This is a genomic window from Streptomyces azureus, from assembly GCF_001270025.1.
GTDB lineage: Bacteria > Actinomycetota > Actinomycetes > Streptomycetales > Streptomycetaceae > Streptomyces > Streptomyces azureus.
Window position 1 is genome coordinate 1 of the sequence record NZ_DF968236.1, and the last position, 48,653, is coordinate 48,653.

Sequence of the window (48,653 nt, forward strand, 5' to 3'; positions counted from 1 at the left end):
ACGATGATCCGGCACGACGGGACGTACTACCGCCTGTCCAAGGACGAGCGGAACAACACCTCCTCCACTCCCAACAGCAAGTTCATCTTCGAGGAGAAGAGCGACTCGATCCTGAACCCGTCCTGGACCGCGGTCGCCGAGGGCATCGGCAGGGGCGCGATGAACGCCGCCGAGGGACCGCTGGTGTTCAAGTCCAACACCGAGGAGAAGTGGTACGCGTTCCTCGACGAGTTCGGTGGCCGCGGCTACATCCCGTTCGAGACGACCGACCTAGACTCCGGCACCTGGACCCCGTCCACCGGCTACGACCTGCCCGCCAAGCCCCGTCACGGCACCGTGCTGCCCGTCACCCAGGCCGAGTACGACCGGCTGCTGCGCGCCTACCAGCCCGACCAGCTCGTGAAGAGCGTCGAGGACGTGTCGGTGAAGACGCGGGTCGGCGTCGCCCCGGCCCTGCCGGCCACGGTCGTCGCCGAGTACGCCGACGGCGTCAAGCGGCCGGTCTCCGTCGACTGGGCGGACGTACCGGCGGCGTCGTACGCACAGCCTGGCACCTTCACCGTGACCGGCAGCCTGCCCAACGGCGCCGCGGCCGCGGTCCGGGCCGAGGTCACCGTGTCGCAGGAGGGCTCCGACGTCCCGGCCGACCTGCTCCTGCGCTACGACTTCGACGAGACGAGCGGCAGCATCGCCCGTGACTCCAGCGGGCACGGCCACCACGGCACGTACGTCCGCACCCCCGACTTCGGCAGCGGCGTACACGGCGGCTCGTTCAGGATGTCCGGCGGTTCCAGCAGCTCCACCACCTCTCCGTACGTGAAGATCCCGAACGGCGTGCTGAAGAACGCCGACAGCGCGACCGTGTCGACGTACGCCAAGTGGAAGGGCGGCGACGGGTTCCAGTGGCTGTTCGGGCTCGGCCCGGACAGCGACAAGTACCTCTTCGCCACACCGTCCAACGGCGGCTCCAAGCTGTACTCCGCGATCACCAAGGCCAGTTGGTCGGGGGAGTCGAAGCTGACGGCCGGCTCGCAGCTCACGCCGGGGCAGTGGCGGCACGTCACCGTGACCCTCGACGGCTCGACCGGCACGATGGTCCTGTACGTCGAAGGCTTCGAGGCGGCCCGCGCGACCGGCGTCGGCATCAAGCCGGCCGATCTGTACGACGCGAACAAGGACTACAGCGGCTACATCGGCAGGTCGCTGTACGGGGCGGACCCGTACTTCGGCGGCGAGGTCGACGACTTCCGCGTCTACGACCGGGCCCTGTCGCCCGCGGAGGTCCAGGAGCTCAGCGGCAACACGACGGGCATCGCCAAGGTGACGCACCCGGCGCTGAAGGTCGACGCACTCGTCGACGACGCCGACAGCAGGGTCACCCTGCCGCTGAAGGCGGGCACGGACATCACCGCGCTGGCACCGGAGTTCAGCCTGGCCCATGGCGCGTCGATCAGCCCCGCCTCCGGCAGCGTGCAGGACTTCACCAAGCCCGTGACGTACGAGGTGACCGGCTCCGACGGTGCGAAGCGCACCTGGACCGTGACGGCGCTGATCATGAAGACACCGGTCCTGCCGGGGCTGAACGCCGACCCGGACATCGTGCGCTTCGGCGACACCTTCTACATCTACCCGACGACCGACGGCTTCGAGGGCTGGAGCGGCACGCGGTTCAAGGCCTACTCCTCCACCGACCTGGTCCACTGGAAGGACCACGGCGTCATCCTCGACCTGGGGCCGGACGTCAGCTGGGCGGACAGCCGGGCCTGGGCGCCGGCGATGACGGAGAAGGACGGGAAGTACTACTTCTACTTCTGCGCCGACGCGAACATCGGCGTCGCGGTGTCCGACTCGCCCACCGGACCGTTCAAGGACGCCCTGGGCAAGCCGCTGCTGAAGGCCGGTGACTTCCGCGGCCAGATGATCGACCCGGCGGTCTTCACCGACGACGACGGCAAGAAGTACCTCTACTGGGGCAACGGCCGCGCCTACGTCGTCCCGCTGGGCGACGACATGACCTCCATCGACACCTCGAAGGTCACGGACATCACCCCGAGCGGCTACAACGAGGGCACCTTCGTCATCAAGCGCAAGGGCACCTACTACTTCATGTGGTCGGAGAACGACACCCGGGACGAGAACTACCGCGTCGCCTACGCGACCGGCCCCTCGCCCACCGGCCCCTGGACCAAGCAGGGCGTGATCCTGGAGAAGGACCTGTCCCTGGGCATCAAGGGCCCGGGCCACCACTCCGTCGTCCACGTCCCGAACACCGACGACTGGTACATCGCCTACCACCGCTTCGCCATCCCCGGCGGTGACGGCACCCACCGCGAAACCACCATCGACAAGCTGGAGTTCGACTCCGGCGGCCTGATCGAGAAGGTCGTCCCGACCCTCGGCGGCATCGACCCGGTCACCGTCGTCCACGCCGGTCCGGACGCCACCGGCACCGAGGGCGAGGCGATCACGCTCGCCGGCACGGTCTCCGGGGCCGGCACTCCCAAGTGGACCGCCAAGGACGGCACCCCCTGCACCGTCAAGGACCCCTCGGCGGCCCGGACGACCCTCACCTGCACCGACGACGGCACCTTCGAGGTCACTCTGACCGGTGGGCGCGGTACCGACACCGCGACCGTCAAGGTCTCCAACGCCGCCCCGTCGGTCACATCCGCCAAGGGCCCCGGCTCGCCCGTCCCGGTGGGCAAGACCGCCGTTGTCACGGCGTCCTTCGACGACCCGGGCTCGGCCGACAGCCACACCTGCAAGGTCGACTGGAAGGACGGCAGCCGGCCGACCACCGGCACGGTCACCGACTCCGGCTGCCGCGCCACACACGTCTACGAGGACGCCGGCATCCACCGCCCGGTCGTCACGGTCACCGACGATGACGACGGCACGGACAGCACCACGCTCACGGAGCTGATCGTCTACGACCCTGCCGCCGGTCCCGCTGCCGGCGTCGGCACGATCACCTCGCCGGCCGGTGCCTACCCGGCCGAGCCGGGGCTGACCGGCAAGGCGGCGTTCACCCTGGGGGCCCAGTACCGGAAGGGAGCCACCGTCCCTGCCGGCAAGGTCACGTTCGTCTTCGGCTCCGCCCGGCTCACCTTCCGTTCGACCGGCTCCGACTGGCTCGTGGTCAACGGCTCCCAGGCTGTCTACCAGGGCACCGGCACGGTGGGCGGCAAGAGCGGCTACGCCTTCAGAGTCACCGCCACCGACGGCCCGGACACCTTCCGCATCAAGATCTGGAAAAAGCCCACCGGCGACGTCCTCTACGACAACAAGACCGGCGCCACGACGAAGGGCTCCGTCACCGTCGGAAACCACCGGCGTTAGGTCCGTCTCCAAAGATCACCGGTTGGTGGGTCATGGTGGTTTGACGCCGCGCCATGACTCACCGGCCGCGTGTCGAGGGCCGGCACGTGCCCCGCGCGCCGGCCGAGGCCGGCCATGCTGCCGACCTGACCGCGGACACGCCTACAGCTCCCGCGGCCTTGAGCGCCGCAGCAAGGGCGCGCGCATCGATCTCCCCGCCGGCCGTCTGCATCTGGCCTTCAGCCGCGCGGCAGCCATGCGCAGAGCACGCGCGGGGTGACCCCTTCACACCCATTCGGCCGGCTGGGCCCGGGCGAACCCTCTGGCGTGGGCGGCCGCCCGCACTTCGGCGGGCAGTGTGCAGCAGGCGAACGCCATGGTGTCCCGGCGAGGGAACACGGCATCCCGTGTCGTCGGATCCCCGCGCTGGTACGGTCCTGGACGGAGGGTCCGCATGAATCCTCAACTCCCTGCCGTAGGTCCAGAGGTCTTCTGGGAACGGGGCTCGGACCACGACGATGGCGTCCAGCCTGCGCGGCCCGTGCACCCCTTCCACTCGTCGTGTTCGATGTCGCTGGTGGCCGACGGTCCGGAGACGAACGTCAGCGGCCGCGCCGGATCCAGGCGGACCAGGGCCTCCGGTACGGAGGCCACCTCCCGCGCGGTCCGGACGACGCACACATGGACGTCGGGTACGAGGGGCAGCGCACGGCGGCCCTGACCCGGTCCCGCGTCCAGCACGAGCGTTCCCGTGGTGGCGATGGCGAGGACCACGGTCGTCACCACCGCTGGGGCATTAGTTCGGCGACCGGCAGGCGAGGGACGTCCGTCAGCACACGCTCGGGGCCCAGGGCCGACCGCCACGCGGGCGGGAAGCCCTCGGGCACGACCACCGAGCGCCGGCTGTCGACGGACCGCGCGATCGTTGCGGTCACGTCGCCCTCGGAGACCAGCCGCACCGATGCTCCGTAGTCCGCCAGCCGTTCGGTCAGCAGGTCCACGGCCTCCGTCGACCCCGGTGGCGGGGTGACGCCGTAGGAGCAGTCCCGGGGGACCGGGACGTCCTCGTCACGCTCGCTCCCAGGCACGTCTCGCAGAGAGTGCCGGATTCTCCGCAGCGCCTCGGCCCGCGCGTTCATCCAGCCGTGCATCGGGGTGGATGGGCAGGGTCGCGACGGGTACACGCCACGAAGCGTTGGCGATGTCCGCGCCCTGCTCGCAGCCGCAGTAACGGGAGACCACACATGAGGGATAGCCGATCAGCGTCCTCGTCGGCACTCTGCATGTCCGCCCAAGTCATCAACGCCCGCTACCAGTTGGGCGCCAGAATCGGTACCGGCGGCGTCGCCGACGTATACGAGGGGATGGATCTTCGCCTGAAGCGTCCGGTGGCCGTCAAGGTCTTCCGGCCCGGCGGTGATCCGGCGCTGAGGGAGCGCTTCGCCGACGAGGCTGTCCTTCTGGCGGGTCTTCAGCATCCGGGGCTGGTCACTCTGTACGACGCGGGGCGGCACGAGGACAGCGCCTATCTGGTTATGCAGCTGGTGAAGGGTTCCACTCTGGCCCAGCACATTTCGGCAGGTGCCATGGAACCCCCGTACGTGGTCAGGCTCGGCGCCGAACTCGCGCATGCTCTCGCCCATGTGCACGCTGCCGGCATCGTGCACCGCGACGTCAAACCGTCGAACGTCCTGCTGGACGCCGCGGGCTCCCCGCACCTCGCTGATTTCGGCATCTCACGGATGATGAACGCCACAAGGCACACGGCCTCCGGTGCGCTCATCGGCACTGCCGCCTACCTCGCACCGGAGCAGGTCCTGGGCAAGGCGGTGGGACCGCCCGCCGACATATTTGCGCTCGGGCTGGTCCTGTTGGAGTGCCTCACCGGGGACATGGAATACCATGGCACGCCCTTGGAAGCCGCAGTGGCTCGCCTGCACCGCCGGCCCACGGTGCCCCGCGCGGTGCCCCCGAGACTGGCTCAGCTCCTGACGGCCATGACAGATCTCGACGAGCAGGCGCGGCCTGATGCCGAGGAGTGCGCCGAAGCTCTGTCCGCCCTGTGCGGCACGAACCTCGCGCCGGCCCCGGCAGCCGATGTCGATCCCGGTGGTACCGGCGGCGGCACGGCCGCAGAGCACACCGTGACAGGGAGGGGCGCGAGCAGGCAGGAGCGTCCCGCACCGACTGCGCACGGGCCGCGGACCCGGCGGCAACAGGCGCTGGGCCGCCCGCGTCGCCTGCTGGCCACCGGGGCGGCAGTGCTCACGCTGGTCCTCGGCGCCACGCTCGCCGTATCCCCGGACGGTGAAGGGGCCGGCGATGACCAGGCCGCTCCCGGCTCGCTCGGATCCACGCCCGCGAAGCCGCCACCCGGCACAGGTGCCCCCGAGAGCCCCCGGAAGGAGGTTCGGCAGCCGACCGCCTCCCCTTCCCCCGCACCCTCGCAGGCCTCCCGCACCCTGACGTCACCGGCTTCGGACGAAAAGCCCCCGATGTCACCGAGCGCATCGTCGGCCCGTCCTGGCCCGCGGACCGCAGCGGGTCACGAGGGCGGCCCACGTGAACGTCCACGCCCGGGCGCGGCGCGAAGCGGCGACAAGAACCCGCCGGAGAAGGCGCCGAAGCCCAAAGACCGTGCCGCTGAGAAGCCGCAACGATGAGGTCGTGAACCCGCACACGCCCGGCCCTCCGGGCGCGGCGCCCCGGCGTGGCTGCAACGAGTTGGACGCAGTGGGTCGCATCAAGCTGTTCGAGGTGCCGGGCCCCGGCCTGTCCTGCCTGGCCGCCCCGGTGTTCGAGGCAGGAGGGAAGGTCGCGGGTGCCCTGGCCACGTCCATCCGGTGGAGCTGCTCGAGAAGCGGCACCGGCAGCTCAGGGACGCCGTACGCGACGGCGCAGCTCGCGTCTCACATCTGATCACCGGCACAGGCGGCCCGGCAGGGAGCGGCGACGGCTGGCCTCCGCAGGAGGGTCGCATCGGTGGGGTTGGTGACGGCCGGGTCGGGGACGTCCCCGTAGCGGAGGTCGTGACGACCGTGGTAGCTCAGTGCTTTCACCGGATTCCTCCCTCCCCTCTGCCCGGTCAGTCCGCGATCTTCAGCACCAGTTTGCCGTGGTTCTCCCCGCGGAAGAGCCGCATCAGGGTTTCGGGGAACGCCGCCACTCCGCCCGACACCACGTGCTCGAGAGACTTCAGCCGTCCCTCCGTCCGCCACGTGGCCAGCTGTGCGATGCCCTCGGCGTACCGGTCGGCGTAGTCGAACACCACCAGGCCCGTCATGGAGGCGCGGTTCACCAGCAGCGACAGGTAGTTGCCGGGGCCTTGCGGCTTGGTGCTGTTGTACTGGGAGATCGCGCCGCAGACGACGATGCGGGCACCGCGCGCCAGCCGCAGCAGCACGGCGTCCAGAACGTCACCGCCGACGTTGTCGAAGTACACGTCGACACCGTTGGGGGCGTGCTCGCGCAGCGCCTTGCGGACGTCGTCCTTCTGGTAGTCGATCGCGGCGTCGAACCCGAACTCGTCGACCACCAGCCGGCACTTGGACTCGCCGCCGGCGATGCCGATGACCCGGCAGCCCAGGATCTTGGCGATCTGCCCGACGACACTGCCGACCGCCCCCGCCGCTCCGGAGACGACGACGGTCTGACCGGGCTCGGGACGCCCGATGTCGATCAGGCCGAAGTAGGCCGTCAGGCCCGACATGCCGAGAGCACCGAGATACGTAGGCAAAGGGGCCGCCGCCGGGTCGACCTTGGTGACGTCGCGCCCGTCCGACACGCAGTACTCCTGCACGCCGAACGAGCCCGACACATGGTCGCCGACCGCGAACCCGGAGTGCCGGGAGGCGATGACCCTTCCCACCGCGCCGGCGCGCATCACCTCGCCGATCTCCACCGGGCGGATGTAGGACCTGCCCGCGTTCATCCAGCCGCGCATCGCCGGGTCGATCGACAGACAGAGCACCTGCACCAGGAATTCCCCGTCGCCTGGCTGCCCGGTCCTCTCCTCGGCGTGCTCCCAGTCGGTGGGCCGCGGCTCTCCCACGGGACGTGCTGCCAGGCGCACCTGGTGGTTGATCCTGCTCATCTCGGCGGCTCCTTCGGCGTGGGATCGGCGGTCAGCACAACCGTGCAGGCCGCCGTCGTCGCGTACCGACACCTCTGCCGGGCATACCAGCCAGTCGGTACGGACGGTGAGCGTACGGTGCTGCCCCGTCGGAGGCAAGAGGGAGCCTGGCGCGGCGTACGGCGACGCAAGCGTGCGGCCCGGACCCGACGCCAACCGTGGTGAGATCGCGATTCGCGCGCCCTACGCCGGCTATGGGCTGCGCGCGCACCGTCGCCGTCTTCCCGCGCGAGGACCGCAACTCCCTGTCATGGCTGACGGGATGGGTGAGGCACCGACGTCTGAAGGTACAAGGCCCGCGATGTCGGAGGAGCGGCAGCTCAAGGCGGGCTGACACTCTGCAATCGGCAGCTCCGTCAGCATCTGTCCGGCACGTCACCGGCCAGGTGCTGGTTCCGTGCTGAGAAGGCGGGGCTCGCGGCGACCTCCTCGTGGCAGACCGTCACGGTCTCGCCGCCGATCTCCATAGAGGCCGGCTCGGAGCCCCAGCAGCAGGGGCTCATGACTGGGCAGGTGCCTTGGTCTACGCGGCCTTCTGCACCGGTCTCGACGCGGTCGCCGGCCTCGCGGCCGGAACCGCAGTCGAGCACGCCGACGAAACAGCGAGCCTCGGGCCGATCAAGCGCCCGCTCCACGACACAGGGGAGGCGCTCGGGCAAGGCCGGTGCCTACGCCCTCATGGGCGCCATCACGGTGCTGCTCGCGCCGGCTGGTCCTTCATCGACAGCCACATGCTCTGGCCCCGCGGCGTGTGCTGAACGTCAGCAATCCCGACCGGTGTCAGCCGTCGCCTCTGGGGCGGAGGCGGTGTGGCCCGCCTCGGCGGCGGAACGGTCGGGCTGGTCGGCTGGGGCGACGGTCACCGTGACTCCGAGGGCCGTGGTCGCCAGGAACCCGCCGCCGATGACACTCAGGGGACTCGATGCCGCTGGCTTGTGGTTCCCGTGCTGGTTGGGCCTGCTCATGTCCGACTCCTCGTGGTTCGGCGACCGCCACTCCGGGCTGGTGGCGAGGGTCCAGGCTTGCCGGTTCACCAGCCTGAGTGAAGCTGGTTGGTCGTCGTGTCAACCTCTCGTAAGAATTGGGCCGGACCCTCCCGCCTCAGCCAAGGCTTGTCCCGTTACTCCCGACTGTGGGGCGTGGGTGCTGGCATGATGACGTCCATGACTGCATACCGAAAGGCCGATGCCGCGTAGACCGCCTGGCGCCCTGCGCGTCGAACAGCATGGTCCTCGCGCCTGGGAGGACCCGCCGCCGGATCGGATCCACGGGCTCTCTGCCCGCACCAGCCTCGTGATACATCGAGCAGAGAGGCTGTCGGCCGACTATTACGTCTATCCCGGTGCCACGGAGCGTGCGCTGCGGCGTTACCAAGCGTTTCTGGAACCGCCTGGACGTCGGCCTCTCTATCCGCAGGACGCGGAGTGCTCGTGCCGGGGCTGTTCCTTTGACGACGTGAGGCATGCCCGCGACGTGCTGGAGCTGGTCCTGGAGCAGCTGCCTGTCCGGGCTCGTGCCGAGCTGGAGCGCAAAGTGGTTTCTCTGGACACCGTGTACCTCAAGCGCACCCTTCCCGACCCGTTTGCGGACCGTCGGCAGTGGCGCCCTGACCTTTGGTGGCGTCGTCGGCTCGCGGGCGGCAGGGAGGCGGGTTGAAGACCCGAGGTCCAGCGCGGCGGCAGTGAAACGATCACCGCGTGGCTGATGTGATCACGGTGTCGGCGCCGACCTGGACAGTGCCCTTCAGCGGACTGAACCCGCGCCATTTCGGCAAGTTGGTGACCGCTGTGCGGCGTCAAGGTGCAGACGCCGCACATCGGGGTCGGCCGTGGAGTTTGCCGCTGGAGGAGCGGATGCTGCTGGTTGCGGCGTATGGGCGTACCGACTTGACGCTGCGCCAGCTCGGCCCGGTGTTTGGGGTCTCGAAGTCTTCAGCCGACCGCCTGCCACCAAGGCCGCCGTCGGCGTCACCATGACGATCGCTGACGGCGGCAATCCGGGCACCGGCCTCGTAATGCCCCCACCGACGCCGCGAAGACGAGGAACTCCCCGACTGGAAGCAGGCACACAGCAAGCCCCACAAACAGGTCCGCGCCCGCGTCGAGCACAGCTTTGCCCGCAGGAAGACCTGGAAGATCCTGCGCGATTGCCGACTCAAGGGTGACGGCGTACACCACGCCATGAGCGGCATCGCCCGCCTGCGCAACCTCGCCCTCGCCGGATAGTCGATCGGGGCCGAACGACGGTCGTCCTCACCCACGCCTCATCGGAGATCAGTTACGGGACAACGCCTTGGCTTGTCGTTCAGGGTCCCGACTCGAAATGGCCTTCGAACTCGGTGGCTTACCTGGGCATTCGCCGGACGCACCCGGCCTCGGCCTGATCATGTGTCCTTGGTCGGAGGGCCTCGGCAAGGCCCAGCACGCGCACGCGGCCGTGCCCATGCCCCTCTTACCTTCGAGCCCCGGGGCAGGTAGGACGGAATACTCCGAGTACGGCCGAGGCTGACCTGATCATGAGTGAGATTCTTGTGACTGGCGCGACCGGCAACGTCGGCCGACAAGTTGTTGTTCAGCTCCTGGCCACAGGCGCCGTTGTGCGTGCATCGGCGCGTGATCCCGACTCGGCCGGGTTACCGGAGGGAGCCAAGGTCGTAGGCGGGGACCTGTCCGAACCGGACACGCTGGAGGGGACACTGGCGGGGATCGACACCGTGTTCCTGATCTGGCCTTTCCTTGCGCCCGAGGGCGCGCCCGCCGTACTGGAGGCGATTGCAGGACATGCCCGCCGCATCGTCTATCTCTCATCGTCGGGTGTGAACGAGGACGCCGAACGGCAGACCGACCCGATCAACCAGCTCCACGCCGACATGGAGCGCCTGATCGAAAAATCAGGCCTGGAGTGGGCCGTCCTGCGGTCGAACACCATCGCCTCCAACGCGCGAGGGTGGGCCGAGCAGATCCGCACCACGCACGTCGTTCGCGGCCCCGACATCGCCGCCACGGCGGTGATCCACGAGCGGGATATCGCGGCGGTGGCGGTACATGCGCTGACCGATGACGGGCATGCGGGCGCGAAATACGTCCTGACCGGCCCGCAGGTACTGAGCAGAGCCGAGCAGGTACACACGATCGGAGAAGCGATCGGCCGCCCGACGCGCTTCGAGAAGGTCCCCGTACAGGTCGCACGACAGCAAATGCTCGCCGACGGCAGGCCACCCGCTCTCGTCGAGGCCCTGTTGGCCAGCGCTGAAACGCGACCCGAATCGAACTTGATCACCTCCACGGTGGAAGAGATCACCGGATCACCGGCGCGCACGTTCCGCTCGTGGGCGGAAGAGCACGCGGACGATTTCCGCTAGTTCGCCGTTCAGAGTCCCGGCCCGAAATGGTCCTCGAACTGGGTCGCCCACCTGGGCATTCGCCAGACGTGCGGACAACCTCGGCCTGATCATGTGCATCGATCAAGGACACACCCGACCAGACATAGGCCGTGGAGACGAGTGTGCTGCACCAGGAGATCCAGCGAGAGGCGTTCGCGACCCTGTCACGCTGCCGGGCGGAGTTGTGCGCATCCATGACCGGACGGGCGGACGCGTTGTTCGAGCTGACGGACGCGCTGCTGTGCACGGACGGGCCAGTGCGGACACTGGTGGATCTCGCGCGCTTGCGCCTGAACACTGCCGTGACCACGGCGCTTTGTACGGCGGGCTGAACAGGGTCACCTCGATGTCGAACGATTCCGCAGGACGTTGGCGAGTCCGCCGCTGCCCAAGGCCGCGGACGGGCGTCTGGTCCTGGCCGTCGACGTCAGCCCGTGGCTGCGGCCGGACGCCGCCACCTGGCCGGACCGTTCCTTCTGTCATACCTACGGCGGGGCGAGAACAAGCGCCTGATGAGCCCCGGCTGGCCGTACTCGGTCATCGCCGCGCTGGAGACCGGACGGACCTCGTGGACCGTGATCCTGGGCGCCGTCCGGCTCGGCCCGGGCGCCGACGTCGCGGCGGTCACCACCACCCAGATCTGCGAGGCCGTCGCCCGCCTCATCGCCGCCGGCCAGTGGAGGGATGGCGACCAGGACATCCTCATCGTGCTGGACGCCGGATACGACGCGCCCTGCATCGCTCATCTTCTGGCCGATCTGCCGGTCGAGATCTCCGGCCGGATGCGCTCGGACCGTGTCCTGCGCCGGCCCGGCGATTTGCTTCAGTCAGACGCCTCTGGCTGACGGTGGTCAGCATGTCCGGCGGAAGCCCGGCTGACCGCTGTCCCATGCGCGTCGAGGCGGCGGCCGGGCCGAGGTCGCGCGGGCAGGCGTATGTCTAGGGCACCGGTACCGAAGCGACCGTTGCCACCCTCCCACTTGGCGCCGGCACGAGCCTCTTCAACGACGTGGCTCTCACCCCGGGCGGTGTCTGGTTCACCGACTCCGACGCCTCTGGAGGACTTCGCCGGGCGCCCTCGCCACGTCAGGCGGAATGCGGAACTCGAGCTCGGGACGGTCCCACACCACAGCGGGTGGGCTCGCGGACACGGTCCCGGTGTGCACCGCACCCACGCTGCGGTAGAAGCCCTCGGCGGGAGGGTGCGACACCACCCGGACGCGGTCGAGCCCGGCGGCGCGGGCTTCGGACTTCATGTGCGCGACGAGCAGCCGTCCGATGCCACGTCCTTGTGCTCCATCGGCGACGAACAGCAGGTCAAGCTCCGGCGGGACGAGGACGAGCGAGTAGAACCCGAGGACACGGTTATCGTGCTCGTCGGCGGCGACGGCTACGAAGACGCGGTGGGTCTCGATGTAGTCGGGACCGACCCGGTAGTCCGCGACCATGGCCGAGTACTGCCCTTCGTAGGCGCGTGAACCACGCACGAGCCGTGTGAGCCGTCTGGCGTCCCGCGCGACGGCCCTGCGGATCGTGGTCGACCCATTCCTGGGCGTAATGCCTGTATTCATTAGGGGAGTATTACGTACCGGGAAACACCTTCATGCGCGGGTGCGGCTGAGCAGATCGCGAAAATCGACTGTGGAAGCCGAGCTCGGCGGCGCCCTGGCCCGCGCATGGTCCGGATCTTGGGCGCCTTCGCCCCGTGGTTTCCCCGTCGAGTTCGCCCATGCGAGCGACCGTGTGGGAGCGCCTCATCCAGCGCTACGGCCCGCATACGGTAACGCGGCGTCGCAGAGCGAAATGGGAAATGCCTTGGCCACCCCGGCGATCCCCAAGGCGGCGGTCTCCGGGAGTTCGTCGGTGGTGAACCCAGAGGCAGCGCCCGGAACGAAGCGGGCGTGTGGGAGCAGCTGCACGTGGTGCTGCTGGAGAAGCTGCGTTCAGCCGGCAAACCCGACTGGCCCCGGGCGGTGATCGACTCCTCCCACACCAGGGCCGCTCGGCGGGAGCCAAGAGCGGACCCAGCCCGGCAGACCGCGCACGGCCGGGCAGCAAGCACCACTACGTCCAACGCCGTACCGGCTCCGATGTGACGGCTGCTTCGAGGCGACCTCACATGTACGGGCGTCTGTGAGCAGTGCCGGGATCCCCGTCGTGGTTTCTGCGTTCCAGACGGTTGATGGCGGGGGTCGCCATCGCTCCGTGCATCATCACCGAGACCACCACGGTGAAGGCGACCACGGCCCACAGTTCGCGCTCCAGTCCGCTGAAGGAGTTCTGCCCCAGCGCGTACGAGAGGTAGAAGAGCGAGCCGATGCCCCGGATACCGAACAGCGATACGACAGCGCGCTCCAGTCGCCCCGTTGTGCTCTTCACCTGAGCCAGCCATCCGGTGAGGGGCCGGACGACCAACAGCACCAGGATCCCGACGGCCGCCCCCTTCAGGGTCAGGGCGGACAGGGCACCGGCGGCGAGGTACCCGCCGAGCAGGAACAGCAGCAGGGCGGTGAGCAGCCGCTCGATCTGCTCGGTGAACTCGTGCAGCACCTTGTGGTAGCCGTGGCTGCGCTCGGCGGCCCGGATGACGCAGGCGGTGACGAACACCGACAGGAAGCCGTATCCGTGGAGCACCTCGGCGAGCCCGTAGGACAGGAAGGTGGCTGCCAGCGCCACGAAGCCCTCCATGTGCTCGGACAGCCGCAGCACCGGCGTCCTGGCCCGGAAGAACATCCACCCCAGCAACCAGCCGACGCCCGCACCGACGGCCAGCCCGACGGCGCACCTGCCCAGCGCGTCGGTCAGCGCCCAGTGGCCGATCCACTCCGCCGACCACCCGGTGCCGGCCGCCGTGGCTAGGGCGATGGCCGCGTAGACGAACGGGAACGCGAGTCCGTCGTTCAGCCCGGCCTCGCTGGTGAGAGCGAACCGTGCCTCGTCCTCGTCCCGCTCGGTACCGAGCGGCTCGCCCACCCGTACCTCCCCGGCCAGCACGGGATCGGTGGGGGCGAGCACCGCACCCAGCAGCAGGGCGACGGCGGGAGGCCAGTCCAGCAGGCCCCAGGCCAGCAGCGCGACGGCCACCACCGTCAGTGGCATGGTGACGCCGAGCAACCGCCAGGTGATGGACCACCTGCGACGGCCGAAGGGCCGGTCGATGGCGAGTCCCGCGCCCATCAGCGACACGATCACACACACCTCGGTGGTGTGCTCGACCCACAGGCGGTCGTGCACGGGATCCACCGCCGGTACGGACACCGGCAGCAGCTGGATGAGGACGCCCGCGACCAGGAAGATCATGGGCATGGAGAACGGCCGCCTGGAGACGACCCGGGGCAGGACGGCCGCCCCGAGCGCCCCCATTCCCAGGCACATGTAGGCAACGTCCGAAAGCGTCACTGCATACTCCTGTGACCGGGGATGCTCGCCGCCGAAGCGCCGGCCCGGCGCCCCGTGTGGTGGATCGGCCGGTCAGCCGAGGGCCTGGATGAGCTCGTTGCAGGCCTTCTCGCAGGAGCGGCAGGCTTCGGCGCACAGGCGGCAGTGCTCGTGCTGGTCGGCGTGGGCGGAGCACTCGTCGGCGCAGGCTTCGCAGGCGGTGGCGCACGCCTGGAGGATCGCGCGGGTGATGTCGGCGTCGTAGCCGGTGTGGCGGGACAGGACGGAGGCCGTCGTGTTGCACGCACCGGTGGAGGCTTCGACGAGCAGCTGTCCGGGTGAGGCGTGCTCGATGCGCAGGTTCACTTCTACGCCGGGGTGGCGGTCACGCCGCCTTCCGAGTTCGGTGTCGAAGAACTCCCGCTGGCCGCTTCTCACCCATGTGGGGTCCACTGGGACCGTTGTGACGGCCCCAGTGGGTGACGTGGCGGTGTCGGAGGCGCAGTGCACCATGTCGAGGCGAGCACCGCGCAGACCGGCTTCCAGGAACGCCACGTCGAGGGCTTGCAGCGAGGCGTCGTCGGTGTCGACGCCGACCACGACACGATTGTCCGGCCGCTCCGCCGTCTCCGAGGGACGCACGACAACGACGGGGCACTCGGCGTGCGTGGCCACCTGCCAGCTCACTGATCCGAGTGGCAGCCGGGGAAACCCACCGCTGCCCCGATGACCGATCACGATCAGCTCCGCATCCGCGGAGCGTTCGATCAGGCCGGCAGCCGCGGGCCCCATGATCAGCTCGCCGCTGACGGAGAGGCCGGGAACCTCCTCGCGGGCCAGCCGCTCGTAATGCTCCACCAGCTGGGCGCTCGCCTTGGCCGCGGAGCGGCTCTCCTCCTCGTCGGAGACGGAACCTCCGGGCAGTGGCAGCTCGAAGGCGTGGGCGATCTGCAGCGGGCGTCCGTGCAGTGCCGCCTCGCGGGCTGCGAACCGTACGAGGTCTTCATGGCCGGGTCCCCTGTCGATACCGGCGATGACGGGGCGCTCCGGCGGCTGCACGGCACTGGTCATGGCTGCTCCCGGTCGGCATCGGTCCCAGGGCCGTTTCGGGTACCCGAACCCAGGCTGCTCCAGACGTCCGCCGGTGATGCCTCTGGGCGAGTGCCGCCGAGGTCCGCAGGGGAGCCAGGAATCCTGTCGGACGGGGCGCTGCGTGCTCGGGGCGCGCGCTGCTGCCGCACCGTCGCCGTGTCCATGTCGCTGCCAGAGCAGGCGCCGGTACTTGTCGTGGTCGGTCGGCCAGCAGCGCGTCCGGCCATCGGCGTGGTCGCGTCAGAAGCGCGAGGCGGCGTCGGCCAGTGTGCGCTCCATCGCCGAGGCCGCCCAGCGGGTGCTGCTCAAGCCCGTTCCGCGGCTCGCCGGGCGGGTGCGTGCGGCCGTCTCCTAGATGTCCGCCGTCGCTGATGCCCGTATCGGCGGGGGACCTGTACGAAGTGGTCACCTCACCCCATGGCGTACGGGTGATCGTGGGCGATGTCCAGGGCAAGGGGCTGGAGGCGGTGGAGACCGCAGCAGTGGTCCTTGGCGCCTTTCGCGAAGCGGCTCCCGGGGAAGCCGACCTGGCAGCTGTGGGGTGCAGGCTGGAGCGGGCCGTCGAGCGGCAGCTGGAGGGGGAGAAGTGCGCCACCGCCATCCTCGCCGAAGTGCGGGCGGAAGCAGCCGGCCGCGCGTTCCTGTTCAAGGAGCGCGCCCCGGAGACAGCCCTGGAGACGGTGCGCCAGGACCTGCTCCAGCACGTCAACGGCCCGCTGCACGACGACGCCGCCGTGCTGCTGCTCCGCTACCGCTGACGCTTGGCGCCCCTTCGACCGCCGTACGCTCGACATCAATGCGGCGAAGCCTGACTTCACTGGGGGAGCGACGTCAGCGGGGCAAGGACTGATCAGCGGGGCCGGTTCTGGGTACTTGCCCGCTCATGCAGCCCTGGCAGCCACTGACACGCCGAGAGGGATACCTGCCGATCGAGGATCATGGCCTGATCGGTGACGGCCGTGGCTGCGCGCTGGTCGGCCGGGACGCGGAGATCAGCTTCATGTGTGTTCCGCGCTTCGACCGGGACCCCGTGTTCTGCTCCTTGCTCGACCGGCGTGACGGCGGTGGCTTCATGCTCTCGCCGGACGGAGTGCGGGAGAGCCGCCAGCGCTATGTGGACGACACGGCCGTTCTGATCACGGAGCTTCGCACGGACACTGGCGTTCTTCAGGTCACGGACGCCTTTGTGCTGCGTCCTGGTGCCCGTCTGGAGGAAGACGCGCCGGCAGCGGTGGGCGAGTTGATACGCCAGGTCCGCGTTGTGGAGGGCGAGGTCACGCTTCGTGTCTGCCTGGAGCCACGCGGCGGCGCGCGCATCCGTCGCCGGGGAGAACACTGGATCCTCGACTGTGTGAGGCAGGGCATCTCCCTGCGGCTGTGGTCCTCACCCCCGGTGACGCTTCCGGCCGACGGCCTGACGCTCCACGCAGGGCAGGAGCTGACTTTGCGGTTGGGCTGGGAGGAGTCGCCCAGCCCCTACCCGTCTGTGGAAACCGGCCTCGAGAGCACGGTGCGTGCCTGGAAACGCTGGGCCGCTTTCGTGGTCGACGACGTACCGCGGTCCGACCTGGTGCGCCGGTCGGCTCTGACCCTGAAACTGCTGGACCACTTCGAGAACGGGGCGATCATCGCGGCTCCCACGTCGTCACTCCCCGAGTACATCGGGGGGACACGCAACTGGGACTACCGCTACTCCTGGATCCGGGACGCCGCCTACACCGTCTTCGCGCTTCGCCGGATCGGACTGCCGTCGGAGGCGGGGGGCTTTCTGCAGTGGGCCCTTGAGGCCGCTCGTCACAACCATCAGCCGCGGGTTCTGTACGACGTCGACGGTGAAGCCCCGCCGCCGGAGGTGGTGGACGACGGACTTGAGGGTTATCGGCGGTCCGCTCCCGTTCGGTGGGGTAACGCTGCGGTCGAGCAGACCCAGCACGATGTCTACGGGGAGATCCTGGACTGTGCCTTCCAGTGGGCAGCCACCGGAGGAACGTTCGACGCGACGTTGTGGGACTGGTTGGCCGGCCTCGCCGGGCGTGCCGAGCACGCCTGGCGCAGTCCCGACCACGGCATCTGGGAGGTCCGCACCTCCGGCAGGCCCTTCACCTACTCCGCCGCCATGTGCCAGGTCGCCCTCGACCGGGCCGCCAGGCTCGCACGACGACTGAAGCTGCCCGGTGACGCGGACCACTGGGCTCGCGAAGCCGGGCAGCTCACCGAGCGCATCCTCCGCCATGCCTGGAACGAGCAGACGCGTTCCCTGACCGAGCACCTGGGCGAGGGAGGAGCGCTCGATGCCTCCCTCCTCGCTCTGCCGCTGCGCCGGGTGGTGCCTGCCGACCATCCCAGGATGGTGGCCACCTGCCGGGCGATCACCGAGCAACTGGGTGCGGGCCGCGGACTGCTGTACCGCTACCTGCCGGAGCGTTCACCGGACGGCATGGATCATCAGCCCGAGGGCGCCTTTCTGCTGTGCAGCTTCTGGCTCGTGGACAACCTGACGGGGCAGGGCAAGATCGAGCAAGCCGGTGAACTGTTCGAGCGCCTGTGTTCCCACGCCAACCACCTGGGGCTGCTGCCCGAACAGATCGACCCGTCCGACGGCACGTATCTCGGCAACTATCCGCAGGCCATCAGCCACGTCGGGCTCATCTCCAGCGCGGTCACCCAGGCACGCGCCACCCGAGGTGTACGCCCGGACCTCTCCACAGCAGCCTGGTTCGCATGACTCATCGAGGAGCGGAACTGTCGCCGCCCCCTCTGCTGTCGTGAACTACTGCGGACGCTCGTTGAGGGCTTCGGGGCAAGGCGGTCAGACTCACGGACTCCACCCCCACCCAGGCCGCCAGGGTGAGCGATTGTCGCCCGATGTCGAATGTCGGACCCGGCATCCGGGCGCAAGCGGCATCAACGCTGGGTCGTGGAGCGCGTTCGCTCGCCTGCACTGGTTTCGCCGCCTGCGGATCCGCTCGGAGATGCGGCGACGACATCCAGGAAGCCCTCCTCGCCCTCGGGCGCGCACTGATCTGCTGGCGACACGTGAAGGGATTGCGCTAGGAGTGCAGGGGCGAGACGACGTGCTGGCCCTTCAGGATCTCGCGGTTGTGGTGATGCGTGACGCGAGCGGGCGTTCGACCTGCGGGTGCGGCGGTGCGGCGCCCCGGGTGGTTGCGCCGAAGCTTTCTGATGTGTCGTATCGGTGGGCCGGATCAGTGGGTGAAGGCGACAGATGCCGCGAGATCCTTTGGAATTCGAGTGCGTCGAGGCGTTCGGCGAATGCGGTGTGGATGGCGTCGTAGGTGTCGGAGCCGAGAGTGAGGCGCAGGGGCGGGTTCGGATGGCGGGTGGTGTCGTAGATGGCGGCGGCGAGCCTGGCCGGGTCGCCGTACGCCGAGTCCGTATCCCCTCCGCCTCCCTGTAGCGGCCCGCCGGGCTCCAGCCTGGCTGGAATCGCCCCGTCCGCCATTCCTCACTTGCCGCTCGTGGTGGATGGGCGCGCTATGCGTCAGTGGTTCGCATTCTCAGCCTCGGATGCCGGCCGAGGAGTTCGGCCAGACCGTGGCGTGTCGCGGCGAGGACCACGCGGTCTTGGGGCCGCAGAACGTAGCCGGGGTGGAGGTTCCATACGAGTCCGCCGGGACGGTCGGCGCCGTCGTACGCCGGTGTGGCAGCCAGGTCGGGCACCCGCTCGTCCGGTTCGGCCGTGTCCAGCGCCAGAACGCGCCACGCCCTGGGGCAGAACGACTCTGCGATCGTGCGCCCCTCCAGCTGCGGGTGTCCGGCGACAGTGAGGGCGGCGAAGAGCAGGACGCGGCGTTCGACCGGTATGGCGCCCAGGACCTGGCGGCCCATCATGGCCCCGGCGAAGGCAGGAGCCGCGAGGCTGGAGACGCTTCGGCTGCGGGTGAGGGCTCGTGGGTGAGCGGCGCGCAGGGTGCGGTAGACGGCTGTGGCGAAGTCGTCGTCGTACAGCCGCAGGACCACCCGCAGATCCGGTTTGACGGAGCGCGCGTACAGGGCGGCTTCCAGGTTCGTTGTGTCGCTGCTGGTCAAGGCGAGCAGGGAGTGCGCGCGGTGGACCTTTGCGGCCTCCAGCACGCCCTCCTGAGTGGCGTCCCCAAGGACGGTGGGGACGCGCAGACGCCGGGCGAGCGGGAAGCCGCGCGCTTCGGGGTCCTCTTCGACGCACACCACGGGGATGTCGAGTTCCCGCAGGCGGGCCAGCACCCGGGTGCCGACCTTGCCCAGGCCGAGGAGGACGACGTGGCCGGACAGGCCGCGGGGCGGCCGGCGCAGCGTGGAGGTGGTGCGGAAGGTGCCGAGCGCCTCCAGGACGGCCGCGAGCAGTACGGGCATCAGCAGCAGGCCGGCCAGTCCGGCGAGGAGTTGGAGCACCTGCCGTGCGGTGGGCTCGTCGAGCGCCGGGTCGCCGATCGCGAAGAGGTCGAGCAGCGTCAGGTAGGCGGCGTGCAGCGGGTGGTCGCCGGTGGTCAGCCAGGTCGCGACGGCCAGGCCCAGGACGCAGGCCACGAGTCCGGCCAGTGACCAGCACAGCCGGCGCGAGAACAGGGAGCCCAGCGGCAGTCTGCGCCGTGCGAGCCGTCGCGGTGCGGAACCGGAGGCGGTGTGTGTGACGGTTTCGAGGACCACGGTGCCGCGGCCGGTGGCAGCGGCGACCGTGTCGTCGTCCGGGAGCAGGATGGGCGCTTCCCGGCCGCTGGCATCGGATCCTTCCGCGCCCGCCGGGTCGTTGGTGGTCGACGACAGCAGGGCGAGGACGGGAAGGCCTGGATCGGCAACACGGCCGTGGCCGGGCGGAGTGCGTTCCACGGCACGCAACAGCAGTCCGTCGGCCTGGACGACCTTGCTGGTACCCGCGACGGCGGTGGCCGCGAGCGCGGGCGCCGCCGTGTCCGCGTCCGACAGGACCGTGGTGGAGGTGTCCAGGGCCTCGGGATCAAGGCCTGGGACGGCCAACGCGGCGGCCTGGTCGAGGAGTTCCTCCAAGTGCTGTCCGAGCTTGCGGTTGTAGAGCCGGATGACCAGGCGCAGCCGTGGGTTGAGGCGGCGGGCAGCCAGCGCCGCATGGATGTTGGTCTCGTCGTCGTCATGTACGAGCGCCAGCGCGGCGGCCTCGCGCACCCTCGCCTCGGCCAGGGTGGCTTCGTCGAGGGCGGCGGCCTCGACGACGTGAGGTGCGCCGGTGGCACCGGAGACGGTCGAGCCTTCCGTACGGTTCATGGCGGCCTGTATGCGGCCGAGCAGCGCGGCGGCGGGCGTCCGTCCGCGGGTGGTGGCGTGTTGCCGCGAGGGCGGTACGACGAGAGTGACCCGCTCCCGGTACACCGTCGCGAGCTCGGCGGCCAGCCGCTCGGCGAGCGCGTCGTCACCACACACGATCATGTGCCCCGGACGCGGCACGCCGCGCGCGGGCTGAGGGAATGTGATCATGCCGCACGGCACCCCCGGCTCCGGCAGGGGAGAAGCGGCGCAGGCGCGCGTACCACCCCACGGACCACGCTGAGGACCATCATGAGCACCACGTCCGGAACCCCCGTTCAACGAAATCTCTCGGCCTTCTTCCGTCAAGATCGCCGACCAGACTTCCCGGCACACCGCTGGGAACGCTACAGGCTCCTGACGCTGCGTCATAGAGCGACGGAGCGCGCCACGGCTGCTGACCGCCAGAGTGTGAAGGGCGCGGCATCAAATCCGCGTAAAGATTGCCGGAAGCAGGCAATGTCCTACCCCGTGTCCGCGTGCGACGATGCGTGCACCAGCGGGGGAGGGCAAGGGGAGGCGGTGTGCACGGATGGCCTGGTTTCTAGGGCTCGGCATTACGGGGGTCGTCCTCCTTGCCCTGTCGTTCGTACTCGACGGCGTGCTCGAGGGACTGCTCGACGGCGTCGCCGACGGACTTCTGTCGCTGCCGGTGATCGCCGGCTTCCTGTCCATGTTCGGTTTCTCCGGGGTGATCGTCATGGGCACCACCGGGCTGGGCCCGGTGGGGGCGACGGTGATCGGGGTGCCGGCCGGTGTCCTCACCGGTTGGTTCGCCTACCGCCTGAGCCGGGCTCTGATGTACGACTCCTCAGGCGCCGCTCCTCGTGACGACGATCTGATCGGCGCGTCCGGCTCGGTCGTTACGGCGATCCCCGCCGACGGCTACGGCGAGGTGCTCGTGCACCTGGCCGGGCAGCCGGTGAAACTCTCGGCGAAGAGCCCCGTCGCCGTCGCCCGGGGAGCCGAGATCTGGGTCGAACAGGCGCTGTCGCAGTCCGCGGTGTCCGTCCGTCCGGTCGAACGCTGACCCGGCGGAGCCGCCCACCCGTTTCGGTACAGGCCCAGCCGTGCCGTTTTTTCATCCACACACCCTTACCGAATGCCGTCCTCAGGGAGGGCTGAGGGGACAACACCATGAGTTCTGTTGCCATCGCGGTGGGAGGAGTCTTCGTACTCCTCGTACTGATCGCGCTGGTCGTCGTCAGCCGGTACAAGGTCGCCGGTCCCAGCGAGGCGTTCATCGTCACCGGGCGACGCGGCAAGAAGGCCACCGATCCGGAGACCGGGCGGGTGTTCACCGACAACAGCGGCCAGAAGGTCGTGGTCGGCGGCGGCGTGTTCGTCGTGCCGTTCGTACAGCAGAAGTTCACCCTCGACCTCTCCTCGCGGCACATCCCCGTCGCGGTGCGCGGCGCGGTCACCCTGCGCGGTGTGAAGGCCAACCTGGAGGGTGTCGCGATCGTCAAGGTCGGCGGCAGCGAGGACTCCATCCGGGCTGCGGCGCAGCGGTTCCTGATGCAGCAGGACGGCATCGTCGGCTTCACCCAGGAGGTGCTCTCCGGTGCGCTGCGGGCGATCGTGGGCCGGATGTCGGTGGAGGACATCATCCGGGACCGGGCCGTGTTCGCCGGACAGGTGGCGGAGGAGGCGGAGGCGAGTCTGTCCGGGCAGGGCCTGGTGCTGGACGCATTCCAGATCCAGGACATCACCACTGAGGGCTCCTATCTGGAGGACCTCGGCCGGCCCGAGGCCGCCCGCGCCAAGCAGGAGGCCGACATCGCCGAGGCGGTCGCCCGGCGCGCGGCCGAGCAGGCCCGGCTGAAGGCCGAGGAGGAGATCGCGATCGCTCAGCGGACCTTCTACCTCAAGCAGGCCGAGATCAAGGCTGAGACCGACGAGGCCGCGGCCCGGGCGGCGGCCGCTGGTCCGCTGGCGGAGGCCGCACGTCGGCAGGAGATCCTCGCCCAGCAGGAGAAGGTCGCCGAGCGGCAGGCCGAACTGACTGACCGTCAGCTCGACACCCAAGTGCGCAAGCCCGCCGACGCCCAGCGGTACGCCGCCGAGCAGGAGGCCGAGGCCAAGCGCGTCGCCCGCGTCAAGCAGGCCGAAGCCGAGCGGCTGGCGGAGATCGCCGCTGCCCAGGCGGAAGCCGAGCGGTCCCGGCTCACGGGTGAGGGTGAGAAGCAGCGCCGTACCGCGCTGGCGGAGGCAGAGGCCATCGAGGGCCTGAAGCAGGGTGAGGCCGAGCGGTCCCGGCGTGCCGCCATCGCGGAGGCGGTCCGGCTGGAGGGTGAGGCCGACGCGGCGGCAATCGGCGCGAAGGGTGCTGCCGAGGCCGAGGCGATGCACAAGAAGGCCGACGCCTTTGCCCAGTACGGCGACGCGGCTGTGCTGCAGATGCTCGTCGAGGTGCTGCCGCAGGTCGTGGCCAAGGCGTCCGAGCCGCTCAGTGCGGTGGACAAGATGACCGTCATCTCGACCGACGGCGCGAGCCGGCTGTCGCGCACCGTCGCCGACAACGTGGCCCAGGGCGTCGAACTCCTCAGCTCCACCACGGGGGTCGATCTCGCCGAGCTGCTGAAGGGCATCACTCAGCGCAACGAGTCCGCCGAGCCCGTGGCCACGACGGCCGCTGAGCCCAACGGGCAGATCCAGATCGGCTGAGACCCACACATCCAACCGGTACAGGGGCCCGCGCGGCATCGAGCCGCCGGGTCCCGACTCCGGGGCTGTTGCGGCAGGCGACCGACTCGCAGTGGAGGCCAGGACCGCGATCGCACTCGGGCAAGCCGTCGGGGCATCCTTACCTGTGGCCTGGCGCTCTTCCTGTCCGGGCCGGCGGGCTTTTGCCGCGTCGCTGATCTCGTGGAGTCCCCAGGATGCCGACGACGTTCTGTTCCCGCCACGGGGGCTCAGGGCGTGCTGCTGATACTTGCAGCTGGTTTTCTGACCGGCCCTGCTCGTCCCCTACCGCCTGGAGCGGATCCACAAGCTCACCGGCACCAGCCCGGCCGACCCCGTCCACCGCTACACCCTGCAGACCGCCGTCAACGGCGCCCGGCTGCTCGGTTGGCCCGGCAATGAGGTCTGACACGATCGATTCGCCCCTGCCGCGCCCAACGCGATTCGCGCGCGAGTCTCGGCGGGACGCCGAGCGATCTCGGACTGACGGCACCGATGACGTCTCGCCCTATGCCGCCCCGGCCCACGCCGACGGCCTCTCCGGCCTGCCCCCGGCCTTCGTCGGCGTCGGCTCCGCGGAGACCTTCCGTCAACGCCTCCGGGGATGGGAGGTGGGCGGTATCGCCGAACCGCACGTGTGGGTGGGCGGCTGGCACGGGTGCGACGGTCCCGTGCCGCAGGCCGTGCTCGACTGGTCGTGCCGACATGATCGGTACGGTGGTACTTGGGCGACGAGAGGGGCGGCGAGGCCGTGGGCGAGGAAGTGGAGATCAGGACGGCGAAGGAGGCCGCCGACCACGAGCTCATCCTGGCGTTCGGACGGCTGCAGGGGGCGGCCAACCGGCTGGAGTACATCCTCGGCCGGGCTCTCGAGGTGGAGTGCGGCATCAGTCATCTGGTCTTCGAGGCGCTGCTGATCCTCGGCCGGGCGGGCGAGCCGGGGCTCTCGATGCGGGCCATCGCCCAGGAGCAGGTGCTGACCACCGGCGGCGCCACCCGGCTGGTGGATCGCATGGAGACGGCGGGTCTCGTGGCGCGCGCGGAAGCCCCCGGCGACCGGCGCGGCAAGCTCGTGCAGCTGACGCCGCTGGGCGAGGAGACGGTCGTACGCGCGTCTCTGGTGCACTTGGAGAACATCAAGCGGTACTTCGTGGAGCCGCTCCCCTCGGCGGACCGCGAGCGGTTCGCCGAGAATCTCCGGATCCTCAGTCATGCGGCTCGGGACGTACTGCCCCGGCTGCCCTGACCTGCGCCCCGGCGACAACGCGCGTGGGATGGCCTCAGCACTGCCATGTGTCCCACCTCACGCGACCACCGAAATATCTGACGCGTCAGTTACTGTTTCATCAGGTGGTTGCTCGCAACCGGCGGGCGCACATCCCTGCCGAGGTCTTCGATGAAGCTCGTCTACGTCTTCGACGCCTACTGCGGCTGGTCGCACGGGTTCTCCGCCACACTGCGCGAGGTCGTCGCCCGCCACCCCGGGATGCCGGTCGAGGTGATCTCCGGCGGCCTGTTCACCGGGCCGCGCCGGGTGCCGATCCGGGAGCCCCGGACGACCGCGCGGCCTGGATCGGCCTGCTGGACGAGATGGCCGCGCTCGACCCGGAGGTGGTCGTCCCCGGCCACCGCCTGCCCGGCACCGCGGCCGACGCCTCCGCCATCACCGCCACCCGCGACTACCTGCTCGCCTTCGAGGAGGAGCTGGCCAAGGCGGCCGACGGCGCCGCGCTCACCGAGGCGCTCGTGAGGCGTTACCCGGACCACGGCATGCTGATCGCCGCCCAGATCGGCGCCAAGGTCGCCAAGGCCGAGATGAAGTGGGGCTGACATGACGGACTTCGCCACCTCCACCGCCCCCGCCGACGTCGTACGCCGTCAGTACCTGGCCTCCGCCGCCGGTGACCTGGAGGCCCTGCATGCCACCCTCGCCCCCGACGTGGAGTGGACCGAGATGGCCGGTTTCCCGCTCGCGGGCACCTACCGCACTCCCGGCGGCGTCACCTCCCACGTCATGGAGGAACTCGTCAAGGAGTGGAACGACTGGGCCGCCCACGACGACACCTACGTCGTCGACGGCGAGAACGTCGTCGTCCTGGCCCGCTACACGGCCGTCAACAAGGCCACCGGCAAGCCGCTCGCCGTCCGCGTCGCCCATCACTTCGTCGTACGCGGTGGGCTCATCGTCCGCTTCGAGCAGTTCGTCGACACCGCGCTGGTGCGCGAGGCGATGAGCGCCTAGACAGTTGCCCGAGTTGCGCCTGGACATCAGGCGCGCGACGCCGAAGGGGACGAGACCTGGGTCGCCGGGCTGGTTGGAGGGCGGTCTCGCGTGGTGCCATGGGGGAGCGGAAGGGCCTGGACGGCCGCACGCTTACTCGGAGGCACCGCGAATGGTTGAACTCGGCTTATTCTTCGGCCTGTTGATCTTGCTCGCGTTGGTCCTGATCATCACGCTCTTGCGCCGAGGAAGGAACAACGGCAACACGGAGAACGCCGACGGCCTCCTCATCGAGCAAGAACGGCGGCTTCAGGCGCAGCAAGAACGGTTCTCCCATGACGCCTCCGTGCACAACTTCTTTCATCCAACAAGAAGGACCGCTAGCGCTCCTGGAGCGGGGTCGCGGTGGTTCGACGACCGTCAGTCGCCGGCCGGCGGGACTGCCTCGGGTGATGCGGCGCAAGGATTATTGACCAGGAGCGTTGTGCGCCGGGCGGCGATCCGCCCATACCGCTGTCCACCCGGCAGGGAAACGAGGTCACTGGCCCAGCTCCACCGTCGTCGTGACCCGCGTGAGGGTGGGTTTCCGGGGCACCGAACCGAACCCGAAGCGCACGGGAGGTTCGACCGGTGCCGTGACACCGAGATCGAGGCCCTCGAAGACCGCGGACACCACGCCAACCGGCCGCATGTCCCGTACGCCGTACCACTCGCGGCGGAGCCCGCCGGCACGGCCGCGGGTTCGTACGTGGGTCGGCAGCAGGTGGGCGGGCCCGTTCGTCAGGGCAGCCCATGCCGGGCGGGCGGCGAGTACGCCGGGCACGCCCCGCAGGAGGACGCCCGCCGGCCGTCGCCGGCCGACAGTGAAGCGCAGCTCGAGCGGCCCCGCGGTGACCGTCCAGGTGTCGTCCGCGACGCTCACGTCGACCGGCACGACACGCACCGTGTCGAAGCTGTAGGTGCCACTGACGAAGTCCGCCGTCCGGCGCGAGGGGGCGAGCAGCAGCCGTTCCCCGTCGGCCCGCTCGATCATCACGTCGCTGAACGGCCCGAACGGCGACCGCTGCCAGTGCCCCAGCACGACGCGCGTCCCGGAGGAAGTGCCCACGCCCGCGATCCAGCCGTCGAAGCGCAGCCGCGGGCGCCTTCCGCGGATGCCGCGCGCGCGGCTCACGGTGCTACTCCCCGGACGGACCTGGCGCCGTGACACGCGGCCTCGACGCCCCGAGCCGCACGTGCCGCACTCCTTCCGAGAAGTGCACCAGGGGCTCGGCGGTGGGCGCGGGAAGGCCTGCCGCGCTGGTCAGCGTCTCCTCGAGCACGTCGACGGCGGCGTAGGCCAGCGGCCAGGGCTCGTGTTCGACCGGCGTCTCCCAGAGCATGCCGAGCCGACGGGTGTACGCCCGCCAGCGCGAGATCAGCCACACGTCCCGCTCGGTGGGCGTGATCGGGTCGCCCGGCCGGACCACCAGGCGGTAGGAGGCCTCGCCGACCCGCCTGGACCCCGCGTACGAAACGACGTCCCCGTTCAGGGAGACGCTCAGTGTGCCCGGGTTGTACGGCGCGCCGACCACCCGGGCCACCAGCATCAGCGGGCAGGCCACCTCGATGGACAGGAACCACAGCCCGTCCGTCCCGTCCCGGTGCCGGACGTAGGTCCGCAGGTTTGTCTCCGCGAACGTCGGGAGCCCGGGCACCAGGGCGGGCACCGCGGGAGGGCGCACATCCGCCATCAGGAAGGGGGTGAGCCCGACCCAGGCCGACCCCTCGTACTCGTCCACCACCAGCTCCTCGGGCAGCAGCGCCTGGACCGCGTCCGGCGGGAAGGCCCAGTGGACGAACGTCTGCCTCAGCCAGCCGGCCCGAAGCGCGGGAACGCGCACGCGCTGCTCCGCTTCATACGCGACCACACACGGCGAGTCCCCCTGCGTGCCCAGCGGAAACGCGGGACGACGTCGGTCCTGCTCAACCTGACCCGCGACAAGGTGCTCGTCATCGACGAGCGCCGTTCCGCCGACACGGTTCCTCGTCGGGAGCAGCAGACGAGTTGGGCCAGTCATCGTCATGGGTAGTCGTCTCTGCACTCACCCTGGGCATCGGAATCCTGGGCATTCTCGGCGTGGTGGCAGGGCTGATCGCTCGCTTTCCTGGCGAGTGGCCGGGGCACCGCCTCCAGCCTGCTCGGGGCAGGTACGGCAGGCACCGTCGTGTGGTTCACTCCGCTCGGCTGGCTGCGGCAGAACTCACGCAGGAAGTGCCCGCCCGCCTGAATGGTGATCAAGGCGATGTGATGGGCGATCACGGCGTGCAGCTCCCGGGCGATCCGCAGCCGCTCCTCGGCGACGCGACGACGGGCCTCCGCTTCCTTGCTCGCCTCCGCCCGCAGCCCGCGGCGTACGAGGGGGCCGGCGGCGTGCCCGCGGCAGCCGGGATCAGGCGTCGCGTCGCTTGAGCAGGGCGGCCGCGCCGGCCAGGAGCACGACGAGGTACACGGTGGCCAGAGCGCTGTCCGATGACGTTTCTTCAGAAGTAGGTTTATGAAAACGATTATCATGTATCTTCAATGGGTTCCGGCTCCCATGAGAAGAAGCGAGGGCACCGATGCTGCGCTCACCGTCGAGACACGTCCGAGGCTGGATCACCGCAGCGATAGCGGCGTCCGTACTGGTCGGATGCGGCGCGTCCACCGAGCCGACGAGCGAAGAAGCCGCCGCGGCCGGTGCCAGGACCGACGTCACGGTGAAACCCATCAAGGCGACACGGGAGTTGACCGACGCGAACGGCGTCGAGGTCTCCCTGGAGAAGGAACCGCAGCGCATCGTCTGCCTGTTCGCGCTCTGCGACGACATCCTGACCGAGCTGGGCATTGTCCCCACGGCCACGAACAGCGCGCTCCTTGCCCACCCCGACTTCCTGGGGGAGAAGAGGGCGAAGGAGGTCGGCGTCATCCCCGGCGGGTTCATCGCCCCGGAGGTGGAGGCGATCCTCTCCCACAAGCCCGATCTCGTGATCGGCCTGGAGGACACCCACGGCAAGCTCGCTCCGGCCCTGAAGGATGCCACCACGTTCTGGCCCATGCAGCCCGAAACATGGCAGGACAGCGTGGGGTACCTGCGCGATGCCGCCGCGCTCACCGGCCGCACCGCCGAGGGTGAGAAGGCCGAGAGGACCTTCCGCACCAAGCTCGCCGAGGCCGAGCGGACCAAGAGTGACAAGACCGCACTCGTCATCTACGGCAGCGACGAGAACTTCGGTGTCGCCACACCGGGGACGGACGTGGCCGGCGGACTGTTCCCCAAGCTGGCGAACTATCCCTGGAAGTCCCGTGGCGTGGAGGGGAGCTACAGCCTCGAAGAGATCCTCGCGCGTGACGTGGACGTGCTGTTCGTCGAGACGATCGCCTTCGGCGACGCGGACGGCAAGCTCTCGGAGAAGCTGGCGAAGAACCCGCTCTGGGAGAAGATCCCGGCTGTGCGGAACGGGGACGTCCACGAGGTGAACTCCGAGGTGTGGGCCAAGGGCCGCGGCACCCGCTCACTGGGCATCGTCCTCGACGAGGCCACGGCCGCGCTGCGGTGAGCGCACCGTCCGCCACGGACAGCACGGTGGGCGGGGTGGCCTCGGGCGGGCGGCACCCGCGCTTCCGTGCGGGCCGGCACCTCGCGCTCGTCGGCCTGTTGGCCGCGGCGTCCGTCTGCGCACTGAGTCTCGGCACGCCCTATGTCCCGCTGCACCGGCTGCCCGGCGCGCTGCTGGACGCCGACAGCACGCTCGCCGGGATCGTCGTCACGGAACTCCGCGTGCCCCGGCTGGTGCTGGCGCTGGTCGCCGGGCTCTGCATGGGCGCGGCGGGGCTCGTACTGCAGGAAGCGCTGCGCAACGCCCTGGCCGTCCCCGAGATGCTGGGCGTGTCGTCCGGGGCCGCGTTCGGGGTCGCCGCACCCCTGGTGCTGGCGGTGTCCATCCCCACCGCCGTCCAGCCCCTGCTGGCCATCGGCGGGGCCGTGCTCGGCGGCGGGCTCACGCTGCTCGCCGCCGGGCTGGGACGCAGCCCGTCCGCCGTCCTGCTCACCGGGGCCGCGGTCGCCGCCGCGTTGCAGGCCGCGCTGCTCGTGCTCATGGTGATGGCCGACCAGTTCGACCTCCAGTTGATCTACCGGTATCTCCTCGGTTCGCTCTCCGCCCGTACCTGGGACGACGTCACCGGGCTGTGGCCCTGGCTGCTCGTGGCGTTGCCCGCGCTCGTGCTGTGCGCGCCGGTGCTGTCGGTGCTGCGGCTGGGGGACGAGGACGCCGAGGCGCTGGGGGTGCGCGCGCAACGGGCCCGGTTCGCCGCGCTGGCCATCGCCATCGTGCTGATCGCGCCTGTGACGGCCGTGTGCGGGCCGGTGGCGTGGGTCGGGTTCCTCGCGCCGCACCTCGCCAGGCGGCTCGACCCGTCGGCTGACGCGGTGCGCTGGCTGCCCTGGTCGGCGGCGTGGGGCGCGGTCGTGGTGGCCGTCGCCGACGTCCCGGCCCGGCTCGCGCTGGCACCCGTGGAGACACCGGTCGGTGCCTGGACCTCCTAGGTGTGCCCGTCGGCGTCGCCCTGCTCCGGTCGGGCCCTCGCAAGCCGACGGCTCGGCGAGGCGCGCCCCGCTCCGACGCCGCTCGCTCGGAGGCCCCGGCGACGGGTCCTGAAGCCGTGCCGACCGCCGGGAAGGAGACCCGGTGAAGCGGCGCTTCGCGGTGTTCGCCGCACTCGCCGTCCTGTGCGCCTGCGCGGAACTGCTGGCTGGGAGGGGGATGTCCCCGACGGTGGTCCGGGACGTCCTCGGCGGGGGCGGTGACGCGACGGAACGGCACATTCTGCTCCAGCTCCGCCTGCCCCGCATGCTGGTGGCCCTCGCCGCGGGGGCGTGCCTCGGCGTGGCGGGCCTGGTCCTGCAGTCCGCCCTGCGCAATCCGCTCGCCGGCCCGGAGGTCACGGGCGTGACGCCGGGCGCGGTGCTCGGGGCCGTCACCGCGACCGCTCTCGGACTCGCGGGGTGGCAATCGCCCCTCGCCGTCGTCGTCGCGGCCTGCGTCGGCGGGTGCACCGGAGCCGCGCTGCTGTGGCTGCTCGCGGGGCGCGGCAGGGGCGACCCCGCGCAGATCGCCTTGCACGGCGTGCTCGTCTCGGCGGTGCTCGGCGGACTCACCGCCATGGTGCTACTCGTCGCGCCCGGTGAGCTCGGCAGCGTCGTCCAGTGGCTCGTCGGCACGACCGAGGGCCGCGTGTGGCAGCACTGGCACCTGCTGTGGCCGTGGGCGCTCGCATGGGGTGCCGTGGCGTGGCTGCTGGCCGGGCCCCTGACCCTGCTGCGCTGCGGCGACGACATCGCCGGTGCCGCCGGGCTGTCCGCCGCGCGGGCCCGGACCCTCGCGCTGCTGTGCGCGGTGGCGCTGACGGCGGGAGCGGTGGCCGCCGTGGGAGCGCTGGGCTTCGTCGGACTGCTCGTGCCGCACCTCGCGCTGGCCGTGTTCGGTGCGGACCTGCGGATGACGCTGCCCGGAGCCGCCCTCGTGGGCGCGGCCGTGGTGTGCGGGTCGGACGCGGCCGCGCAACTGCTGTCGCGGCTGCTGGCGGTCGCGCTGGACTCCGGGCGGCTCACCCTGCCGGTCGGGGCCCTCACCACCTGCGCCGGAGCCGCGCTGCTGCTGGCTGTCGTACGCCGCTCCCCGAGCCGAACGTTCTGATGTCGACGAAGGACAGAGCATGACCGAACCCGTGGGGATCCGCGTCGAGGGAGTCCACTTCGGCTACCCCGGACGCCCAGTGCTGCGCGGCGTCGACGTGACCGTCGAACCAGGCGAGCTGACCGCGCTCATCGGCCTCAACGGCTGCGGTAAATCGACCCTGTTGCGGCTGGCCGCCGGGCTGCTGCGGCCCGACCGGGGGCGCGTGCTGCTCGGCGGGAACGATCTCGCCCGGCTCTCCCGCCGCGCCACCGCCCGCCACGTCGCGCTGCTGCACCAGTCGGCCCCGGCGGTTCCCGGCATGACAGTGCGTCAACTCGTACGTCAGGGCCGGTACGCGGCGCGCGGCCCGCTCGGCATGCTGCGCGAGGGCGACGACCCCGTCGTACGGCGTGCGCTGCGCGATGTCGGCGTGGAGCACTGGGCCGAGCGGGACGTCGACGCGCTGTCCGGGGGTGAGCGGCAGCGGGTCCGGCTCGCGATGGCGCTCGCGCAGGACACCCGGGTCCTGCTGCTCGACGAGCCGACGACGTACCTGGACCTGCACCACCAACTCGACGTGTTGCGGACCGTGGTGCGGCTGCGTGAGGAGCGGGGCCTCACCGTCGTGATGGTGCTGCACGACCTGGCCCACGCCGCCCGGTTCGCGGAGCGGATCGTGGCACTGCGGGACGGCCGTGTGGTGGCCGACGGGACGCCGAAGGAGGTCGTCACCCCCGAACTGCTCGCGGATGTCCTGAAGGTGGCGGGGCGGGTCGGGCAGGACCCCGAGGGCGGCTGGCCGGTGTGCTACCCGGATCATCCGCTGCCGGCGGACGCATACGAGGAGCCCTCGTGATCGTCCACCCCGAACTGCGTCGCGCCGCACGGCACGCACGGCGCCCCCTGCTCGCGGCCACCCTCCTGCAAGGGGCCGTCACCCTCACCCACCTCGCGCAGGCCGTGCTGCTGGCCGTCGCCCTCGCCGACGTGGCCACGGGCGACACCGGCCGGCTTCCGCTGCTCGTCGGGGCGGTGCTCGGCATCGTCGTCGCCCGGGCCGGGCTCGGCTACGGGCAGCGGCGCTCCGCCACCCGCGCCGGAGCGCAGGTCAGGGTCCGTCTGCGGGACGAACTCCTCGCTCACCTCGGACGGCTGGGACCCGCGTACCTGACCACGGCGCGCGCCGGCGCCGTCCGCACCACCCTGGTCGACGGGGTCGAGGGCGTCGACGCCTATCTCTCCCGCTACCTGCCCCAGCTCCTCATCACCCTCCTCGTGCCACCCCTGCTGCTCGCCGCCCTGGCCGCGGTCGAACCGGCCGCCCTCCTCGGCCTCGTTCCCGCCCTGCTCCTCGCTCTGTTCGGGCCGCGCGCCTGGGACCGGCTCCTCGCCAGGCGCGGCAAGGAACACTGGGACACCTACGAGCAACTGGGCGCCGACTACCTCGAAGCACTGCAGGGCATGCCCGCGCTGCGGGCCGCCGGCGCCGTCGGCCGCACCCGGGAGCGACTGGAGAAACGCTCGGCGGCGCTGCACCGGACCACGGTCGCCAAGCTCCGCGTGTCGCTCGTCGACACCGGGCTCACCGACCTGGCCATCCAGGGCGGGACCGCGGCCGCCGCGCTGCTCGCCTGCTGGTCGGCCGTCACCGGATCCACCACGGCGACCGGCACCTATCTGGTGCTGCTCCTGGCCTCCGAGTGCTTCCGGCCCGTACGCGATCTGTCCCGCGAATGGCACGCCGGGTACCTGGGCGTGTCGGCCGCCGACGGCCTCGCGGCGCTGCGCACCGCCCGACCAGCCGTGCCCGGCACCGGAACGGCACCGGCACACTGGACGAGCCCGCCCCAACTGCGCTTCGAGAACGTGGAGTTCGCCTACGACGGCGCCGACGCGCCGGCGCTGCGGGACGTCACCTTCACCGCCGAAGCGGGACGGATCACCGCGATCGCCGGCCCGTCCGGCGCAGGCAAGTCCACGCTGCTCGCCTTGCTCCTGCGCCACCGCGACCCACAGCGGGGCCGGATCACCGTCGACGGCCGGGACGTCACCGAGTACACACTCGACTCACTGCGGCAGGGCATCGCCGTGGTCTCCCAGGAGACCTACCTCTTCCACGCCACCATCGCCGACAATCTGCGCCTGGCCCGGCCCGACGCCCCGGACGACGACCTGATACGCGCCGCTCGCACCGCGGGCATCCACGACGAGATCGCCGCCCTCCCCGACGGCTATGCCACCGTCCTCGGCGAACGCGGCGCCACCCTCTCCGGCGGCCAGCGACAGCGCCTCGCCCTCGCCCGGGCCCTGCTGGCCGACGCTCCGGTGCTCGTGCTCGACGAGGCGACGAGCGCGGTCGACGAGCGCCGCGAGGCGGACATCGTCCGCGAACTGCTCGCCGCCGCGGGCGGCCGGACCGTCCTGGTGGTCGCGCACCGGCTCGCCGCCGTCCGGCACGCGGACCGCATCGTGGTGCTCGACGGGGGACGCGTGGACGCCGTCGGTGCGCATGCCGCCCTCGTCGAGGCCGGGGGCGTCTACGCCGAGCTGGTCAAGGCGGGCCACACGTATGAAGGAGGACTCGTCACATGAGCAGCACCACCGACGGCCGCGCGGGCGCCTCGCACAGCGACACACCCGACGCGTCCGTGCCCGCGCGGGGTTCCCTGCGCGCCCTGTTGCCGGCCCTCGGCGCACACCGGGCGATGGTGGCCCGCACCTGCGCCGCGGCGGTCGTGGAACAGGGCTCGCTGGTCGCGCTGCTGACACTGGCCGCGCACACCGTCGGTACCGCCGTCATCGCTGGCCAGGCCCCCTCGCCCCGCACGGTCACCGCTCTGGTCCTTCTCGTCCTCGTACGCCCCCTGATGACCTGGCGCGAGATGGACCTCTCGCACGACCTGGCCTACCGGGTGCTGGCCGAGCTGCGTGTGCGCGTCTTCGACGGGCTCGCCCGCAGCGCACCCGCCCGCGTGGCCGGCCGGCGCAGCGGGGACCTGGCCGCGACGGCGATGGCCGACGTGGAGGCGCTGGAGTTCTTCTACGCACACACCACGGCCCAACTCCTCGCATCCGGAGTGGTGTTCAGCGGCGGAACAACGGCACTGGCCATGGTGGAGCCCTGGTTGCCGGCGGCGGTGCTGCCGATCGCCGCGCTGCTCGCCGTGGCACCCTTCGCCGACGCACGTGGACGGGCCGCACGCGGGGCCCGTACCCGGGCGGCCGCCGCGAAGCTGTCGGCCGACACCGTGGAGGCCGTCGACGGGCTGCGTGAACTGCTCGCCTTCGGCGGGCTGCCCGAGCGGCGCGGCCGTCTCGCCGAACAGGGCCGGAAGGTGGGCAAGGCCCAGTGCGCGGAGGCCACCTGGGAAGCCATGGCCACCGCCGTACGAGATCTGCTCATCGTGCTCGCGGTCCTCGGCGTGGTCGCCGCCGCCGCGCAGTCCGTGGCCTCCGGACGGCTGGACGGAGCGTGGGCCCCGGCGGCGATGGCGCTCGCCCTTTCGGTGCTTGGCCCGGTCGCCGAGTCGGCCAGGGCGCTGAGCCAGGCCGTGGGGCTGCGCGCCGCGGCCGCCCGCGTCGACGCGGCTGTGAAAGCGCCCGCTCTCGCTCCACCGCCCGCCTCACCCCGCCCGCTTCCCCCGGGCCCGCTGGGCGTCCGGCTGCACCGGGTGAGTTTCGACTACGGGGGCCGGCCCGTGCTGGACGGGGTCGAGTTGACGGTTCCTGCGGGGCAGACCCTCGCCCTGGTCGGTGTTTCCGGAGCTGGGAAGTCCACGTGCGCCCATCTGCTGGCCCGTTTCTGGGACCCGTCCGAGGGATCTGTCCAGCTGGTACCCGGCGACGGCGCCGCCATCGATCTCCGCGACCTGGCCGACGCCGAACTTCGCCGTGCCGTCGCCGTCGTGGGCCAGGACACCCCTCTCTTCCACGGCACCCTCGCCGACAACCTGCGCCTGGCCGCACCGGACACGGATGACGACCTTCTCGCCGAAACGGCCCGGCTGTGCGGCGTCGACAGGATCGCCCCCCTGGACACTCCCGTCTCAGAGCGCGGCGCCTCCGTCTCCGGCGGTCAGCGCGCCCGGATCGCGCTGGCCCGCGCACTGCTGGCCGAGCCCAGGATTCTCGTGCTGGACGAGACCACCGCCCACCTGGACAACACAGGTGACGCCCAACTCGCCGCCGCGCTCGCCCAGGGCGACCGCACCACCATCGTCATCGCCCACCGCCCCACCACCATCCGCCGCGCCGACCGCATCGCCGTACTCGAAGCCGGCCGCATCGCCGAACAGGGCACCTGGGACGACCTCACAGCCCGCCCCGACGGCGCGCTCAACCGCGTGCTGACTCCGGCCGAGGCGGCGTGACGAGCGGTTACGCGAGGAGCAGGAGCACGCTGATCACCAGCATCAGCTGATCACCAGCATGGCCACGGAGGTGGCGCCGTGGATGCCGTAGACGGCCGTCTTGGGCCAAAGGGTCTGCCGGTCCAGCCACTCAATGCGCCCCGCCGTGACCGGCCGTCACACCCGCAGCGGCGAGACCACCCCCACAGTCGGCTCTGTGTGCCGGCAGTTCACAGCAGGACCACGCAGCCGCGCTGCTCCAGCTCGGAGAGCAGGTGCGGGGAGGGAGCACAGGGGTTCCAGCGCAGATCCAGCTTCTCCAGCGCGGGCATTCGTACGACCCGGTCCGGCAGTTGGATGATGCGGTTGCTTCGCAGGTCGAGCTGGCGAAGCCGGGGGAGGCGCATCACGGGCTCCGGCACCTCGTCGAGGGCGTTCTCCCGCAGGTCGAGGTGCCGTAGCTCGTCCAGTTCAGTGATCGAGGCCGGCAGGCTTGTGAGCTGGTTCCCCCGGAGCCAGAGTTCGCGCAGCTTGCGAAGACAGCCGATGCCGGCGGGCAACGTGGTCAGCCGGCTGTACTGGGCGCGGAGTTCGATCAGCTCGGTCATCCGGCCGATGGTTTCGGGTAGGGCGATGAGAGGGTTCTCGCCGACATTGAGATAGCGCAGCCGCGTCAGGTTTCCCAGCGAGTCCGGAAGCCGGGACAGGTTGTTGTCGTGCAAGTAGAGGCAGCCGCTGAGCTCGACCAGGTCGCCCAGAGAGTCGGGAAGCGAGGTGAGCTCGTTGTGGCCGAGGTCCAAGGTCGTGAGCCGGTGCAGTCGTCCGATCCGGGAGGGGAGGTCCGTGAGCCCGTTGTCCGCCAGGATCAGTACTTCCAGCTCGGTTCGCTCCCAGACCGGCTCGGGCACTTTCCCGAGCCGGTGGCGCCAGAGGCTGAGTGTGGTGGGTGTGGGCTGCACGGCCGTTGGGTTCCCTTCCGTCGACGGTTCCGTCCGAAGACAGATTCTCGTGCCGTGTAACCGCCTTTCATCACTGAGTACTTCGGGGTCAGCGCCCTACCGTGCTTGGGCTGTGCTATAGCATGTGGTAAATGACCTACTGTCAAGAAGGGCGACCAGTGGCCTACCGGCAGGAGGTCGACCGTCAAGAAACCCTCAGGTACATCGCGGGGCCCCCGTCAAATTCGCCCAGGAGGATCGAAGCCTCAACCCACTACCAATGAGGGATGCAGGCATGGCTACGCTCTTGTACCGGCTGGGCGCGCTCGGCGCTCGACGGTGGCGAACGATGTTGGTCGCATGGCTCCTGGCTCTTGGAGCGGTGATCGGCCTGGGGTTCGCGTTCGCAGGCTCCTTACAGGACAGCAGCTCCATCCCTGGGTCGCCGGCACAGGCGGCTCTGACCAAAATGGACCGTCACTTCCCCTCCCCGGACGTGCAGTCCGCCCAGATCGTCTTCCGGGCCCCCTCCGGGCACAAGGTGACCGATCCGGATCTGCGGAAGGCGCTGGCATCCACCCTCGCGGCGACGAGCGACGTAAGCGGCGTGACCGAAGTCGGCAATCCGGCCGAGGACGGCACCGTCTCCCAGGACGGACGCACCGCGGTCGCGGAGGTCAGCTTCACCACCAAGGCGGATGAGGACGTACCCGCCGGCACGCTCGACGCGGTGAAGGCCGCGGGCAGCCAGGCCGAGCAGGCGGGTCTGAAGACCATCTACGGAGGTGACGCCTACGAAGAGTCACATCCGCCCGTCGGGCCTACCGAGCTGATCGGGATGGGAGTGGCGCTGGTCATCCTCGTCATCACCTTCGGATCACTGGCCGCCGCGGGACTGCCGCTGCTCACCGCCATCCTCGGCGTTGTCGGCACCATGGCCGCGATGATGGGCCTGGCGACGGTGTTCGGCGTGAGCGACAACGCACCCACCCTGGCCATCATGCTGGGTCTCGCCGTCGGCATCGACTACTCCCTGTTCATCGTCTCGCGGCACCGCGCCCAGCTCGCCTCCGGCATACCCGTAGCGGAGTCCGTCGCGAAGGCCAACGCAACCGCAGGCAGTGCCGTCGTCTTCGCCGGCGCCACTGTGATCATCGCCCTCGCCGGCCTCTCGGTCGCCGGCGTCCCCATGCTCACCTCCATGGGCCTTGCCTCCGCAGGAGCCGTCGCCGCCGCCGTCGCCCTGGCCCTGGGCCTGCTTCCCCCACTTCTGGGAATGCTCGGCCGCAGGCTCATCCCCAAGCCCGGGACTCGCCCGAGCCGCAGGGCGGCACGGGCCGGCCGGACCCCGCTGGGCGTGCGCTGGACCGAGAGTGTGCTGCGTAGGCCGGTGCGTACCCTGATCATCGGATCCGTCAGCATCATCGCTCTCGCCCTCCCGGCGATGCAGCTGAAGGTCGCGGTCACAGACGAAGGCAACAGCCCCACCACCTCGTCGAGCCGTCAGGCCTACGACGCGATCAGTGATGCTTTCGGCCCCGGAGCGAACGGGCCTCTCGTCATCCTCGTCGAAGACGACGACCCCGCCGTCACCAACTCCACGGCTACCGCCGTCGAGGACGCGCTGGGTGACATCAACGGCATCGCGGATGTCAGTGGCGTCGACGTGGCCGAGGACAAGACAGCTGCCCGCATCCAGGTCGTCCCCGACACAGGGCCGCGGACCGAGGAGACCAGCAACCTCGTCTCACTCTTGCGTACCGAGATGCGGCCTCTCGCCCAGTCGAGCGGCAGCTACATCGCCGTCACCGGCATGACCGCGGTCAGCATCGACGTCGCCGACAAGCTCAGCGGCGCCCTGGCCCCCTTCGCGATCGTCGTCGTCGGCTTCTCGCTGCTCCTTCTCATGATCGCCTTCCGGTCCGTCGCCATCCCCGTCAAGGCCACCATCGGATTCCTGCTCTCCGTCGGTGCCGCGTTCGGAGCCACCGTCGCGGTCTTCCAGTGGGGCTGGCTGGCCGGCCCGCTGGGGGTGAACAGCGAGGGCCCCGTGGCCGGCTTCATGCCCATCATCGTCATGGCCGTCCTGTTCGGACTTGTCATGGACTATGAGGTGTTCCTCGTGTCCGCCATGCGGGAGGACTACGTCCACCACCGCAACGCACGCCTCGCCATCGTCAACGGAGCCCGCAACGCCGCCCGCGTGGTCACCGCGGCGGCCCTCATCATGATCTCGGTGTTCATCAGCTTCCTCTTCTCCCACGACGCCGACATCATGCCGATCGCGTTCGCCCTGGCCTTCGGAGTACTGGTGGATGCCTTCCTGGTCCGCATGACCCTCGTACCCGCGGTCATGGCTCTCCTCGGCGACCGGTCCTGGTGGCTGCCCCGCCGACTGGACCGTGTCCTGCCGCACTTCGACGTCGAAGGCGGGGACTTCCAGGCCCCCGGCACGGTGCCTCAGGTTCCCCTCCAACCCTCCACCCCAGTGACCATGTGACGCCATGAGACAGCAGGCCGATACCGGGATGTACATCTCTTCCGCCGTGAGGCAGAAGCAGTGGCAGACGTCGGACAACCCACTCCGCCGACACAAGGAGCACGTATGAACGCCGTCGACACGCCAGGCACCACCGACCGCGTGCTCGTGGTCGATGACGATCCCGGTATCCGGCGCCTGCTGATCTCAGCCCTCGGCTTCGCCGGTTTCGAGGTCGACGTGGCAGGCGACCTGACGGAAGCCCTTGAGCAGATCGACCGCCGGCCCCCCGACGTCGTCGTTCTCGACGTCATGCTCCCCAGCGCCGACGGATTCGAGATCCTCCAGCTGCTCAGGGCCCGTTCCGTGGACGTACCGGTCCTCTTCCTCACGGCCCGTGACGCGGTCGAGGACCGTGTACGCGGGTTGCGCCTGGGCGGTGACGACTACGTCACCAAGCCTTTCAGCGTCGTCGAAGTCGGCGCTCGCCTTCAGGCTCTCCTGCGCCGCGCACGCAGCGAATCCCCCCGCCCCTGAGGACACACCGCTGTCCTGCGCGGACCTGACCATGGACGATAGCCGTCACGAGGTCCGCCGTGCAGGTCGGACCGTCGAACTCTCACCCACCGAATACCGCCTCCTGAACTACCTCCTGAGTCACCAGGGCCACGTTCTCTCCCGCGCCCAGATCCTCGAAGCGGTCTGGCAGTACGACTTCGGTGGAGACACCGTCGTCGTCGAACGCTTCATCTCCAACCTCCGCCGCAAGATCGACCAGGGCCATGCTCCGCTGCTGCACACCGTCCGCGGCGTCGGCTACACCCTCCGGGAACAGGCCCACAAGTGAACCTCCGCAGTCGCCTCACCTGGTCCCGCTCCAGCGTCCGTCTGCGTCTGCTGGCCGGCCTCGCCGTCCTCCTCGTGTGCGGCCTTACAGCCAGCGCGGCCATCAGTGCCTTCCTTCTGGAGGAGTTCATCGACAAGCGCTACGAGAGGACCCTCCAGCACAGTGCCGATCGCCTCACCGAAGTGATCGAACGAGGACCCCAGACCGCCGACGCGGACCAACTCGCCGCCCTTCTCGGATCCCCCCTCGGCGTCATCGCCGTCGATCCGGACGACAAGGTCCTGGAAAGCACCGGATCCGCGACCCGGGCAGCCGGCGAAATCGTCGAGCTCTGCGCGACGGCACCGGTCGGCAGCATCGTCACCTACGAAGGGGACGAAGGACAGCACGGCCTCGCCGCGATCCGCATTCCCAGTCCCGGACTCATCGTCGACCGCGCGGGCGCCGACGAAGTCGTCAAGCCGGCCGCCCTCGTCCTCACCATCGACACCTCCGTGGACGACAGCACCATCGGCTCTCTCATCAAGCGCCAACTCGCCCTGGTCGGTGCCGCTCTGCTGGTCCTCCTGGGACTCGCCGTCATCGTTCTGCGCCTTGGCATGAGGCCCTTGGCCCGAATGGCCCGTAGTGCCGACGCCATTGCCGAGGGCCACCTCACGGAACGCCTGCCGACCAATCGGAACGGCAGCGAAGTCGACCGACTCGCCGAAGCCGTCAACCGAGCCTTCGACGCACAGGCCCGAGCAGAGGCGACGGTGCGCTCCCTGGCCGCCGACACCTCCCACGAACTGCGCACCCCGCTCTCCACGATCTCCGGCTGGCTCGACCTGCACCGCCAAGGCGGTGTCTCAGGACCGGGCTTGGAAACAGCCCTGGAGCACATCGAGAACGAAGTCGGACGGATGCGCCTGCTCGTCGAAGACCTCGCTCTGCTCGCTCGGCTTGATGCAGGCCGCCCCGTCGAGCAGAGCGACGTCGATCTCGCCGCCCTGGCCGCCGGGGTCATCGAGGACGCACAGATCATGTATCCCTTACGCAGCATCAGCATGGCATCCGCACCGCCTGCTCCCCTCATCGGCGATGCCAACCGCCTGCAACAGGTCCTGCGCAATCTCGTGGGCAACGCCGTCCAACACACTCCCGCCCAGACCGCCGTACTGGTCGAGATCAGACACAACCGTGATGACGTGCAGCTGTCCGTCATCGACGACGGCCCGGGCATCTCCCCTCAGGATCTGCCGCGTGTCTTCGAGCGATTCTGGCGTGCCGAGGCCAGCCGCAGCCGCGCCTACGGCGGTTCGGGTCTCGGCCTGGCCATCGTGGAAGCCATCGTTCACGCCCACCATGGCCAGGTGAACGTGGAGTCGGAGGTAGGAGTCGGGACCACCGTCACCATCCGGCTACCTCACCGGCAGCGTAGGAGCTGACGGCTACAAGCTCGTCAGTGGTGACGGGGGATCCTGCATCGCCGGTGTTGCAGACCCAAGCTCCCGTCCTCAGCCGGAGAAGCGCGCAGCGAGGCGCGACGTGTTGGAGGTTCGGCTGTGCGCGCGCATCAACTGCTCCGCGCGTTCGCCGTCTCCCGCTGCGATGGCATCGTAAATGGCGCGGTGCTGGCGGTAACGGTCCCGCACAGCGCTGCGCCGGTCGCTGTTGACCTCGTGCAGGACACCGTCGCGCCGTTCGTCCGCGCCGAAAGCGTCGACCATGTGCAGCATCTGAATCAACGTGGGATTACCGCTTGCCCGGTCGATCACCGCATGAAATTGACGCATGCAGTCCAGAATCTCGACGACCAGCTCGCGTTCGCGTTGGCTGCCCGCACCGACTCCGTCGGTCTCCATGAGCAATTCGTCTGCCCTGTCGAGCAGTTCGCACATCTGCCGCCGCTGTGCCGCGGTCGACTTCTGCGCGGCGAGCCGCGCGGACAGTGCGCGCAGTGAGTCCTCGATCATGGTGAACTCGCGCAGTTCGCTCTCGTCGAACTTGGCGATCCGCACGGACCGGGGACCGACCCTTTCAACGAGTCGATCCTGTTCGAGGCGCCGCAGTGCTTCCCGGACAGGAGTGGCGCTGATGTCCAGCGATTCGGCCAGTCCGCGCTCGGTCACCTTCTCCCCGCGCTTGAGCGAGCCTGAGATGATCCCTTCCCGGATCGCTCTGTAGGCCTGGTCCCCCAAGGTCTCGGGCGCCATAAGTTGCGGCAACTCTCCCATGCGCCGGATGCTATTTGCTGTAGCGTGTCAGGTCAACCGCAGGCTGAACGCGGTGAGTGTGGATGGGGGATCGCATGAAGATGTCGATCGACGACTTGCGGTTCTTCCAGGTCGTCGCTGCAAGCGAGACACTCACGGCGGCAGCGCATCAACTCGGGTGTTCGGTTTCCGTCATCAGCAAGCGGCTGAGGGCACTCGAGGAGCGCCTCGACGTCCGTCTGGCCCAGCGAGGCACCCGCCGCCTGGTCCTGACCTCGGAGGGCGCCCTGTATGCGAGCAGACTCGGCTCGATCCTCGATCAGCTCCGGGAACTCGAAGAGCTTGTGACCGACCGCTCGGGGGAGCTGCGTGGCTCCCTGGTCGTCCGGGCGACCCTCGGTCTGGGCCGCGCGCACGTGGCTCCGCTGTTGGCGGAGTTCGCAGCCCTGCACCCCAAGCTTCAGGTGCGACTCGACACGTCGGCGCTGCCCCTGAGACCTCATCGGCGCGAGTTCGACGTGGCCGTTCACGTCGGCAGCCCGCCCGACTCCTCGATGCGCATGCGCCGGCTGGCGGAGAACCGTCGCGTGCCGTGCGCGGCTCCGTCCTATCTGGCCCGGCGCGGAACCCCCACCCGAGTAGAGGATCTCGCACAGCATGACTGCATCGTGCTCCGCGAGAACGAGAGTGACTTCGCGCTCTGGCGGTTCGGTGATGTCAGTGACCCGCGACATGTGCGGGTGCGCGGGTCCTTGTCGAGCAACGACGGGGACGTGGTGACCAGTTGGGCTCTTGAGGGCCGTGGCGTGATCATGCGTTCCGAATGGCATGTCCGCGCCCATATCGAGAGAGGTGAGCTCGTTCGCGTACTCCCTGGCGTGCCGACGCCCGCGGCTGACATCCATGCCCTGCTCGAGGACGACGGACACGTTCCCCGCCGTGTGACGGAGCTGATCGATCATTTCGCGGCCCGCCTGCCTGCGCGTCTGGGGCGATCAAGGTGATGTGACAGAGCAGCCGAGCGCTCGCAGCAGGCCTCAGCGATCTCTTGTGCTGCGATCACGGCGACCACATGGAAGAACCGCATGTCGTCCGCGCTGAACGGGATTCGGCCGCGCGGCGACCGGAACGGCACAGGCTTTCCAGGAGGGAAAGCCCACCTTGCCGGCTACGGGCTTGTAACGCCCGTCGCCGCTGGCCAAGGTGGGCTCACGCCACGAGGTGGCCGCGACGCACCGGACCGGGCGTTCCCCACCGAACGAGCGCATCGATCACGCAGGCTGAGGAGTTGATTCGTGCCGAAGACTTATCGCATCGCGGCGATCCCGGGCGATGGGATCGGCCGAGAGGTCGTCCCTGAGGGCCTGAGGTGCCTCCAGGCCGCCTCCGAGGTCCACGGCTTCCAACTCGACGTCACCGAGTTCGACTTCGCCAGCGCCGACTACTGGCTCGAGCACGGCACGATGCTGCCCGAGAACTGGCGGGACCTGCTCGGCGCCTATGACGCGCTCTACTTCGGTGCGGTCGGATGGCCGGAGGTGGTCCCGGACCACGTGTCGCTGTGGGGCAGTCTCCTGAAGATGCGGCGCGGGTTCGACCAGTACGTCAACCTGCGTCCGGTCCGGCTGCTGCGCGGCGTGCGCAGCCCTCTGCGCGACTACCAGCCCGGTGACATCGACTTCTACGTCGTCCGCGAGAACACCGAGGGTGAGTACTCCAGCATCGGCGGCCGGATCTTCGAGGGCACCGACCGTGAGACCGTGATGCAGGAAACCGTGATGACACGGACGGGCGTCGACCGTGTGCTGCGCTACGCGTTCGATCTCGCTTCCGCCCGCCCCGCCAAGCGCCTGACCTGGGCGACGAAGAGCAACGGGATCTCGATCTCCATGCCCTACTGGGACGAGCGCGCCGCTGAGATGGCGGCCCGGTATCCCGGGGTGACCGCGGACAAGGATCACATCGACATCCTCACCGCCAAGTTCGTCCTGCAACCGGACCAGTACGACGTGGTCGTGGCCAGCAACCTCTTCGGCGACATCCTCTCGGACCTCGGTCCTGCCTGCACCGGCACGATCGGCATCGCCCCCAGCGCCAACATCAACCCCGACCGTACGTACCCCAGCCTGTTCGAGCCGGTCCACGGGTCAGCCCCCGACATCGCCGGCCTCGGCGTCGCCAACCCCGTAGGCCAGATCTGGAGCGGCGCGATGATGCTCGCGCACCTCGGTGAACACGAGGCGGCCGCGCGCATCGTGGAGGCGATCGAGAGCGTTCTCGACGCACAGCCCGGCGTCCTCACCCCCGACCTCAAAGGCACGGGCACCACGGCGGAGCTCGGAAAGGCCATCGCGGACCAGATCGTGGCGGACCTGCCCGCAGACGACAACGGGGGAGCGGCGCCCGCCGACCCTGCCGGGGAGGGCACCTCGGCATCGTGATCAGGCCTGTCTCCGATCCGATCGGCCTCCAGCGGACCTTGTCAAGAATCTGATCCAGCAGCCTCCGGTATGGCGGTGGCGCGAAGGGACGACCTCTCCCATGACGACGATGTCGGCAGGGCAGCGCTCACGGACGCGGCGCATCACGTTCCTGGTCGCTCTCGCGGTCTTCGCACAGGAGTCGACCTGGAACTTCTATGAGTCCCAGGTGCCACCGCTCCTGCGAGAGCACATCAGCAGCGCAGGCGTCGTGGGTCTGCTGATGGGCATGGACAACCTGCTGGGCATTTTCATCCAGCCGTGGATCGGCAACCGGTCGGACCGCACGAGGACCTCCTGGGGGCGGCGCATGCCCTATCTCGTGGTCGGGATGCCGATCGCCGCCGCACTGTTCGTGATCATCCCGCACACCTCAGCGTCACTGCCCCTCCTGATCGTGACCATGTTCATGTACGCACTCGTGGCGAACACCTTCAAGCCGATCGCCGAAGCGCTCGTTCCGGACTTCATCGCGCCCGAGCGACGCAGCCGGGCCAACGCCGCAGTCAAGATCGCCTCAAGTCTGACAGCCGTCGTTGCGGCGGCCATCAGTATTTTTCTGGTCGACAACCATCTGAGCATCGCGTTTGCGATCCCTGCGGTCATCATGCTGCTCTCCGTCGCGGTGCTCGCGGCCACCGTGCGCGACAGCCAGTCCCCGGCCTACCAGGCCGCGGTGGCGGAAGGCCTTGAGGTCCAGCACGCCGAGCGCAAGGAGCCACGCGTCCGGGACACCTTTTTCGAGATCCTCGGGGACACCGACCGCAGTCGGCTCCTGCTGCTCGTCGCGATCTTCCTGTTCGGCAGCGCGTGGGCCGCGTCCCGGTCGTTGATGACGCCGTACGGAACCGAGGCTCTCGACATGTCACGGGGAGCCGCCGGTGGTCTGACACTGCCCAGTGGTATCGCTTTCATCGTGGCGGCCTATCCGGCGGCGGTACTTGCCGAACGCTATGGACGCCTCCGGGTCATGGCCATCGGTATGTCGGTCTTCGCCGCGGCCATGGTGCTGGGGACGATCGTCCCTACACCCGCGGGCGCCACCGTGGCCTTGTGCGTCGCGGCAGCCGGCGCGACGTGTTTCCTGGTCAATGCGGTAGTGGTCCTGTGGAACCTCGCCCCCTCCGCCCGAGTCTTCGGGACCTACGCCGGCATGTACACCGTCGGCTGGGCCGGCGGTGGCTTCGTGGGCCCGGCACTGGTCGGCGCGATGGTCGACGTCACCGGCTGGCCCTTGATGCTCCTCGACATCGCCGTCGTCGCCGCGCTGGCGATCATCGTCGTCGTCAGGATCAGCGCCCTGCAGCGTCGAACCGCCCTGACCGTCGCAACGTAACGAACCGAGTCCTGCACCCCATGCCATCCAGGCGACGGGCGCAGCCAGAGATGGGGAACGTGTGCCTCGCATCCTGATCACCACGGACTACCTACGGCCCGGCGACGAGGTCGACCAGTACCTTCGGACACACGGTCACACGACGGTCCACTCGCCCCTGGTCGGTCGACGCGACCCGGAGCAACTCGTAGCCGCCCTCGACGGGATCGACGCGGCGCTCGTCGCGAACGAGCCCTTGACCGCCGAGGTCCTGTCCCGAGCGCCCAGGCTGCGAGCCATCGTGCGCACCGGCGTGGGATACGACTCGATCGACGTCGTTGCCGCGGCCGAGCTGGGGATCACGGTGAGCAATCTGCCGGGGATCAACGCCAACGCTGTGGCTGAGTACACCATCGGTCTGATGCTGGCTGCGGCCCGGCGTCTGGTGCAGAGCGCGGCGGGCGTCGAGGCCGGCGGCTGGCCGAGGGAAGACGGTCATGAACTGCGCGGCAGGACTCTCGGGCTGCTCGGATACGGGGCCGCCGCGCGCGCCGTTGTGCCGCTTGCGCAGGCTTTCGGCATGCGGGTGCTCAGCACGACCGGTGTGCCGGAGAAGGAGCGAAGCGATTGGGCGGTGCGGTTCGTTGAGCTTCCCGAATTGCTGGCAACCGCCGACTACCTGTCGGTGCACACCGCGCTGACGGAACGGACGCGAGGTCTTCTCGGCGCCCCCGCTTTCCGTCAGATGAAACCGACAGCGATCCTGATCAACACCGCGCGCGGAGCCATCGTCGACGAGCAGGCACTCGCCGATGCCGTGCGCACCGGACAGATCGCCGCGGCGGCACTCGACGTGGTGAGCGACGAGCCGCTCGCGGCCGACAGTCCGCTGCGGAATGTGGACGGGATCGTTGTCTTCTCCCACCTGGCGGGGCAGACCGCCGAGGCCCGGGCGGCCGCCGGCCTCGATGGCGCGGCAGAGGTGGTGGCCGCACTCGCGGGGCGCCCCCGGTTCCCGGTGGACGCTCACCTGCTGCCACAGACATCCGCCGCCAAGGGAGCCGAATGACACCTACGCGGCAAGTGCCGAACGCCGATCAGAAGGATTCAGGAAGAGGAATGATGCGAAACCAACCGGCTGACTCCGTCAAGGTCCTGGCACCGACCGGCATGCTCGGAGCCGGCTTTCCCGAATCCACGATCGAGCGCGGTCTGGAACTCGGCGCCGACGTGATCTCCGTGGACGGAGGGAGCACCGACTCCGGTCCCTACTACCTCGGTTCGTCCCAGCCCAAGACCACGCGCGCGGCAGTCGCCCGCGACCTGCGTGTGCTGCTGAAGGCCGCGGCACGTGCCGGTATCCCGCTGATCGTGGGCTCGTGCGGCACCAGTGGCACCGACCACGGTGTCGACTGGGTCGCGGGCATCGTCGCCGAGATCCTTTCGGACGAAGGGCTGAGTCTGCGGGTTGCCCGGATCTACAGCGAGCAGGATGCCGACACGCTCAAGGAGCGTCTGGCATCCGGGCATATCCATGCTCTGCCTCCGCTGGGCGACCTGAAGCCCGAGACGATCGAGAACTGCACCCACATCGTGGGCATGATGGGACATGAGCCGATCGTCGCCGCGCTCGAAGCCGGCGCCCACGTGGTGCTCGCAGGCCGCGCCACCGACACCGCCGTCGCGGCCGCCTGTCCCCTCATGAAGGGGATGCCGGCCGGACCGACGTGGCATGCCGCCAAGATCGTCGAATGCGGCGGACAGTGCACCAGCAACCCACGAGCCGGTGGCGTGCTGGCCACCATCGACGCCGACGGCTTCACCATGGAGCCGCTCGACCCCGCCGTCTCGTGTACGCCGACCCTGGTTGCCGCGCACATGCTGTACGAGACGGCGAACCCTTTCCAGATGCGTGAACCCGACGGAACCCTGGACGTCCGTGAGGCCACGTACACGGCTCTCGACGATCGCACGGTGCGTGTCGAGGGCTCGCGGTTCCACGTCGCCGACCAGCACACCATCAAGCTGGAGGGCGCCCGGATCACCGGCTACGAGACGCTGTCGTTCAGTGCCGTCCGCGATCCGCACATCCTTGCGAACATCGAGGACTGGGCTCACCTTCTGCGCGTGATGCTCACACAGCGGGTGGAGCAGACGCTCGGCCTCAGCGAGGACAAGTACAGCTTCGACGTACGTCTCTACGGCTACAACGCGGTACTGAAGGACCTCGACCCGGGCCATGACGCGCCTCGTGAGGTGGGAGTCATGCTTCTCGTCAACGCGCCGGACCAGGAAACCGCCACAGCCGTAGCGAAGATCGCCAACCCGTTGATGCTGCATCTGCCGACACCCGACATGAACTACCTGCCGAGTCTCGCCTTCGCGACCTCCCCGGCCGAGGTCGAGCGCGGGCCCGCGTATGAGTTCGTGCTCAACCATGTCGTCGACAGCATCACCCCCACCGACATGTTCCGCATCGAGATCGAGGAGACCTCACACCATGGCTGAGCCCGGCCCCACCACTCTCGGAGATCTGGCATTCGAGGTCCGGTCGAAGAACGCCGGGCCCTTCTGGGTCACCATGGAACTGTTCATGCGTGATTCGGACGGTTACGGCATCGCGGCTGACGAGTCGTTCCTCAACGAGCGCACGGTCGCCGAGCTCTACGGAGTCGACGAGACCGAGATCCAGATGTTCCGCATCCCGTCGCTGAACGTCGTCAAGATCTCTTTCCCTCGTCCTGTCAGTCAGGCTTCGCTCCGCGACCGAGACATCCACTCCGGCCAACACCATGTGCCCCTGGCGATGTTGCCCGTACCCGCTGCCGACGGCACCCGGGAGCAGTGAGCGCGCGAGGAGCCGGG

General features: G+C 69.7%; 39 protein-coding genes and 9 pseudogenes. 31 read left to right on the top strand and 17 right to left on the bottom strand.

The window, feature by feature from the left end:
• A partial coding sequence (locus AOQ53_RS10710) for a family 43 glycosylhydrolase (protein ID WP_148640310.1) occupies positions 1 to 3,339 on the top strand: 3,339 nt, incomplete at its 5' end.
• A gap of 441 nt (positions 3,340 to 3,780) precedes the next feature.
• Here AOQ53_RS10710 and AOQ53_RS47670 read toward each other — a convergent pair.
• Positions 3,781 to 4,104: an LUD domain-containing protein gene (locus AOQ53_RS47670; protein ID WP_063888879.1), complete on the bottom strand. Its 324-nt coding sequence runs from the start codon at positions 4,102 to 4,104 to the stop codon at positions 3,781 to 3,783.
• Positions 4,098 to 4,406, bottom strand: coding sequence for a hypothetical protein (locus AOQ53_RS47675; RefSeq protein WP_330219318.1), 309 nt, complete (start codon positions 4,404 to 4,406; stop codon positions 4,098 to 4,100). The genes AOQ53_RS47670 and AOQ53_RS47675 overlap by 7 nt, the downstream gene beginning before the upstream one ends.
• Positions 4,407 to 4,601: 195 nt before the next feature.
• On the opposite strand from AOQ53_RS47675, the gene AOQ53_RS10720 reads away from it, so the two are divergent.
• Together AOQ53_RS10720 and AOQ53_RS10725 are read left to right on the top strand one after the other, a co-directional pair.
• Positions 4,602 to 5,981 (top strand): serine/threonine-protein kinase, encoded by a 1,380-nt coding sequence (locus tag AOQ53_RS10720; RefSeq protein ID WP_236711647.1) that lies wholly within the window; start codon positions 4,602 to 4,604, stop codon positions 5,979 to 5,981.
• A gap of 4 nt (positions 5,982 to 5,985) precedes the next feature.
• A complete protein-coding gene (locus AOQ53_RS10725) occupies positions 5,986 to 6,237 on the top strand; it encodes a hypothetical protein (protein ID WP_167745706.1) in 252 nt (83 codons plus the stop codon).
• On the opposite strand, the gene AOQ53_RS44560 is transcribed toward AOQ53_RS10725, so the two are convergent.
• The 3 genes from AOQ53_RS44560 to AOQ53_RS10740 all read right to left on the bottom strand — a co-directional run bounded on the left by AOQ53_RS44560 (position 6,228) and on the right by AOQ53_RS10740 (position 8,484).
• Positions 6,228 to 6,377: a hypothetical protein gene (locus AOQ53_RS44560; protein WP_167745705.1), complete on the bottom strand. Its 150-nt coding sequence runs from the start codon at positions 6,375 to 6,377 to the stop codon at positions 6,228 to 6,230. The genes AOQ53_RS10725 and AOQ53_RS44560 overlap by 10 nt on opposite strands.
• Positions 6,378 to 6,403: 26 nt before the next feature.
• On the bottom strand, positions 6,404 to 7,411 hold the full coding sequence (locus tag AOQ53_RS10730; protein ID WP_174523264.1) for an NADP-dependent oxidoreductase: 1,008 nt from the start codon (positions 7,409 to 7,411) through the stop codon (positions 6,404 to 6,406).
• An 800-nt stretch (positions 7,412 to 8,211) separates the two neighbouring features.
• Positions 8,212 to 8,484, bottom strand: a complete 273-nt coding sequence (locus tag AOQ53_RS10740; protein ID WP_148640311.1) for a hypothetical protein — start codon at positions 8,482 to 8,484, stop codon at positions 8,212 to 8,214.
• Positions 8,485 to 9,147: 663 nt separating this feature from the next.
• On the opposite strand from AOQ53_RS10740, the pseudogene AOQ53_RS40690 reads away from it, so the two are divergent.
• The 3 genes and pseudogenes from AOQ53_RS40690 to AOQ53_RS45995 form a co-directional block, all read left to right on the top strand.
• Positions 9,148 to 9,675: pseudogene (locus tag AOQ53_RS40690) on the top strand (transposase family protein).
• Positions 9,676 to 9,965: 290 nt separating this feature from the next.
• A complete protein-coding gene (locus AOQ53_RS10750; RefSeq protein WP_174523265.1) occupies positions 9,966 to 10,811 on the top strand; it encodes an NAD(P)H-binding protein in 846 nt (281 codons plus the stop codon).
• A 146-nt stretch (positions 10,812 to 10,957) separates the two neighbouring features.
• Positions 10,958 to 11,644: pseudogene (locus AOQ53_RS45995) on the top strand (transposase); the annotation flags it as partial.
• 225 nt (positions 11,645 to 11,869) lie between these two features.
• Here AOQ53_RS45995 and AOQ53_RS10760 read toward each other — a convergent pair.
• The 4 genes and pseudogenes from AOQ53_RS10760 to AOQ53_RS39995 form a co-directional block, all read right to left on the bottom strand.
• Positions 11,870 to 12,403, bottom strand: coding sequence for a GNAT family N-acetyltransferase (locus AOQ53_RS10760; RefSeq protein ID WP_059416782.1), 534 nt, complete (start codon positions 12,401 to 12,403; stop codon positions 11,870 to 11,872).
• Between the two features lie 544 nt (positions 12,404 to 12,947).
• A complete protein-coding gene (locus AOQ53_RS10765; protein ID WP_059416783.1) occupies positions 12,948 to 14,231 on the bottom strand; it encodes a cation:proton antiporter in 1,284 nt (427 codons plus the stop codon).
• A gap of 72 nt (positions 14,232 to 14,303) precedes the next feature.
• A pseudogene (locus AOQ53_RS46005) lies at positions 14,304 to 14,513 on the bottom strand (four-helix bundle copper-binding protein); the annotation flags it as partial.
• Positions 14,514 to 14,525: 12 nt separating this feature from the next.
• Positions 14,526 to 15,281 (bottom strand): annotated as a pseudogene (locus tag AOQ53_RS39995) (universal stress protein); the annotation flags it as partial.
• A gap of 247 nt (positions 15,282 to 15,528) precedes the next feature.
• Here AOQ53_RS39995 and AOQ53_RS46010 point away from each other — a divergent pair.
• Both AOQ53_RS46010 and AOQ53_RS10780 read left to right on the top strand, forming a co-directional pair.
• Positions 15,529 to 16,060: pseudogene (locus AOQ53_RS46010) on the top strand (SpoIIE family protein phosphatase); the annotation flags it as partial.
• A 125-nt stretch (positions 16,061 to 16,185) separates the two neighbouring features.
• Entirely contained in the window at positions 16,186 to 18,027 is a 1,842-nt protein-coding gene (locus AOQ53_RS10780) for a glycoside hydrolase family 15 protein (protein ID WP_059416784.1), read from the top strand.
• Between the two features lie 770 nt (positions 18,028 to 18,797).
• Here the strand turns inward: AOQ53_RS10780 and AOQ53_RS10785 are convergent.
• Positions 18,798 to 20,750: an NAD(P)-binding protein gene (locus tag AOQ53_RS10785; RefSeq protein ID WP_236711648.1), complete on the bottom strand. Its 1,953-nt coding sequence runs from the start codon at positions 20,748 to 20,750 to the stop codon at positions 18,798 to 18,800.
• A 361-nt stretch (positions 20,751 to 21,111) separates the two neighbouring features.
• Here AOQ53_RS10785 and AOQ53_RS10790 point away from each other — a divergent pair, with 361 nt between their 5' ends.
• From AOQ53_RS10790 to AOQ53_RS10810, 7 genes and pseudogenes are all read left to right on the top strand, one after another.
• Positions 21,112 to 21,609 carry a hypothetical protein gene (locus AOQ53_RS10790; protein ID WP_059416785.1) on the top strand — a complete coding sequence of 166 codons (498 nt, stop codon included), beginning with the start codon at positions 21,112 to 21,114 and terminating at the stop codon, positions 21,607 to 21,609.
• A 107-nt stretch (positions 21,610 to 21,716) separates the two neighbouring features.
• The gene (locus tag AOQ53_RS10795; RefSeq protein ID WP_059416786.1) at positions 21,717 to 23,246 is read left to right on the top strand and encodes a flotillin family protein; all 1,530 of its coding nucleotides are present in this window, start codon (positions 21,717 to 21,719) and stop codon (positions 23,244 to 23,246) included.
• Positions 23,247 to 23,550: 304 nt separating this feature from the next.
• Positions 23,551 to 23,673: pseudogene (locus AOQ53_RS46015) on the top strand (PucR family transcriptional regulator); the annotation flags it as partial.
• A gap of 342 nt (positions 23,674 to 24,015) precedes the next feature.
• A complete protein-coding gene (locus tag AOQ53_RS10800; RefSeq protein WP_059416806.1) occupies positions 24,016 to 24,510 on the top strand; it encodes a MarR family winged helix-turn-helix transcriptional regulator in 495 nt (164 codons plus the stop codon).
• A gap of 150 nt (positions 24,511 to 24,660) precedes the next feature.
• Positions 24,661 to 24,813: pseudogene (locus AOQ53_RS46025) on the top strand (DsbA family protein); the annotation flags it as partial.
• Positions 24,801 to 25,094: pseudogene (locus AOQ53_RS10805) on the top strand (MBL fold metallo-hydrolase); the annotation flags it as partial. The pseudogenes AOQ53_RS46025 and AOQ53_RS10805, both read left to right, overlap by 13 nt.
• 1 nt (position 25,095) lies before the next feature.
• Entirely contained in the window at positions 25,096 to 25,506 is a 411-nt protein-coding gene (locus AOQ53_RS10810) for a nuclear transport factor 2 family protein (protein WP_059416787.1), read from the top strand.
• Between the two features lie 166 nt (positions 25,507 to 25,672).
• On the opposite strand, the gene AOQ53_RS44565 is transcribed toward AOQ53_RS10810, so the two are convergent.
• From AOQ53_RS44565 to AOQ53_RS46035, 5 genes are all read right to left on the bottom strand, one after another.
• Positions 25,673 to 25,822, bottom strand: coding sequence for a hypothetical protein (locus AOQ53_RS44565; protein WP_167745707.1), 150 nt, complete (start codon positions 25,820 to 25,822; stop codon positions 25,673 to 25,675).
• Between the two features lie 201 nt (positions 25,823 to 26,023).
• Positions 26,024 to 26,659, bottom strand: a complete 636-nt coding sequence (locus AOQ53_RS10815) for a hypothetical protein (RefSeq protein WP_059416788.1) — start codon at positions 26,657 to 26,659, stop codon at positions 26,024 to 26,026.
• Positions 26,660 to 26,663: 4 nt separating this feature from the next.
• Complete coding sequence (locus tag AOQ53_RS10820; RefSeq protein WP_236711649.1) at positions 26,664 to 27,368, bottom strand: YqjF family protein; 705 nt, start codon at positions 27,366 to 27,368, stop codon at positions 26,664 to 26,666.
• Between the two features lie 179 nt (positions 27,369 to 27,547).
• The gene (locus AOQ53_RS48010) at positions 27,548 to 28,036 is read right to left on the bottom strand and encodes a histidine kinase (protein ID WP_408055147.1); all 489 of its coding nucleotides are present in this window, start codon (positions 28,034 to 28,036) and stop codon (positions 27,548 to 27,550) included.
• Positions 27,918 to 28,235, bottom strand: coding sequence for a hypothetical protein (locus tag AOQ53_RS46035; protein ID WP_236711653.1), 318 nt, complete (start codon positions 28,233 to 28,235; stop codon positions 27,918 to 27,920). The genes AOQ53_RS48010 and AOQ53_RS46035 overlap by 119 nt, the downstream gene beginning before the upstream one ends.
• Between AOQ53_RS46035 and AOQ53_RS10830 the strand changes: the two genes are divergently transcribed.
• From AOQ53_RS10830 to AOQ53_RS10855, 6 genes and pseudogenes are all read left to right on the top strand, one after another.
• Positions 28,135 to 29,064 (top strand): ABC transporter substrate-binding protein, encoded by a 930-nt coding sequence (locus AOQ53_RS10830; RefSeq protein WP_099054573.1) that lies wholly within the window; start codon positions 28,135 to 28,137, stop codon positions 29,062 to 29,064. The genes AOQ53_RS46035 and AOQ53_RS10830 overlap by 101 nt on opposite strands.
• 98 nt (positions 29,065 to 29,162) lie before the next feature.
• Positions 29,163 to 30,199, top strand: a pseudogene (locus AOQ53_RS10835) (FecCD family ABC transporter permease).
• The gene (locus AOQ53_RS10840) at positions 30,196 to 31,203 is read left to right on the top strand and encodes a FecCD family ABC transporter permease (protein ID WP_059416792.1); all 1,008 of its coding nucleotides are present in this window, start codon (positions 30,196 to 30,198) and stop codon (positions 31,201 to 31,203) included. Before AOQ53_RS10835 ends, AOQ53_RS10840 begins: the two are co-directional and overlap by 4 nt.
• Before the next feature lie 19 nt (positions 31,204 to 31,222).
• Positions 31,223 to 32,041 (top strand): ABC transporter ATP-binding protein, encoded by an 819-nt coding sequence (locus AOQ53_RS10845; RefSeq protein ID WP_059416793.1) that lies wholly within the window; start codon positions 31,223 to 31,225, stop codon positions 32,039 to 32,041.
• On the top strand, positions 32,038 to 33,777 hold the full coding sequence (locus tag AOQ53_RS10850) for an ABC transporter ATP-binding protein/permease (RefSeq protein WP_059416794.1): 1,740 nt from the start codon (positions 32,038 to 32,040) through the stop codon (positions 33,775 to 33,777). The genes AOQ53_RS10845 and AOQ53_RS10850 overlap by 4 nt, the downstream gene beginning before the upstream one ends.
• Entirely contained in the window at positions 33,774 to 35,555 is a 1,782-nt protein-coding gene (locus tag AOQ53_RS10855; protein ID WP_059416795.1) for an ABC transporter ATP-binding protein, read from the top strand. Before AOQ53_RS10850 ends, AOQ53_RS10855 begins: the two co-directional genes overlap by 4 nt.
• A gap of 209 nt (positions 35,556 to 35,764) precedes the next feature.
• Here AOQ53_RS10855 and AOQ53_RS10860 read toward each other — a convergent pair whose 3' ends face one another.
• Positions 35,765 to 36,493 carry a leucine-rich repeat domain-containing protein gene (locus tag AOQ53_RS10860; RefSeq protein WP_059416796.1) on the bottom strand — a complete coding sequence of 243 codons (729 nt, stop codon included), beginning with the start codon at positions 36,491 to 36,493 and terminating at the stop codon, positions 35,765 to 35,767.
• A gap of 448 nt (positions 36,494 to 36,941) precedes the next feature.
• Between AOQ53_RS10860 and AOQ53_RS10865 the strand changes: the two genes are divergently transcribed.
• From AOQ53_RS10865 to AOQ53_RS10875, 4 genes are all read left to right on the top strand, one after another.
• Positions 36,942 to 38,972 (top strand): MMPL family transporter, encoded by a 2,031-nt coding sequence (locus AOQ53_RS10865; protein WP_236711650.1) that lies wholly within the window; start codon positions 36,942 to 36,944, stop codon positions 38,970 to 38,972.
• A gap of 105 nt (positions 38,973 to 39,077) precedes the next feature.
• On the top strand, positions 39,078 to 39,488 hold the full coding sequence (locus tag AOQ53_RS48370; RefSeq protein ID WP_456293487.1) for a response regulator transcription factor: 411 nt from the start codon (positions 39,078 to 39,080) through the stop codon (positions 39,486 to 39,488).
• Positions 39,489 to 39,519: 31 nt separating this feature from the next.
• Complete coding sequence (locus AOQ53_RS48375; RefSeq protein ID WP_456293488.1) at positions 39,520 to 39,798, top strand: winged helix-turn-helix domain-containing protein; 279 nt, start codon at positions 39,520 to 39,522, stop codon at positions 39,796 to 39,798.
• Positions 39,795 to 41,225: a sensor histidine kinase gene (locus tag AOQ53_RS10875; RefSeq protein WP_059416798.1), complete on the top strand. Its 1,431-nt coding sequence runs from the start codon at positions 39,795 to 39,797 to the stop codon at positions 41,223 to 41,225. The genes AOQ53_RS48375 and AOQ53_RS10875 overlap by 4 nt, the downstream gene beginning before the upstream one ends.
• 69 nt (positions 41,226 to 41,294) lie before the next feature.
• Here the strand turns inward: AOQ53_RS10875 and AOQ53_RS10880 are convergent, their stop codons facing one another.
• Positions 41,295 to 42,014, bottom strand: a complete 720-nt coding sequence (locus AOQ53_RS10880) for a GntR family transcriptional regulator (RefSeq protein WP_059416799.1) — start codon at positions 42,012 to 42,014, stop codon at positions 41,295 to 41,297.
• Between the two features lie 74 nt (positions 42,015 to 42,088).
• Here AOQ53_RS10880 and AOQ53_RS10885 point away from each other — a divergent pair, with 74 nt between their 5' ends.
• The 6 genes from AOQ53_RS10885 (at position 42,089) to AOQ53_RS10910 (ending at position 48,636) form a co-directional block, all read left to right on the top strand.
• Positions 42,089 to 42,997, top strand: coding sequence for a LysR family transcriptional regulator (locus AOQ53_RS10885; RefSeq protein WP_059416807.1), 909 nt, complete (start codon positions 42,089 to 42,091; stop codon positions 42,995 to 42,997).
• Positions 42,998 to 43,288: 291 nt separating this feature from the next.
• Positions 43,289 to 44,434: a tartrate dehydrogenase gene (locus AOQ53_RS10890; RefSeq protein ID WP_059416800.1), complete on the top strand. Its 1,146-nt coding sequence runs from the start codon at positions 43,289 to 43,291 to the stop codon at positions 44,432 to 44,434.
• 109 nt (positions 44,435 to 44,543) lie between these two features.
• Positions 44,544 to 45,809, top strand: a complete 1,266-nt coding sequence (locus tag AOQ53_RS10895; RefSeq protein WP_201785068.1) for an MFS transporter — start codon at positions 44,544 to 44,546, stop codon at positions 45,807 to 45,809.
• A gap of 61 nt (positions 45,810 to 45,870) precedes the next feature.
• A complete protein-coding gene (locus tag AOQ53_RS10900; RefSeq protein WP_059416802.1) occupies positions 45,871 to 46,857 on the top strand; it encodes a phosphoglycerate dehydrogenase in 987 nt (328 codons plus the stop codon).
• A 50-nt stretch (positions 46,858 to 46,907) separates the two neighbouring features.
• A complete protein-coding gene (locus AOQ53_RS10905) occupies positions 46,908 to 48,296 on the top strand; it encodes an acyclic terpene utilization AtuA family protein (protein ID WP_236711651.1) in 1,389 nt (462 codons plus the stop codon).
• On the top strand, positions 48,289 to 48,636 hold the full coding sequence (locus tag AOQ53_RS10910; protein ID WP_059416803.1) for a DUF4387 domain-containing protein: 348 nt from the start codon (positions 48,289 to 48,291) through the stop codon (positions 48,634 to 48,636). The genes AOQ53_RS10905 and AOQ53_RS10910 overlap by 8 nt, the downstream gene beginning before the upstream one ends.
• Positions 48,637 to 48,653 lie beyond the last annotated feature (17 nt).

What these genes read in the sequence shown, in the direction of transcription:
- AOQ53_RS10720 (WP_236711647.1), top strand. Translation starts at nt 4,602, where the DNA reads ATGTCCGCCCAAGTCATCAACGCCCGCTACCAGTTGGGCGCCAGAATC.
- AOQ53_RS10730 (WP_174523264.1), bottom strand. Translation starts at nt 7,411, where the DNA reads ATGAGCAGGATCAACCACCAGGTGCGCCTGGCAGCACGTCCCGTGGGA.
- AOQ53_RS10750 (WP_174523265.1), top strand. Translation starts at nt 9,966, where the DNA reads ATGAGTGAGATTCTTGTGACTGGCGCGACCGGCAACGTCGGCCGACAA.
- AOQ53_RS10760 (WP_059416782.1), bottom strand. Translation starts at nt 12,403, where the DNA reads ATGAATACAGGCATTACGCCCAGGAATGGGTCGACCACGATCCGCAGG.
- AOQ53_RS10780 (WP_059416784.1), top strand. Translation starts at nt 16,186, where the DNA reads ATGCAGCCCTGGCAGCCACTGACACGCCGAGAGGGATACCTGCCGATC.
- AOQ53_RS10785 (WP_236711648.1), bottom strand. Translation starts at nt 20,750, where the DNA reads ATGATCACATTCCCTCAGCCCGCGCGCGGCGTGCCGCGTCCGGGGCAC.
- AOQ53_RS10790 (WP_059416785.1), top strand. Translation starts at nt 21,112, where the DNA reads ATGGCCTGGTTTCTAGGGCTCGGCATTACGGGGGTCGTCCTCCTTGCC.
- AOQ53_RS10795 (WP_059416786.1), top strand. Translation starts at nt 21,717, where the DNA reads ATGAGTTCTGTTGCCATCGCGGTGGGAGGAGTCTTCGTACTCCTCGTA.
- AOQ53_RS10810 (WP_059416787.1), top strand. Translation starts at nt 25,096, where the DNA reads ATGACGGACTTCGCCACCTCCACCGCCCCCGCCGACGTCGTACGCCGT.
- AOQ53_RS44565 (WP_167745707.1), bottom strand. Translation starts at nt 25,822, where the DNA reads ATGGGAGAACCGTTCTTGCTGCGCCTGAAGCCGCCGTTCTTGCTCGAT.
- AOQ53_RS46035 (WP_236711653.1), bottom strand. Translation starts at nt 28,235, where the DNA reads ATGGGTTTCACCGTGACGTCGGTCCTGGCACCGGCCGCGGCGGCTTCT.
- AOQ53_RS10845 (WP_059416793.1), top strand. Translation starts at nt 31,223, where the DNA reads ATGACCGAACCCGTGGGGATCCGCGTCGAGGGAGTCCACTTCGGCTAC.
- AOQ53_RS10855 (WP_059416795.1), top strand. Translation starts at nt 33,774, where the DNA reads ATGAGCAGCACCACCGACGGCCGCGCGGGCGCCTCGCACAGCGACACA.
- AOQ53_RS10865 (WP_236711650.1), top strand. Translation starts at nt 36,942, where the DNA reads ATGGACCGTCACTTCCCCTCCCCGGACGTGCAGTCCGCCCAGATCGTC.
- AOQ53_RS48370 (WP_456293487.1), top strand. Translation starts at nt 39,078, where the DNA reads ATGAACGCCGTCGACACGCCAGGCACCACCGACCGCGTGCTCGTGGTC.
- AOQ53_RS48375 (WP_456293488.1), top strand. Translation starts at nt 39,520, where the DNA reads ATGGACGATAGCCGTCACGAGGTCCGCCGTGCAGGTCGGACCGTCGAA.
- AOQ53_RS10880 (WP_059416799.1), bottom strand. Translation starts at nt 42,014, where the DNA reads ATGGGAGAGTTGCCGCAACTTATGGCGCCCGAGACCTTGGGGGACCAG.
- AOQ53_RS10885 (WP_059416807.1), top strand. Translation starts at nt 42,089, where the DNA reads ATGAAGATGTCGATCGACGACTTGCGGTTCTTCCAGGTCGTCGCTGCA.
- AOQ53_RS10895 (WP_201785068.1), top strand. Translation starts at nt 44,544, where the DNA reads ATGTCGGCAGGGCAGCGCTCACGGACGCGGCGCATCACGTTCCTGGTC.
- AOQ53_RS10905 (WP_236711651.1), top strand. Translation starts at nt 46,908, where the DNA reads ATGATGCGAAACCAACCGGCTGACTCCGTCAAGGTCCTGGCACCGACC.
- AOQ53_RS10910 (WP_059416803.1), top strand. Translation starts at nt 48,289, where the DNA reads ATGGCTGAGCCCGGCCCCACCACTCTCGGAGATCTGGCATTCGAGGTC.